At 72.0% G+C, this 53,907-nt stretch carries 57 protein-coding genes and 4 pseudogenes (1 of these 61 only partly in view); 28 read left to right on the forward strand and 33 right to left on the reverse strand.

Annotated elements, in window-relative coordinates:
• Positions 1 to 315: 315 nt before the first annotated feature.
• Positions 316 to 1,134, forward strand: a complete 819-nt coding sequence (locus ACNAYW_RS10910; protein ID WP_415849855.1) for an LCP family protein — start codon at positions 316 to 318, stop codon at positions 1,132 to 1,134.
• Positions 1,135 to 1,143: 9 nt separating this feature from the next.
• Positions 1,144 to 1,803 (forward strand): TetR/AcrR family transcriptional regulator, encoded by a 660-nt coding sequence (locus ACNAYW_RS10915; protein WP_415849721.1) that lies wholly within the window; start codon positions 1,144 to 1,146, stop codon positions 1,801 to 1,803.
• A 41-nt stretch (positions 1,804 to 1,844) separates the two neighbouring features.
• On the opposite strand, the gene ACNAYW_RS10920 is transcribed toward ACNAYW_RS10915, so the two are convergent.
• The 7 genes from ACNAYW_RS10920 to ACNAYW_RS10950 form a co-directional block, all read right to left on the reverse strand.
• Entirely contained in the window at positions 1,845 to 2,741 is an 897-nt protein-coding gene (locus ACNAYW_RS10920) for a DUF5926 family protein (protein ID WP_415849722.1), read from the reverse strand.
• Positions 2,742 to 2,750: 9 nt separating this feature from the next.
• Complete coding sequence (locus ACNAYW_RS10925; protein ID WP_415849723.1) at positions 2,751 to 3,509, reverse strand: glycerophosphodiester phosphodiesterase; 759 nt, start codon at positions 3,507 to 3,509, stop codon at positions 2,751 to 2,753.
• Positions 3,494 to 4,063 (reverse strand): DUF4328 domain-containing protein, encoded by a 570-nt coding sequence (locus ACNAYW_RS10930; protein WP_415849856.1) that lies wholly within the window; start codon positions 4,061 to 4,063, stop codon positions 3,494 to 3,496. Before ACNAYW_RS10930 ends, ACNAYW_RS10925 begins: the two co-directional genes overlap by 16 nt.
• Before the next feature lie 263 nt (positions 4,064 to 4,326).
• Entirely contained in the window at positions 4,327 to 4,677 is a 351-nt protein-coding gene (locus tag ACNAYW_RS10935) for a rhodanese-like domain-containing protein (RefSeq protein WP_415849724.1), read from the reverse strand.
• Between the two features lie 132 nt (positions 4,678 to 4,809).
• Positions 4,810 to 5,718, reverse strand: a complete 909-nt coding sequence (locus tag ACNAYW_RS10940) for a S49 family peptidase (protein ID WP_415849725.1) — start codon at positions 5,716 to 5,718, stop codon at positions 4,810 to 4,812.
• Between the two features lie 77 nt (positions 5,719 to 5,795).
• Positions 5,796 to 6,215 carry a DUF2752 domain-containing protein gene (locus ACNAYW_RS10945; protein ID WP_415849726.1) on the reverse strand — a complete coding sequence of 140 codons (420 nt, stop codon included), beginning with the start codon at positions 6,213 to 6,215 and terminating at the stop codon, positions 5,796 to 5,798.
• A 42-nt stretch (positions 6,216 to 6,257) separates the two neighbouring features.
• Complete coding sequence (locus tag ACNAYW_RS10950) at positions 6,258 to 6,656, reverse strand: hypothetical protein (protein WP_415849727.1); 399 nt, start codon at positions 6,654 to 6,656, stop codon at positions 6,258 to 6,260.
• Between the two features lie 301 nt (positions 6,657 to 6,957).
• Here ACNAYW_RS10950 and ACNAYW_RS10955 point away from each other — a divergent pair, with 301 nt between their 5' ends.
• The 6 genes from ACNAYW_RS10955 to ACNAYW_RS10980 all read left to right on the forward strand — a co-directional run bounded on the left by ACNAYW_RS10955 (position 6,958) and on the right by ACNAYW_RS10980 (position 10,960).
• The gene (locus ACNAYW_RS10955; RefSeq protein WP_415849728.1) at positions 6,958 to 7,110 is read left to right on the forward strand and encodes a hypothetical protein; all 153 of its coding nucleotides are present in this window, start codon (positions 6,958 to 6,960) and stop codon (positions 7,108 to 7,110) included.
• Positions 7,111 to 7,253: 143 nt separating this feature from the next.
• Entirely contained in the window at positions 7,254 to 7,856 is a 603-nt protein-coding gene (locus ACNAYW_RS10960) for a superoxide dismutase (RefSeq protein WP_415849729.1), read from the forward strand.
• Between the two features lie 129 nt (positions 7,857 to 7,985).
• Entirely contained in the window at positions 7,986 to 8,456 is a 471-nt protein-coding gene (locus tag ACNAYW_RS10965) for a hypothetical protein (RefSeq protein WP_415849730.1), read from the forward strand.
• A gap of 37 nt (positions 8,457 to 8,493) precedes the next feature.
• Positions 8,494 to 9,099: a class I SAM-dependent methyltransferase gene (locus tag ACNAYW_RS10970; RefSeq protein WP_415849731.1), complete on the forward strand. Its 606-nt coding sequence runs from the start codon at positions 8,494 to 8,496 to the stop codon at positions 9,097 to 9,099.
• 311 nt (positions 9,100 to 9,410) lie between these two features.
• Positions 9,411 to 10,142: a TMEM165/GDT1 family protein gene (locus ACNAYW_RS10975; protein WP_415849732.1), complete on the forward strand. Its 732-nt coding sequence runs from the start codon at positions 9,411 to 9,413 to the stop codon at positions 10,140 to 10,142.
• A gap of 59 nt (positions 10,143 to 10,201) precedes the next feature.
• Positions 10,202 to 10,960 (forward strand): SDR family NAD(P)-dependent oxidoreductase, encoded by a 759-nt coding sequence (locus tag ACNAYW_RS10980; protein WP_415849733.1) that lies wholly within the window; start codon positions 10,202 to 10,204, stop codon positions 10,958 to 10,960.
• Here the strand turns inward: ACNAYW_RS10980 and ACNAYW_RS10985 are convergent.
• The 3 genes from ACNAYW_RS10985 to ACNAYW_RS10995 form a co-directional block, all read right to left on the reverse strand.
• Positions 10,957 to 12,069: an MAB_1171c family putative transporter gene (locus tag ACNAYW_RS10985; RefSeq protein ID WP_415849734.1), complete on the reverse strand. Its 1,113-nt coding sequence runs from the start codon at positions 12,067 to 12,069 to the stop codon at positions 10,957 to 10,959. The genes ACNAYW_RS10980 and ACNAYW_RS10985 overlap by 4 nt on opposite strands.
• Complete coding sequence (locus ACNAYW_RS10990) at positions 12,060 to 12,572, reverse strand: hypothetical protein (protein ID WP_415849735.1); 513 nt, start codon at positions 12,570 to 12,572, stop codon at positions 12,060 to 12,062. Before ACNAYW_RS10990 ends, ACNAYW_RS10985 begins: the two co-directional genes overlap by 10 nt.
• 90 nt (positions 12,573 to 12,662) lie before the next feature.
• On the reverse strand, positions 12,663 to 13,154 hold the full coding sequence (locus tag ACNAYW_RS10995; protein WP_415849736.1) for an XRE family transcriptional regulator: 492 nt from the start codon (positions 13,152 to 13,154) through the stop codon (positions 12,663 to 12,665).
• 183 nt (positions 13,155 to 13,337) lie between these two features.
• Between ACNAYW_RS10995 and ACNAYW_RS11000 the strand changes: the two genes are divergently transcribed.
• Positions 13,338 to 14,438 (forward strand): hypothetical protein, encoded by a 1,101-nt coding sequence (locus tag ACNAYW_RS11000; RefSeq protein ID WP_415849737.1) that lies wholly within the window; start codon positions 13,338 to 13,340, stop codon positions 14,436 to 14,438.
• A 3-nt stretch (positions 14,439 to 14,441) separates the two neighbouring features.
• Here ACNAYW_RS11000 and ACNAYW_RS11005 read toward each other — a convergent pair whose 3' ends face one another.
• Positions 14,442 to 15,989, reverse strand: coding sequence for a TM0106 family RecB-like putative nuclease (locus ACNAYW_RS11005; protein WP_415849738.1), 1,548 nt, complete (start codon positions 15,987 to 15,989; stop codon positions 14,442 to 14,444).
• 97 nt (positions 15,990 to 16,086) lie between these two features.
• Between ACNAYW_RS11005 and ACNAYW_RS11010 the strand changes: the two genes are divergently transcribed.
• A complete protein-coding gene (locus tag ACNAYW_RS11010) occupies positions 16,087 to 16,782 on the forward strand; it encodes a DUF6474 family protein (protein ID WP_415849739.1) in 696 nt (231 codons plus the stop codon).
• A 20-nt stretch (positions 16,783 to 16,802) separates the two neighbouring features.
• Here the strand turns inward: ACNAYW_RS11010 and ACNAYW_RS11015 are convergent, their stop codons facing one another.
• Together ACNAYW_RS11015 and ACNAYW_RS11020 are read right to left on the reverse strand one after the other, a co-directional pair.
• Positions 16,803 to 17,363, reverse strand: a complete 561-nt coding sequence (locus tag ACNAYW_RS11015) for a M15 family metallopeptidase (RefSeq protein ID WP_415849740.1) — start codon at positions 17,361 to 17,363, stop codon at positions 16,803 to 16,805.
• A 91-nt stretch (positions 17,364 to 17,454) separates the two neighbouring features.
• Entirely contained in the window at positions 17,455 to 17,946 is a 492-nt protein-coding gene (locus ACNAYW_RS11020; protein WP_415849741.1) for a hypothetical protein, read from the reverse strand.
• Positions 17,947 to 18,032: 86 nt separating this feature from the next.
• On the opposite strand from ACNAYW_RS11020, the gene ACNAYW_RS11025 reads away from it, so the two are divergent.
• The gene (locus ACNAYW_RS11025; protein ID WP_415849742.1) at positions 18,033 to 18,953 is read left to right on the forward strand and encodes an SGNH/GDSL hydrolase family protein; all 921 of its coding nucleotides are present in this window, start codon (positions 18,033 to 18,035) and stop codon (positions 18,951 to 18,953) included.
• Here ACNAYW_RS11025 and ACNAYW_RS11030 read toward each other — a convergent pair.
• The gene (locus ACNAYW_RS11030) at positions 18,936 to 19,694 is read right to left on the reverse strand and encodes a helix-turn-helix domain-containing protein (protein WP_415849743.1); all 759 of its coding nucleotides are present in this window, start codon (positions 19,692 to 19,694) and stop codon (positions 18,936 to 18,938) included. The two genes, ACNAYW_RS11025 and ACNAYW_RS11030, sit on opposite strands and share 18 nt — an antisense overlap.
• A gap of 125 nt (positions 19,695 to 19,819) precedes the next feature.
• Between ACNAYW_RS11030 and ACNAYW_RS11035 the strand changes: the two genes are divergently transcribed.
• Positions 19,820 to 20,173: a nuclear transport factor 2 family protein gene (locus ACNAYW_RS11035; protein ID WP_336669568.1), complete on the forward strand. Its 354-nt coding sequence runs from the start codon at positions 19,820 to 19,822 to the stop codon at positions 20,171 to 20,173.
• A gap of 59 nt (positions 20,174 to 20,232) precedes the next feature.
• On the opposite strand, the gene ACNAYW_RS11040 is transcribed toward ACNAYW_RS11035, so the two are convergent.
• Positions 20,233 to 21,783 (reverse strand): succinic semialdehyde dehydrogenase, encoded by a 1,551-nt coding sequence (locus ACNAYW_RS11040; protein ID WP_415849744.1) that lies wholly within the window; start codon positions 21,781 to 21,783, stop codon positions 20,233 to 20,235.
• A gap of 225 nt (positions 21,784 to 22,008) precedes the next feature.
• On the opposite strand from ACNAYW_RS11040, the gene ACNAYW_RS11045 reads away from it, so the two are divergent.
• Both ACNAYW_RS11045 and rraA read left to right on the forward strand, forming a co-directional pair.
• Entirely contained in the window at positions 22,009 to 22,932 is a 924-nt protein-coding gene (locus ACNAYW_RS11045) for a DUF559 domain-containing protein (protein WP_415849745.1), read from the forward strand.
• A gap of 42 nt (positions 22,933 to 22,974) precedes the next feature.
• Complete coding sequence (rraA, locus tag ACNAYW_RS11050; RefSeq protein ID WP_415849746.1) at positions 22,975 to 23,466, forward strand: ribonuclease E activity regulator RraA; 492 nt, start codon at positions 22,975 to 22,977, stop codon at positions 23,464 to 23,466.
• 14 nt (positions 23,467 to 23,480) lie between these two features.
• Here rraA and ACNAYW_RS11055 read toward each other — a convergent pair whose 3' ends face one another.
• On the reverse strand, positions 23,481 to 23,708 hold the full coding sequence (locus tag ACNAYW_RS11055) for an RNA-binding S4 domain-containing protein (RefSeq protein ID WP_415849857.1): 228 nt from the start codon (positions 23,706 to 23,708) through the stop codon (positions 23,481 to 23,483).
• Between the two features lie 22 nt (positions 23,709 to 23,730).
• Between ACNAYW_RS11055 and ACNAYW_RS11060 the strand changes: the two genes are divergently transcribed.
• Positions 23,731 to 24,591: an alpha/beta fold hydrolase gene (locus ACNAYW_RS11060; protein ID WP_415849747.1), complete on the forward strand. Its 861-nt coding sequence runs from the start codon at positions 23,731 to 23,733 to the stop codon at positions 24,589 to 24,591.
• On the opposite strand, the gene ACNAYW_RS11065 is transcribed toward ACNAYW_RS11060, so the two are convergent.
• Positions 24,554 to 24,694, reverse strand: a complete 141-nt coding sequence (locus tag ACNAYW_RS11065; protein ID WP_415849748.1) for a hypothetical protein — start codon at positions 24,692 to 24,694, stop codon at positions 24,554 to 24,556. The genes ACNAYW_RS11060 and ACNAYW_RS11065 overlap by 38 nt on opposite strands.
• A gap of 197 nt (positions 24,695 to 24,891) precedes the next feature.
• On the opposite strand from ACNAYW_RS11065, the pseudogene ACNAYW_RS11070 reads away from it, so the two are divergent.
• Positions 24,892 to 25,167 (forward strand): annotated as a pseudogene (locus tag ACNAYW_RS11070) (DUF937 domain-containing protein); the annotation flags it as partial.
• Positions 25,168 to 25,236: 69 nt separating this feature from the next.
• Here the strand turns inward: ACNAYW_RS11070 and ACNAYW_RS11075 are convergent.
• Together ACNAYW_RS11075 and gltB are read right to left on the reverse strand one after the other, a co-directional pair.
• Positions 25,237 to 26,637: pseudogene (locus ACNAYW_RS11075) on the reverse strand (glutamate synthase subunit beta); the annotation flags it as partial.
• The gene (gene gltB, locus ACNAYW_RS11080) at positions 26,630 to 31,237 is read right to left on the reverse strand and encodes a glutamate synthase large subunit (RefSeq protein ID WP_415849749.1); all 4,608 of its coding nucleotides are present in this window, start codon (positions 31,235 to 31,237) and stop codon (positions 26,630 to 26,632) included. The pseudogene ACNAYW_RS11075 and the gene gltB, both read right to left, overlap by 8 nt.
• A gap of 217 nt (positions 31,238 to 31,454) precedes the next feature.
• Between gltB and ACNAYW_RS11085 the strand changes: the two genes are divergently transcribed.
• Complete coding sequence (locus tag ACNAYW_RS11085) at positions 31,455 to 32,234, forward strand: ABC transporter permease (RefSeq protein WP_415849750.1); 780 nt, start codon at positions 31,455 to 31,457, stop codon at positions 32,232 to 32,234.
• Between the two features lie 48 nt (positions 32,235 to 32,282).
• Here the strand turns inward: ACNAYW_RS11085 and ACNAYW_RS11090 are convergent, their stop codons facing one another.
• Positions 32,283 to 33,155, reverse strand: a complete 873-nt coding sequence (locus tag ACNAYW_RS11090; RefSeq protein WP_415849751.1) for an aldo/keto reductase family oxidoreductase — start codon at positions 33,153 to 33,155, stop codon at positions 32,283 to 32,285.
• Positions 33,156 to 33,190: 35 nt separating this feature from the next.
• The gene (locus tag ACNAYW_RS11095) at positions 33,191 to 33,652 is read right to left on the reverse strand and encodes a GbsR/MarR family transcriptional regulator (protein ID WP_415849752.1); all 462 of its coding nucleotides are present in this window, start codon (positions 33,650 to 33,652) and stop codon (positions 33,191 to 33,193) included.
• Positions 33,653 to 33,717: 65 nt separating this feature from the next.
• On the opposite strand from ACNAYW_RS11095, the gene ACNAYW_RS11100 reads away from it, so the two are divergent.
• The 8 genes and pseudogenes from ACNAYW_RS11100 to ACNAYW_RS11135 all read left to right on the forward strand — a co-directional run.
• A partial coding sequence (locus ACNAYW_RS11100; RefSeq protein ID WP_415849753.1) for an ATP-binding cassette domain-containing protein occupies positions 33,718 to 34,033 on the forward strand: 316 nt, incomplete at its 3' end.
• Between the two features lies 1 nt (position 34,034).
• A pseudogene (locus tag ACNAYW_RS11105) lies at positions 34,035 to 34,614 on the forward strand (AAA family ATPase); the annotation flags it as partial.
• Positions 34,611 to 36,191, forward strand: a complete 1,581-nt coding sequence (locus ACNAYW_RS11110; protein ID WP_415849754.1) for an ABC transporter permease — start codon at positions 34,611 to 34,613, stop codon at positions 36,189 to 36,191. The pseudogene ACNAYW_RS11105 and the gene ACNAYW_RS11110, both read left to right, overlap by 4 nt.
• A 169-nt stretch (positions 36,192 to 36,360) precedes the next feature.
• Complete coding sequence (locus ACNAYW_RS11115) at positions 36,361 to 36,951, forward strand: molybdopterin-dependent oxidoreductase (RefSeq protein WP_415849755.1); 591 nt, start codon at positions 36,361 to 36,363, stop codon at positions 36,949 to 36,951.
• On the forward strand, positions 36,948 to 37,697 hold the full coding sequence (locus tag ACNAYW_RS11120; RefSeq protein ID WP_415849756.1) for an FAD-binding oxidoreductase: 750 nt from the start codon (positions 36,948 to 36,950) through the stop codon (positions 37,695 to 37,697). The genes ACNAYW_RS11115 and ACNAYW_RS11120 overlap by 4 nt, the downstream gene beginning before the upstream one ends.
• 1 nt (position 37,698) lies before the next feature.
• Positions 37,699 to 37,953 (forward strand): DUF6510 family protein, encoded by a 255-nt coding sequence (locus ACNAYW_RS11125; protein WP_068531977.1) that lies wholly within the window; start codon positions 37,699 to 37,701, stop codon positions 37,951 to 37,953.
• 75 nt (positions 37,954 to 38,028) lie between these two features.
• Positions 38,029 to 39,048 (forward strand): DUF4331 family protein, encoded by a 1,020-nt coding sequence (locus tag ACNAYW_RS11130; protein WP_415849757.1) that lies wholly within the window; start codon positions 38,029 to 38,031, stop codon positions 39,046 to 39,048.
• 59 nt (positions 39,049 to 39,107) lie between these two features.
• Positions 39,108 to 39,752 carry a hypothetical protein gene (locus ACNAYW_RS11135; RefSeq protein WP_415849758.1) on the forward strand — a complete coding sequence of 215 codons (645 nt, stop codon included), beginning with the start codon at positions 39,108 to 39,110 and terminating at the stop codon, positions 39,750 to 39,752.
• A gap of 141 nt (positions 39,753 to 39,893) precedes the next feature.
• Here ACNAYW_RS11135 and ACNAYW_RS11140 read toward each other — a convergent pair whose 3' ends face one another.
• The 7 genes from ACNAYW_RS11140 to ACNAYW_RS11170 form a co-directional block, all read right to left on the reverse strand.
• Complete coding sequence (locus ACNAYW_RS11140) at positions 39,894 to 40,709, reverse strand: glutamate racemase (RefSeq protein WP_415849759.1); 816 nt, start codon at positions 40,707 to 40,709, stop codon at positions 39,894 to 39,896.
• 9 nt (positions 40,710 to 40,718) lie between these two features.
• The gene (locus tag ACNAYW_RS11145) at positions 40,719 to 42,110 is read right to left on the reverse strand and encodes a sensor histidine kinase (protein ID WP_415849760.1); all 1,392 of its coding nucleotides are present in this window, start codon (positions 42,108 to 42,110) and stop codon (positions 40,719 to 40,721) included.
• Positions 42,107 to 42,805 (reverse strand): winged helix-turn-helix domain-containing protein, encoded by a 699-nt coding sequence (locus ACNAYW_RS11150; RefSeq protein WP_415849761.1) that lies wholly within the window; start codon positions 42,803 to 42,805, stop codon positions 42,107 to 42,109. Before ACNAYW_RS11150 ends, ACNAYW_RS11145 begins: the two co-directional genes overlap by 4 nt.
• Positions 42,777 to 43,427, reverse strand: coding sequence for a hypothetical protein (locus ACNAYW_RS11155; RefSeq protein ID WP_415849762.1), 651 nt, complete (start codon positions 43,425 to 43,427; stop codon positions 42,777 to 42,779). Before ACNAYW_RS11155 ends, ACNAYW_RS11150 begins: the two co-directional genes overlap by 29 nt.
• Positions 43,428 to 43,571: 144 nt before the next feature.
• On the reverse strand, positions 43,572 to 45,722 hold the full coding sequence (locus tag ACNAYW_RS11160; protein WP_415849763.1) for a solute carrier family 23 protein: 2,151 nt from the start codon (positions 45,720 to 45,722) through the stop codon (positions 43,572 to 43,574).
• A 68-nt stretch (positions 45,723 to 45,790) separates the two neighbouring features.
• The gene (locus tag ACNAYW_RS11165) at positions 45,791 to 46,846 is read right to left on the reverse strand and encodes a sensor histidine kinase (protein WP_415849764.1); all 1,056 of its coding nucleotides are present in this window, start codon (positions 46,844 to 46,846) and stop codon (positions 45,791 to 45,793) included.
• Complete coding sequence (locus tag ACNAYW_RS11170) at positions 46,843 to 47,532, reverse strand: response regulator (protein ID WP_415849765.1); 690 nt, start codon at positions 47,530 to 47,532, stop codon at positions 46,843 to 46,845. The genes ACNAYW_RS11165 and ACNAYW_RS11170 overlap by 4 nt, the downstream gene beginning before the upstream one ends.
• 68 nt (positions 47,533 to 47,600) lie before the next feature.
• Here ACNAYW_RS11170 and ACNAYW_RS11175 point away from each other — a divergent pair, with 68 nt between their 5' ends.
• Both ACNAYW_RS11175 and ACNAYW_RS11180 read left to right on the forward strand, forming a co-directional pair.
• Entirely contained in the window at positions 47,601 to 48,485 is an 885-nt protein-coding gene (locus ACNAYW_RS11175; RefSeq protein WP_415849858.1) for a cytochrome c oxidase assembly protein, read from the forward strand.
• Positions 48,486 to 48,494: 9 nt separating this feature from the next.
• Positions 48,495 to 49,238 carry a DUF998 domain-containing protein gene (locus ACNAYW_RS11180; RefSeq protein WP_415849766.1) on the forward strand — a complete coding sequence of 248 codons (744 nt, stop codon included), beginning with the start codon at positions 48,495 to 48,497 and terminating at the stop codon, positions 49,236 to 49,238.
• Positions 49,239 to 49,290: 52 nt separating this feature from the next.
• Here ACNAYW_RS11180 and ACNAYW_RS11185 read toward each other — a convergent pair.
• Positions 49,291 to 49,425: pseudogene (locus ACNAYW_RS11185) on the reverse strand (ArsR family transcriptional regulator); the annotation flags it as partial.
• Positions 49,426 to 49,526: 101 nt separating this feature from the next.
• Between ACNAYW_RS11185 and ACNAYW_RS11190 the strand changes: the two are divergent.
• A complete protein-coding gene (locus ACNAYW_RS11190) occupies positions 49,527 to 50,744 on the forward strand; it encodes an MFS transporter (RefSeq protein ID WP_415849767.1) in 1,218 nt (405 codons plus the stop codon).
• A gap of 480 nt (positions 50,745 to 51,224) precedes the next feature.
• Here the strand turns inward: ACNAYW_RS11190 and ACNAYW_RS11195 are convergent, their stop codons facing one another.
• The 4 genes in view from ACNAYW_RS11195 to ACNAYW_RS11210 are tightly spaced (at most 38 nt apart) and all read right to left on the reverse strand, a layout consistent with a single transcriptional unit that may run on beyond the window.
• Entirely contained in the window at positions 51,225 to 52,562 is a 1,338-nt protein-coding gene (locus tag ACNAYW_RS11195) for a L,D-transpeptidase (protein WP_415849859.1), read from the reverse strand.
• A gap of 38 nt (positions 52,563 to 52,600) precedes the next feature.
• A complete protein-coding gene (gene bluB / locus ACNAYW_RS11200; protein WP_415849768.1) occupies positions 52,601 to 53,242 on the reverse strand; it encodes a 5,6-dimethylbenzimidazole synthase in 642 nt (213 codons plus the stop codon).
• The gene (locus tag ACNAYW_RS11205) at positions 53,242 to 53,757 is read right to left on the reverse strand and encodes a GNAT family N-acetyltransferase (RefSeq protein WP_415849769.1); all 516 of its coding nucleotides are present in this window, start codon (positions 53,755 to 53,757) and stop codon (positions 53,242 to 53,244) included. Before ACNAYW_RS11205 ends, bluB begins: the two co-directional genes overlap by 1 nt.
• Positions 53,754 to 53,907, reverse strand: partial view of a TetR/AcrR family transcriptional regulator gene (locus ACNAYW_RS11210; protein ID WP_415849770.1) — the 3' portion only. 473 nt of this gene lie beyond the right edge of the window; 154 of the gene's 627 nt are visible here — the last part of the coding sequence; its start codon lies beyond the right edge, outside the window — the gene reads right to left on this strand; it ends in the stop codon at positions 53,754 to 53,756. The genes ACNAYW_RS11205 and ACNAYW_RS11210 overlap by 4 nt, the downstream gene beginning before the upstream one ends.

The following is a 53,907-nucleotide window of genomic DNA, read 5'->3' on the forward strand; positions in this document are numbered from 1 at the left end:
GTCGGGGCCCGGGGCAGCAGCGACGGCCGCGTCCCGCCGCCTCCGCGCCCCCCGCGCACCAGGAACCGCGGCCGTGACCGCGAGCCGGGCCGCCGGGCCGCCGCGCCCGCCCCNGCACCGTCGGCGCCCGCGCCGAAGAAGGTCCGGCGCAAGCGCAAGCTGCACCCCTTCCGCTGGCTGGGGGTCCTCCTCGTGCTGGCGCTCGTGGGCACGGTGGCGGGCACGATCTACTTCGACGGCAAGCTCACCCGGATCGACGCGCTCGCCTCGTACGCCGGCCGCGTCGCCGACACACCGGGCACGAACTGGCTGCTCGTGGGCACCGACGCGCGCGAGGGCCTCACCCCCGCGCAGCAGAAGGCCCTGGCCACCGGCGGCGACCTGGGCGGCGCCCGCACCGACACGATCATGCTGGTGCACGTCCCGAAGTCGGGCGACGCGACGGTCGTCTCGATCCCGCGCGACCTCTACGTGCAGATCCCCGGGCAGGGCGGCCACAAGATCAACGCCGCCTACTTCCTGGGCAGCACGTCGGGCAACGGCGACGCGGCCGGCGCGCAGCTCCTCGTCCAGACCTTCGAGAAGGCCGCAGGCCTGCGCATCGACCACTACGCGGAGATCGGCTTCGGCGGCTTCGCGACCATGGTCGACGCCATCGGCGGCGTCGAGATGTGCCCGAAGTACCCGATCAACGATCCGAAGGCCGGCCTGCGGATCAAGGCGGGCTGCCAGACGCTCGACGGCGCCCAGGCCCTCGGCTACGTGCGCACCCGCGCCACCCCGAACGCCGACCTGGACCGGGTGGTGCACCAGCGCGAGTTCATGTCGGCGCTGTTCGCGGAGGCGACGTCACCCACGACGCTGCTCAACCCGTTCGAGGTGTGGGGCCTGTCGAACGCGGTGGTCGAGGCGCTCTCCGTCGACAAGGACACGCACCTGTGGGATCTCGCGCGCCTCGCCTGGGCGATGAGCGGCAGCACCGTGACCACGACGACGCCCACCGCGGGCAGCGAGTACACCAGCGACGGGGACTCCCTGGCGTGGGGGAAGAACACGGATGAGTTCTTCGGGCTGCTCGCCGCCGACCAGCCCGTTCCCGCTCGCCTCCTCAGTGGGACCCCGGGAACCGGATAAGGTGGCGCCATGACTGAACGCGGCCGCATCGGCCGTCCGCCGAAGGTGAACCGGGAGCAGGTGGTCGCCGCCGCGGCCGACATCCTCACCACCGACGGCCCGCTGAAGTTCTCGATGCGCACCCTCGCGGCGCGCCTCGACATCAGCGCGATGGGCATCTACCACTACTTCGACTCGAAGAACGACCTGCTCGGCGCGGTGCTCGAGCATCAGTCGTGGAACACGCCGGTGCCGGAACTGGACGAAGACCCGCACGAGCGACTGGTGCAGCTCCAGCTCACCGTGATCGACCACCTCACCCAGCACCCGTGGGTGGTCGACGTGCTCTCGGCCGACGAGATCATCGACGCCTACTCGGCCTGGGCCTTCGACGAGTTCCTGCGCACCACGGACGAGATCGGCATCCCCGAGGACGAGGCGCTGCACCTGCTGCTGGCGCTGTGGCGGTTCACGATCGGCGAGGTCACGGTGCGCACCAACCAGGCGATGCGCGACGCCCGCCCGTCGTCGAGCGCGTGGGTGGACCGCGAGATCCCGCAGCACGTGCTGGACCGGCCGCGACTCTCCAGCGCGCTGGGCTCGCTGGCACCGAGCGCCGAGAGCTACGACGTGCGGCAGACCATCCGCGCGTACCTCCGCGGCGCCCTCGGCGACCGCTTCCACGGCTGACCGGCCGACCGTCGCGGACAGGGCCGGTCAGGCCGTGGTGACTACAGCGACACCTGGCGGCCGCGCAGGCCGTCGCGCGAGCGCCGCTGCGCGGCGGTGAGCTCGGAGTCGTCGGCCAGGGCCTCGGCCAGGCGCTTCGCCAGTTCGACGGTGCCGGCCACCCACTCGTCGGGGTGCGACTCGCGGTCCAGGTCGAAGACGGGCACGAGCAGCCCGTCGGAGCGGAACGAGCCGGCGAACCGCGAGCCCTCGCCCACGGTGAGTCCGCCGGCGGCGTGCACGCGCGCCAGCGCGGCCATCAGCTCGTCCTCGGGCGCGGGGTGCACCCAGCGCAGGTGCGCCTTGGAGCCGGTGTCGGCCCACCAGGGCGCGCCCACCCCGTCCGCGCCCAGGTCGATGCGGGCCGCGGGGGTGATGAGCGAGTTGGCGTGCTCGACGAGCTGCCGGGTCTGCGCGTCGGCGTCGCCGGCGAGCCACCAGTCGAAGTCCTTGTGCACGGTGACCTCGAGCGGCGCGGCGGCGTCGAGGACCTCGAGCAGCGCACCGTCGCGCTCCTCCGACAGTGCCTCTCCCACCTCGGCGTCGGCGGCGAACCGGGCGGCGCCGGCGAGGGCGGCGCCGGGCTGCAGCGGGCGCGTGGCGGTCTGCAGGGCGGCGTAGCCGATGACCCCGTCGGACTCCTCACGGACCAGCGCCTGCGCGGCGCCGGGGAGCACCGTCGCGAGCCGGATCTCGCGGTTCGCGCCCGCGACCTTCAGCGGCGCGGTCGCGCTGGGCACGAAATTGCGGAGCGCGACGATGTCGCACTCGGCGGCCAGGCCCTCGAAGGGGCGGCTGCTCGCAGCGGCCGAGGCCTCGGCCCGGGCGCGCTGGGCGGCCACCTTCTCGGCACGGTTCGATCCCTCGCGGGGAGTGGCATTGCGTTCGCGTCTACCCATGCGGAAAGCCTATCCCCGCAGCCAGGACCGCGTGCGGGCCGGGTGGTTGGTGGCGATCCACTCGACGCCGAGCCCGTTGCACAGGGCGACGTCGGCCTCGGAGTCGACGGTCCAGCAGTAGGTGAACCGGCCGGCGGCCCGGGCCTTGGCGACGGTGTCCGGCCGCTCGCGCAGCGAGTCCACCGACGGCCCGATGCCCTGCGCGCGCACCGCGGTGGCCGCGCCGCCGCCGAGCAGCCGGGAGGCCTCGCCGAGCAGCACCGCGGGCACGCCCGGGGCGTTGCGGCGCACGCGCCAGACCGCGGACCCGGAGAAGGAGATGACGACGACGGGCGCGTCCTGCAGTTCGCCCGGGCGGGACAATCCGTGCCGCTGCAGCGTCGCGAGCAGCTTCTGCTCGACCATGCCGCCGAACCGCACGGGGTGCTTGGTCTCCACGAACAGCTTCCGCTCGGACGCGCGGGCCAGGTCGATGAGTTCGTCGAGGGTGACGACGGGCTCGGGGTGGCCGGGCCGCTTCCACGAGCCGAAGTCCATCGCCTGGAGGTCGGCGAGGTCGAGCTCGGAGACGGCGCCGGTCCCGTCGGACGTGCGCTCGACGGTGCGGTCGTGCAGGCAGACGAGGTGCTGGTCCTTGGTGAGCCGGACGTCGCACTCGATCGCGTCGGCGCCCTCGGCGATCGCCGCCTCGAAGGCGCTCATCGTGTGCTCGGGGAACTCGCCGCTGGCGCCCCGATGGGCCACGATCCCCGCTACGCCGCCAACCATCTGGTCCCGTCCTCCTGCTCCCGGGCCGTCGGCCCCCCGTCGATCGCGCGGACCAACCGTGCCGTGACCAGCAGGAACGCCCCGCTGAGCAGGTAGGTCAGCGCGGTGTAGACCATCGCGTCGGCGCCGTGCTGCAGCCCGCCGTCCGCGCGCGCGTACGCCACGCACCCCAGCGTGACGATAGTCAGCGCGACCCACGCGGCCCACCACCGCCGGATGAACAGCACACGACGATCCGTGGCCTCCCCCGCGGCGCGGCGCTGCGCGTCGGCCAGTTCCAGCACCAGCACCGGTGCGGCCGCGAGATTCACCACCGGGACCAGGCAGTACACCCAGAGCTGCCACGCCGGGCGCGGCTCGCGGGCGCCCAGTGCCGCGTAGGCCCGACCGCGCGCGTCCCGCAGCCACAGCGTGAGCACCACGAACAGCGCGAGCACCGCCAGCACCGCCAGCCAGCCGGCCGCGAACACCGCGACGGTGGCGGTCACCGCGAGCCAGCCCGGCACGGGGCCGGCGCGGTTGATCACCAGGAGCAGGTACGCCAGCGCCTCCACGACCGCGGCTCCGACGACGATGCCGGTGGTCAGGCGCAGGACGAACGGTGTCGCCTCGGCCGCGGCCTCCGTGGTGGTCGGCGCGGCGGGTGCGGCCGGGGTGAAGTCCTGTCGCAGGCCCCAGCGCGGGATCGCCGGGTAGCGCGGCGTCGGCTTCGGGNCCGACGGTGCGCNGCCGGGCACCGGCAGCGTCTCCGGCGGGCGCCGGGCGAGCCAGCGCAGCCGGCCGCGGGGCTGGGCGGTGCGCGCGGGGTCGGGGTGCATCAGACGACCCCCGGGCTGCCGTCCGATCGCACGACGGGCCGCCCCAGGGCCGCCCACGCGATCATGCCGCCGTCCACGACGACGGCCTCGATGCCCACGGTCTCGAGGTAGCGCACGGCCTGCTCGGAGCGGCCGCCGCCGCGGCAGATCACGTACACCTGATCGTCGAGGTCGATCTCCTCGAAGCGGACGGGCAGGTCGGGCAGCGGCAGGTGCGCGGCTCCGGGCGCGTGGCCGAGGTCCCATTCGCCCGGATCGCGCACGTCGAGCACGGTCAGACCCGGTGCCGCGGTGAGGTCGGCGGGCAGCGCGTCGACGGCGACCGGACCGTCTGCGGGGTAGTCCGTCATGGCTCCAGTCTTCCACGGGCGACGGCGGTCGCCGACGATTCATCCACAGTTTCCACAGGCTCATCCACAACTTGAGGGTTGTGCTGTGAGCGCTTCACCAGCGCGGATTCCGGCCCCTGTGGATCGAGCATGTCAAGCCCCGAAATTCGCCCACAGGCCGCGACGCTGCAGGCCGGCGAGGGCACCGTCGAGCACCCCGGCGGTGACGGACGCGGCGAGCCCCGCCCCGTCGATCGCGGTGCCGCCGCCCAGCAGGCGCGCGAGCAGGGGCTTCGGGGTGTGCATGGCCTCGATCTCGGCGTCGGGGAAGCGCTCGTCGAGCACGCCGCGCAGCGTGCCGATCCCGTCGGCGAGCCCGACGTCGACGGCCTTGCGGCCGATCCAGACCTCGCCGGTGAACAGGGCCGGGTCCGCGCCGAGGCGCTCGCCGCGACGGCTGGTGACCCACTCCCGGAAGGCGCTGTGGATATCGCCCTGGATCCCGTGGAGCCACTCGATGTCGCCCTCGCGGACGTCCTCGAACATGTCGAGCCGGTGCTTGGCGTCGCCCTCGGTGAAGACGCGGCGCTCGAGGCCGATCTTGCCGATCAGCTCCTTGGCGCCGAAGCTCGCGGAGATCACGCCGATGGAGCCGACGATGGAGGTGGTGGTCACGAAGATCTCGTCGGCGGCGCAGGCCAGCCAGTACCCGCCCGACGCGGCGACGTCCTCGCAGAAGGCGAGGACGGGCAGCTCGTGCTTCGCGGCCAGCTGCCGGATCCGCGTGGCGATCAGCTCGGACTGCGCCGGCGAGCCGCCGGGGCTGTTGAGGACCAGGGCGACGGCGACGGCATCGTCGGTCTCGAAGGCCCGGCGGAGCACCGGCTCGACCCCGGCCAGGTTGAGCGTGCCGCGGCCGAGCCCGCCCGACATGGCGGGCGCCGCGATCGGCCCCTCGAGGCGCACGACGGGGACCACTCCCCCGGCCTGCCCGAGGGCGGCGCGCACGCGGTGGCTGGCGGCCTTCGCCGCGTCCTGCAGATCGGTCACGAGGGGACTCATGGCCCCGACGGTAGCGGGCGAATCCGACATGCGCCGATCGCCGCAGCTCAGAGTGCCAGAGCTCCGAGTGCCAGAGCTCAGGGCGCCAGCGGCGATCCGGGGAGGTTCCGCGCGACGGTCCACATCAGCACCAGCACGCCGACCGTGATCCACAGGTACTTGTTCTGCGGCACCGCGGGCACCGCGAACCCCGCCTTCCGGCCGAGCCAGGCGAGCCAGAGCCACACCAGCACGGCGCCGGCGGGATAGATCAGCGCGTTCGAGCCGAGGGCGGCGAGGAAGTCGCCGTTGGTGACGTCGTTGACGGCGCGCAGGCCCCCGCAGCCGGGGCAGTACAGGCCGGTCGCGGCGAAGAGCGGGCAGACGCCCCAGCTGTTCTGGACGTGCGGATCGCGCAGGTGCAGCGCGAGGACGACGGCGCCGGTGCCGGCCGCCGCGGCGAGCGGCCAGGCGGCCGCCCGCAGGCGCGCGGGTGTCGACGGCGCGGTCGTGGTCATGGCTCCCAGGTTAGCGCCGCGCGATCCTGGGGATCCGTGGGATCAGACCGCGGAGACGACCGCGAGTCCGCCGAACAGGCAGCCGAGGGAGACGAGGGTGTCGAGCAGCGCGTATCCCCAGGCGTTGCGCCGGTTGAGCAGGTTGAGCACCGCGTGCGCCCCGAAGGTGGTCCCGAGCAGGAGCGACGTCAGGAAGGCGATGGCCAGCACGTCGAACGTGCCGGTGTAGGTGCACGCCATCGCCGCGCACTCGCGGATCGACGGCATGGCGCGCACGGCGAGCACGAGGTTGAGGATCGTCGCCGTGAAGGAGGCGGCGAGCAGAGTCATCGACACGATGATGTCGGCGCGGGTCTGGCGGCCGCCGACGAGGGTGCGTATACGGCCTGCCCGATCACCGCCGGGGCGCTGGGTGCGCACCCCGATGCTGGTTCCGGTCATGTCCACCATGCTCCCGCGTCGGAGGCAGGATGCCAAGCGTTTGCGATAGGAACCGTGAGCGTTTCTATCGGCGCGGGGCGCGGCGACGCAGGTGGACGCCGTAAAGCAATCCGCCGGTCTAATAGATCACATTTGCTTGAATGAACAACAAACATCGGACATTCCCGCCCGAACCCGCCACCGGCACCCGAACTCCCGGCCGTTCCACCCGATCGATTTCCTACTGCTCTGTAGGTCCGCTACAGTGTTCCGCACCACACCTGTGACGAGCTTCACAGGTGCAATCACGGAAGGCGGCGCGATGACGGTCAAGCACTCCCACTCCCTCGCCACCGGGCCCGACGCCACGTCGCGCAGCTCGTGCACCGTGTACTTCTCGCGCTCGCTGACCCGCACGCTGCTGACGGTGGCCGCGCTCGCGCTCGCCCTCGTGCTGATCGTCGTGCTGGGCTGACCGCCCACACCCCCTCGAGAACCTCAACCGCACTTCATGCGCTTTCGGTCGTCCTTATTGCGGAACCATTCCAGATAAGAAAGGCTGGAAGAGCACGAAGGACCAACCAGGAAGCGATGGCTTCCGCAATCGAAGGGAAAGACGTGGCCGTCTACACTCTGCCGGACCTCGACTACGACTACAGCGCGCTCGCGCCCCACATCTCGGGCGAGATCATGGAGCTGCACCACAGCAAGCACCACGCCGCCTACGTCGCCGGCGCCAACCAGGCCCTCGAGCAGCTCGCGGAGGCCCGCGAGGACGGCTCGATCGCGACCAAGGCGCCCCTGCTCTCGAAGAACCTCGCCTTCCACCTGGGTGGCCACACCAACCACTCCATCTTCTGGAAGAACCTCTCGCCCAACGGCGGCGACAAGCCGGTCGGCGACCTGGCCACCGCCATCGACGAGCAGTTCGGCGGCTTCGACAAGTTCCAGGCCCACTTCACCGCCGTCGCCATGACCCTGCAGGGCTCCGGCTGGTCCGTGCTGGCGTACGACCACATCGGCAAGCGCCTCGTGCTGCAGCAGCTCACCGATCAGCAGGGCAACATCTCCATCGGCCTGACCCCGCTGCTCATGCTCGACATGTGGGAGCACGCCTTCTACCTGCAGTACAAGAACGTCAAGGCCGATTACGTCAAGGCCTGGTGGAACGTCGTGAACTGGGACGACGTCGCCGCGCGCTACGCCGCCGCCACCGCCTGAGTCCTTCCTTCTCAGCCTCGGGACCCCGTCCAGCGCATTCGCGCCGGCGGGGTTTCGTCGTTCCTCTAGTGCGGAATGCAAACGATTTGCTAGCGTGAGTTGACACCCGACGTATTCGAAAGGTCACCCATGCTCTCACGCATCACCGCAGCCTTCACCTCGGCCGCCGCCCTCGCCGTCCTGGCCCCGGCGGTCGCCCACGCCGCGCCCGCCCCCGGCGACGAGGCGACCGCGCGTCGCATCGCGTGCCAGGAGTACGCCGTCGGCGCCGCGACCCTCGACTACCGCGATCTCGCGCCGTGGCGCGCGCGCCTGGTGCGCGGCACGAGCCCCGAGCTGTCTACGAAGCTCGCCGGCACCTACGAGCCCATGCGTCAGCTGCTGCAGCCGCTGCAGTGGGTGTCCACGGCGCGCCTGAGCGGGGCGGAGGTCCGCCCGGTCGGCGACGACGTGTGGAAGGCGAAGTGCTTCGTCGCCGTGCACGCCACCAACACGCAGTCGCCGCAGGGCCGGGACGTGGTGAGCGTCTACGACGTCACGCTCGACAAGAAGCGGAACTGGCAGATCACCGACGTCGGCGGCAACCCCACCGGGAAGTAGCCGGATTCCTGTCAGTGCCCACTGCGAGAGTGGGCGCATGACACAGCCGGGATACGACGCCCTCGCCGACCTGTACGCCGAGACCTTCCCGGATCCGTACGCGTTCCCCATCGAGCGGCACGCCGCGGCGGCCTTCGCGGAGGCCGCTGCGGGGCGCCCGGGCCGCACGGTCGACGTCGGCTGCGGGCTCGGCCACGTCGCCGCCGACCTGGCGGGGCGCGGGCTCGACGTGCTGGGCGTCGACCCCAGCCCGGCCATGCTCGGGCACGCCCGCCGGCTGCACCCGGAGCTCCCCTTCGTCGACGGTGACGCCTCCCTCGCCGCCCTGCCCGACGGACCGATCGCCGCGATCCTCGCCCGGTTCAGCCTGATCCACGTGGAGCCGGCGGCGGTCCGCGCGGCGGTGCGCGACTGGTCCGGCCGGGTCGGCGCCGGCACTCCCGTCCTCGTCGCGTTCCAGGCGGCCGACGAACCCGGCCCGCCGCTCGCGTTCGATCACGTCGTCGCGCCGGCCTGGCGCTGGCACCCCGACGAGTTCGCCCGCTTGCTCGCCGAGGCGGGCTTCACGGAGTCGTGGCGGATCGTGCACCGCGAGAAGGACTACCGCTTCCCCATGGCGCACCTCCTCGCCGTCCGCGGCTGATCCGCCGGGCCCGGGCCCAGGATGCCGGGCGGCCGGCACCGTCGGATCCGGGCGGCCGAAACCCGCTCGACGGGCCCGTGAAGAATCCCGACAGGGAACCAAAACTCCTGCGCTACTTGCCGTTTCGACGAAGCGCGACTAACCTGGGCTTCGCACGAAGGGGAGTAGCCCCCAATCGCACGGTCGACACACTGGCGTCAGCCCGGCCGCGCGAACCGAGCCCGAGGCCTCGGTGGGCGAGACCTTTGTGCCACTTGCGCGGTCCGACGGTCGGATCCGTGTGGCACAGGTCTTCGCAGGAGGTATGCACCGTGCTCAACGCGTTGCTCATCAGTTTCGCCGTCGTCTTCGTGGCCGAGCTCGGCGACAAGTCCCAGCTCATGGCGATGACCTTTGCCGCCCGCTTCAAGTGGTGGGTGGTCCTGCTCGGCATCACCGCGGCCACGGCCCTGACCCACATCGCCTCGGTCGGCATCGGCTTCGCGCTCGGCTCCGCCATCCCCTCCCAGCTCATCACCGCCGTCGCCGGTGTCTCGATGCTGGTCTTCGCCTTCTGGACCTGGCGCGGCGACACCCTCTCGGACGACGAGAGCGGCACCGCGGACCGCGTCACCCGTTCCGTCTTCCTCGCCGTCGCCTCGGCGTTCTTCCTCGCCGAGCTCGGCGATAAGACGATGCTCGCGACGATCACCCTCACCACGCAGCACAACTGGTTCGGCGTGTGGGTCGGCTCGACGCTCGGCATGGTCGCGGCCGACGCCCTGGCGATCGCGGTCGGCGCCCTGCTCGGTTCGAGGCTGCCCGAGCGCGCCATCGCGATCGGCGCGACGGTCCTGTTCTTCGGCTTCGGCGCCTGGCTCCTGGCCGAGGCCTGGCCGGAGCTCGGCGGCACCGGCCGCATCGTCACCGGGCTGGTCGTCGCCGGCACGATGATCGGCGGCGGGCTCGTCGTGCGCCGGGCGCACCGCGCCGCGGCGGCACCGTCGAACCCGGAACTGCCGGCGGAGAGCACCCCCGGCCCGGGGGCGAGCGCCCTTCACTAATGTGAGGTGGGTCGCGCCGCCCACCGGCGAGTGCGCTCCACTACAGAAGGGAATCCGCCATGGACGTCTCCGGCTCCTCCGTCATCGTCACCGGTGGCGCATCCGGCCTCGGCGCCGCCACCGCGAAGCGCTTCGCCGATGCCGGCGCCACCGTCTTCGGCCTCGATCTGCAGCAGTCGATCGACAAGGCCACCCCGGCCGAGAACGTGCACCTCGTCGCCACCGACGTGACCAAGGATGACGAGGTCCTCGCCGCGATCGCCGAGGCCGTCAAGGCGGGCCCGCTGCGCGTGGCGGTCAACTGCGCCGGCGTCGGCTGGGCGCAGCGCATCCTCTCGAAGAAGGGCGTGCATCCGCTGGAGCTGTTCCAGACGGTCATCAACATCAACCTGGTGGGCACGTTCAACGTGATGCGCCTGGCCGCCGATCAGATGGCCAAGCAGGAGGCCGTGGACGAGCAGGGCTCGCGCGGCGTCATCGTCAACACCGCCTCGGTCGCCGCCTTCGAGGGGCAGATCGGCCAGATCGCCTACACCGCCTCCAAGGGCGGCGTGCACGCCATGACGATCACCGCCGCGCGCGACCTCGCGCAGTCCGGCATCCGGGTGAACACGATCGCGCCGGGCACCATCAACACCCCGATGCTCGCGGGCGTGACCCCCGAGTTCAAGCAGACGCTCGAGGCGGGCATCCCGTTCCCGTCGCGCCTCGGCGAGCCCGCCGAGTTCGCGCAGCTGGCGTACTTCCTCACCGAGCACGACTACATCAACGGCGAGACGATCCGCATGGATGGCGCGCTGCGGATGGCTCCGCGCTAGATCTGCAGTTCCTCCGCCGGCGTCGCCCCGACCGCGTCCGACAGGACGAGGAGCGGGGCGGCGTCGTCGTCGATGGAGGTGCCGTCGGGCGGCAGCACCATCGACGACGGTGCCGGGGCCGCCCCGGCCTCGTTGCGGAGGTCGATCGCCACGAGCAGGTTGTGCACGTTCTCCTCGGGCACCCCGTCGCCGAAGTCCTCGGGGAGGTAGGGGCTGAGCTGCACCAGCACGTCGCGGATCTCGACGACGCGACGCTGGAAGCGCAGGTGCGGGTCGCGCCGGGCCTTGCCCGCGTCGAGGACGACCTCCGGCACCGCCGTGGTCAGCAGGGTCCACAGGGGTTCGAGGCGCCGGTAGTCCCGGCGGTGCTTCTTGCGGTACTGGAGTTGCACGACGAAGCCGCGCACGCCCGGGTAACTCAGGCCCACGACGAACAGCAGGATGCCACCCGCGGTGCAGGCCTGCGACAGGGTGAGCAGCGCCGGCCAGGAGGCCACGTGCCCCGCGCTGGTGAGCACGAAGGCCACCTGGGTGAGCGAGCCGACGGCGGTGATCGCGAGGCCGGCGGACATGAGCCGCAGCGAGGTCGTGAGGTAGCCGTCGGCGAAGGGCATGAGCCGGGTCAGCGAGAGCACGCAGTCCGCCAGCCCGTACATGAGATAGCCGCCGGCGATGACGAAGAAGACGGCGAACCCCAGCTCCTGCACGGTGAGCGTGTCCAGGTTCGCGTCGCGCAGCGACGGCGGCGTGACCGTCATCGCCACGGACAGGCCGACCACCGCGGCGATGAGCGGGATCGCCTCCATCCCCGCGCGGCGTTGCCGGGCCGATTCGGTGGGGCCGTAGAAGAAGGCGACGGCGAGCGCCGCGACGCCCAGCGCGAGCGAGGCGTAGCCGCCGAGGCGGGAGGCGCCGCGCCAGAGCGCACCGTCGATGCTGTCGGCGAGCGGCGAGCCGAGCAGGAGCACGGCCAGGGTGAGCGCGGCGATGGCGACGGTGACGGCGACGGCCTGGATGCCGGCCTTCGCGCGGTAGAGCCGGTCGACGCGCCAGCACAGCACCAGGGTGAAGAACGCGACGCCGAGCACGTTCACGAGCTTCACAGCCACCGCGAGTGACCTCCCAGGGCGCGCTGGATGCCGCGCAGGCTGTCGTGTTTGGCGGTGCGCCCGGCGAGGGCGCCGGCCTCGGACGCCCAGCCGAGAATGATCGAGGCGATCATCTCCGCCTCCCACTCGTGCTCGTCGTCGTAACAGGTCCGGTGCAGTGCCGCGTCGGCCTCCGGCGAGGACATCTCCGCGGACTGCGGGGCGGCCGCGGTCGGACCGGCGTTCTGATGGCCCGCGATGAGGTGGCCGAACTCGTGAATGATGATCTGGTCGCGGTGCGTCCGCGACGTATTGGCCTGGTAGAAGAAGTAGTCGGCGTCGTCGCCGACCAGCCACAGCCCGTTCGGCATGCCGACGGGCAGCGGCTGCGAGATCACGAGGATGTCGCGCCCGCGCCGCTTGCCGTACTTCTCGCACAGCTGCACGGCGTCGAAGGGCAGATCCAGATCGAGGCTGCGCACCTCGTTCTCGCACAGGCGGCGCAGCGCTTTGACGGAACGCACAGCCCACCTCCACACGGTCGTAGAGGGACGACGCGTGCCAGAGGCACACCCACGGCGGCCGGAGGGCCGCTACGTGTCAGCCGATGAGGCTCAGTGCCCCTCGTTTTCGCGCGAGTCTACGGGAAGCTCGGGGGGGTCGGCGGGCAAGCCCTGCTGCACGCGCAGCACCTTGATGAGCTCGTTGACCATGTTCACCGAGTCGGGCGAGAGCCCGGCCAGGCGGAACGCGGCCATCTGCACCTTGGTGTCGGCCTGCAGGCGCATGAGGTGGATCTGGTCGCGGGTGCGCTGGGCAGCCTCGTCCTCGAGGAAGTAGTGCACGTCCACCCCGAACGCGGCCGAGATGCCCTCGACGGTGCGGAACGACGGCGACTTCGCCTTGCCGGAACGGAGCTGGCTCAGGTAGGACTCGCCCAGGCGGAAGCCCAGGGCGGTCGAACGCTGGGCGATAGCCTTCGCGGTGAATGCGCGGCCGTTCGGGCCGGGCACCGTGCGGAACAGCTCCTCGAGACGACTCGCGAACAGGCCCTGGCCCACCAGGGCGTCGCTGTCGTACTTATTACCTGTATCCACTTGTGCCATCCCTCTCTATCACCGGCACGACCTCCGCCCGCGGAACACATCTTATTGCGAGTCCACAAGCTTCGATCACACTATAGCGCACTTCACCATGAGACACGACCGCTTCGTGATCAGCTATCACCCATGGGCGCGGATACTGTATTCTTACCTACGCCTGTGCACGAATAGCGGAAGGGGTGTGTTGTGTCGCGTCCGACCCATCTCTCGCGGCGTCTTCGCGCCATCGGCATCACCGCTCTCGCGGTCGGCGCCATCGCCTCCGCGCCCGCCTGGGCGACCCCCGATTCGTCGGACTCCGGCAGCGGCTCCGGATCCGACACCTCGACCTCACAGACCACGGGCGATGATGACTCCTCGTCCACGTCGTCGACCGGTCCGAGCGACTCCGACGACAAGCCCTCGGCTTCTGGAACCACGAGTCGCTTCGGAGGCGGCGAATCCACGGGCGGAGCCGCCGGTAGTACCGGCGAGAGAGAACCCGGCAACGGAAGCACCGGTGAGCCGACGACGAAGCCGGACCCCGACGACACCACCAAGCCCAACGACGAGAACGGCGAGGGCGAGGGCAAGGGCGACGACAAGGGCCACAGCCATGGTCACGGCGGCGGGCTGATCGGCATCATCGGCGGGATCTTCGGCGGCGGCGGTTCCGGCAGCGGCTCGAACGGTGGCGGGACGTCGCCGGCGATCCCCAGCCCCGGCGCCTCCACCGGCTCCTCAGGGTCCACGAGCACCGGCTCGTCCGGCTCCACCAACTCGACCGGCTCGGGCGGCGCCCCCCTCTCGAGCGGCAGCGGTGTCCGCACGGGCAATCCGCTGCCCGAGTCCACCGATTCGGGCAGGGACGGCGGCTCCAGCAGCAGCACCTCCGGCGGCAGCGGGTCGCGGCCTGCGGCACCGGCCGCCGGGGCGGGCGCGGCGGCCCCCGCAGCGGCGGCCCCCGTCGCGCCGATCATCGTGCCGCCGGTCGTGATGGGCCCGGCCGTCCCCGCACCCGCGCCGGCCGCGAAGCCGCGCCCCGCGGCCCCGGCACCCGCGCCCGCGGCGTCGGCACCGTCGAACAACGACCGCGCCCCCTCGGAGCAGAGCTCCGGCAGCAGCGGCGAGGACACCGTCTTCGCGGCGGCGTACACGTCGGCGCAGCGCGTGGCCCCGGTCGCGGCCGAGACCGCGCGGCAGCTCTCCCCCGCGATGATCGCCATCCTCGGCGGGATCGCGCTCCTGGGCAGCGGCAGCTTCGCCGACGCCCTGCGCCGCGCACACCTGCGCCAGGCCCAGGCGTAGCCCTCAGCCGCCCACCACGGGCAGCGCGAAGACCTTCTCGCTCGACATGAACGCCCGCAGCGCCGCGGTCGCCTTCACGTCGTCCTCGTTGTACTCGAGGATCCGCTGCCGCTGCACGGCGCGCTCGGCGTCCGCGAAGCCCGCATCGATGCCGACGCCCACGCGATACCAGAGCATCGACGCCTCACCGCCGGCCTCGGCATCGCGCCACTGGAATCCGGCGACGGGCGCCACCTTCTTCAGGCCGCGCCCCTCGAGCGAGAGGAAGGCGTCGCCCACGGCGTCGAACATGTCGACCCATTCCGGCGACGCGATGAACTCCTCCACGGCCCGCCGCGCGGGGATGCCGGGCTCGCCCGCGAAGCGGTCCGCGGAGGCGAGCAGCCACTTGTTCTCGGCGTTCTGCGAGTAGCAGTAGGCGGCGAAGGTCCTGCCCGCGGCGTGCGCCTCCGCGCGACGGTCCATGAGGAAGGCCCAGAACTCGGCGAACGAGCGGGCCTCGTCGCGCGTGGGCACGGGGTCCCAGGTGACGAACGGCCGGTAGCCGAGGTCGACGCCGTCGCGCCGCAGCCAGGTGCCCCACAGGTAGGCGCCGTACTCCTGGTAGCTCTCCATGTCGACGTCCACCTCGACGTCGGCCCGCCGCACCTTCACCTCGGGCCGCCGCCGCACCAGCACCTGGCCGTCCCGCCACGCGCGGGCCATCGCCCGCAGGTCGGCGATGGGCACGGGCACGTCCTCGGGCTGGGGCCCCGCGTACTCGGCCAGCTGGTCGACGGTGGCGATGCCCGCCGCGCGCAGCCCGGGCGCCGAGCGGCCGTCGGCCACCAGGCTCACGTCCCGCGCGACCGTCAGGGTCTGCGCGCACTGCGGCCACCAGGGGCACCGTCGGCACTCGGCCACCCGCACGGGCTCGGTCGGCGCGGTTCCGGCGAGCACGGCCCGACGGTCCGCGAACCGCTCGTCGTAGCCGGCCAGGAGCGGCCCGACCTCCTGGACGACGATGCGCGCACCGTCGACCCCGATGCTCCCGCCGAGCAGCGTCCGCGAGCCGAAGCCCGCGTCCTGCAGCATCCGGGTGAGGTGCGCGAGGCGCATCTGGTCGCCGCGGTGCTGGCGGGCCCGCACCGTCCCGTCCTCGCGGGGCTCCCACCGGTCCAGCGGCGACGTGGTCGCGCCCGCGCCGGGGTCGCAGGTCTTGTGGTTGACCACGATGACGGGGATGTACCCGTCGGCGAGCCGGATCAGCAGCTCGCTGTGACCGCGGCGGTCGTGGGCCGTGGGGAGCACGGCGTTCCAGATCCGGTCGGCGCCCGCCTCCATCGCGGCCAGCGTGCGGCGCACCGCGCCCTCCCCCGGCTCGATGACGGTGAGCCCGGCCAACCGGTCGCGGACGGACACGCGGAAGACGGCGGCGGCCTCGACCCGCAGCGCCATGCCCGGGTCGGCCTCGCCCTGCGGGGCGCGCGCCTCGAGTGCCAGACGGTGCCGGCAACCGGTGAGCGACCGTGCGCTCACCGGAATCGTCGTGGTGTCCTCGTCGATGTTCACTTCACTAGCAGTATGGCGGGCGGCACCGACAACTCGCGGAGCCGCGCTGTGCAATGCTGTACCGGACGGCAGTACTGACCTACAAGGACGTGCACTGATGGGTTTGTTCGGCAAGAAGACGAAGTCCTCCCGCGCGGAGCGCCGCGCGCAGGCCAAGGCGCTCAAGTCCAAGGGGCGCCTCGAGGCGAAGCTCGCCGCCAAGAACGCGGATCGTGACGCCAAGCGCGTCGTGAAGAACGCGTCGAAGAGCGAGCGCAAGGCGCTCAAGGCCGATCTGCAGCGCTCGAAGATCGTGGCGAAGGCGCAGGGCAAGGCCGATGCGGCGAACCTGAAGATCGCCGAGACCCAGGCCCGCGCGGCCGTCGACGGCAAGCTGCTCTCCGAGGCGCGGCTCAAGCGCTACATCTCGACCGCGCGCCTGCTCGCACCCGTCGTGGTGCCGATCGCGTACCGGGCGGCGCAGGCCGGCCGGAACCAGTTGGACGCCGCGAAGGCCTCGCGCCTCGGCGTGCCCGTCGACGAGGTCGCGGCGTTCGCCGGCTACGGCGGCGGCCTCTCGGCCCGCGTCGCGGCGGCCCGTCGCTCGCTGGATCAGCTCACGGCGACGCATCCCGACGCCGAGACCAAGTCCTTCGCCGCCGCGGTCGCGCAGCGCCTCGACGACCTGGGCACCGCCATCACCGCGTCCGAGTCGATGCCGCCCGCCCGGCGTCGCCCGGCGCACCAGGCCATCGCCCGCGAGCTGGACGGCATCGACGCCGATCTGCTCAACCGCCTCGGCGTCAGCTCCTAAGTCCGTCTGCGCGCGGCGGTTCAGCGCTGCCGCGCAGCGGCGTCGGAGGCCGGCTCCGGGCACGCCCGCCCGGTCCTGAGCTCGTAGTGCCACACCTCGTTCGCGTAGGTGCGGCACAGCCCGAAGCGTTCGGAGTAACGGTCCATCCAGTACGCGGCCTCCGTCGGCCCCACGTCGACGGCGTCACCCGTCACGTGCTCGGAGGTCGACGGGGTCGCGACCAGCCGCGCCGCCTCGTCCGCACCGTCGCGGCGCACCGCGTCGTCGTAGAGGTACTGCTGGTACCGCGTCGACCGCCAGCCCGACGTGAGGTGCATCGCCACCCCCTCCTCGGCAGCGGCCCGGGCGGCCGATCGGATCGCCCTGCGCAGCTTCGGGTCGAGCTTCGTCACCGCGGGCACGTCGGCGTCGACGGCCACATGATCCAGGACCACCCCGTCGGCCTCCCCGAGCTGCCCGACGATACCCGTCTCCGTCCCGCCCGGGATGCCGGAGACCGTCTCCGAGCACGCCGCGATCACCGCCGCGGCGGCGATCAGCACGACCAGTGCCGCAATCGATTTCGTGAGTACGTGAGCCATGTGCCCACGATGGGCCGCGCACGTCCCGGTACCGTCGCCGACGGTCCGCGTTCCGGTCCCAGTCGCGCCCCGATCCGGACGCGGTCGTGTCTCACCACGTCAGGGTGAGTTCACCGCCGTCGGGGAGCGCCGCCCAGCGCGGGGCGAAGTCGTCGTAGCGGGCGAAGATCCGCGTCATCAGCGCGGGTTCGATCGCGGCGTCCTCGAGGGCGCCGGGCCACGCGGGCTCCGGCTTCCGGTGCCCGCGCTCCACCTCCCACAGCGCCGCGGTCAGCGAGGCGAGGTACTCCGAGCGCGCCATGTCCGCGGACTGCGCGGCCGTCGGCTGCCGCTTGCGGCGGGACGCCTTGCGGCGCTCTGCCGGATCGGCCGGCCAGAACAGCCCGTCGAGTCCGTTGGCGTCGGCGATCCGCCCGAACACCCCGCCGCGCAGGCCCGCCTCGGCCTCGACGATGAGGTGCGCCGCGTCGTGCGGCACCGGCGGCCGGCCGCCCGGGCCGCCGCGGGGCGCCAGCTCCGGGCCCTGCGCGCGCGTGATCCGCACGTCGTACCCGTTCCGGCGCTTGACGAACGTGACCTCCATGCCCTCCAGGATCCCGCCGGCGGCCGCGCCGCGCAACGGGATTTCGCCGGGCTGCGGCGGGCGGCCGCGCGCAATAGGGTGGCGGTATGTCGATGCGCTCCCGCCGGTCCCTGCCCCTGCTCGGCGCGGCGGTCCTCGCCACCACGGTGCTCAGTACGGCACCCGCTCACGCGGCGGCCGCACCGACGTACGTCGCGCTCGGCGATTCGTACTCCTCCCTGCCCGCCGACGCCACCGTCGGCGCCACGCAGCAGGAGCGCGCGTGTGGACGGTCCACACGCACCTACCCGAAGCTGGTGGCCGCGGCGCTGGGCCTCGCCCCGGACGCACTGCGGGACAACACCTGCGGCGGCGCCAAGACGCAGGACGCCTTCACGAGCCAGCGCGCCGGCTCCGCGAAGACCGGCTACTACCGCGCCGCACCGCAGCTCGACGGGATCACCCCCGCCACCAGGATCGTCACCGTCTCCCTCGGCGGCAACGACGGTGACCTCTACTCCAGCATTCTCGAATCCTGCGCCGTGGCACCGCGATCGGCCGCGGTCCGCTGCACCGCCGATCAGCGCACCCGCCCGGCCCGCCTGTCCGACGGTGCCGTCGCCTCCCGCCTCGCGCGGATCACCGCGGCGAACGAGCGCATCGTCCGCGCCGTCCGCGAGCGCGCGCCGCAGGCCCGGATCCTGCTGGTGGGCTATCCCGCCGTGTTCGCCGGCGACCGGACCTGCGCCGCGATCGCCCCCTTCCGCTCCGCCTCCATCCCGTGGATGCGCAGCATCCTCACCGAGCGGCTCAACGACGCCGTCCGGCGGGCCGCCGCGAACGCCCGGGCGGAGTACGTCGACATGGAGCCCGCGTCGAGGGGCCACGAACTGTGCAGCGCGCGCCCGTGGATCAACGGCGTCGACGAGGTGCCCCGCGCCGCCGCACTGCACCCCTTCCCCGAGGAGGGCGAGGCGGTCGCCACCGCGGTCACCGCCGCCGTGCGGGCGTCAGGCCCGCGCCTGTAGCCGCTGCCGCGTGGCCTCGTCGGCGGGCAGGAAGGTCTCCAGGTGCAGCTCGTCGACGGTGGCGTCGTGCGGCGTGAGCACGGCGCTGACCACGCTGAACAGCCGCAGCGGCGCACCGTCGGGCACGCGGAGGACGAGCTCGACGACGGGCCCGGACGGCGCGCGCGCCGGGCCGCCACCCGGGTACTCCCGGCACTCGGCGAGCAGCGCCGCCAGCCGCGGATCGGCGGTCCGGTCGGCGCGCGCGGCCACCTGGTGCAGCAGGTGCTCGCGCCACGCCCCGAGGTCGACGATGCGCGGCGCGAGCCCGTCCGGGTGCAGGCTCAGCCGGACGACGTTGACCGGCGGCTCCAGCAGGTGCGGCGCGCAGCCGGCGAGCATCGGGGCGACGGAATCGTTGGCGTCCACCAGGTCCCAGTACCGGTCGAGGAGCACCGCGGGATAGGGCGCGTGCGCGTCGAGCAGGGTGCGGAAGGAGGCCAGCACGTCCGCGGCGTCCGCGGGGCTGTCGTGCCGCGGGGCGAAGCCGCCCGCCACGAGGAGGGCGTCGCGCTCGCGGGGCGGCACCTCCAGGTGGTCCGCGAGCCGCAGGATCATCTCGGCGCTCGGCCGCGAGCGACCGGTCTCGACGAAGCTCAGGTGCCGCCCACTGACCTCGGCGCGGCTCGCGAGTTCGAGCTGGCTGAGCCGTCGCCGCTGCCGCCAGGTGCGCAGGAGCGGCCCCACCTCGATCGTCGTCATGCCCGCGAATCTATCCGCGCCGGGGAGGCGCCACCATTACCTCCGAGGTAATCGCCCCGGCCCGCGTTCGGCGGCAGACTCGGCACCGTTCCCATCGACCACACCGAGAACACCTGGAGGACACCATGAACCACGTCGTCGACGCTTACCTCGCCACCTGGAACAGCACCGACCCGCAGGCCCGCCGCGACCTGCTCGCGCGGCACTGGGCGCCCGGGGCCACGTACACCGACCCGATGGCGGAGGTCGCCGGGACCGAGGCCATCGGCGCCGTCGTCGCCGGCGTGCACGAGCAGTTCCCCGGCTTCGAGTTCACCCTCGTCGGCGAGCCCGACGCGCATCACGGTCAAGTGCGGTTCCAGTGGGGCCTCGGCCCCGCCGGCGCGGAGCCGCCGGTGATCGGCTTCGACGTGGTGACCGTCGACGCCGACGGCCGCATCGCCACCGTCGCCGGCTTCCTGGACCGCGTGCCCGCCTGACGCGGGCCGACGACGGCGACGGCCCCCTCCACGCGGAGGGGGCCATCGGCGTGGCCGGGCTACCGGCCGATGAGCTTGAGCGCCTTGATCGCCGAGGGCACGACGTTCAGGAAGACGTTGCGCGGCACGCCCTTGATGCCGCCGATGCCGATGATCCGCTGCTGCGCAATGGTCTTCGACTCACAGTATTTGAGCAGCCCCTCGGCACCGTGACGGCGGCCGACGCCGGAGATGCCCATGCCGCCCATCGGCGCGGCGGTGGAGCCCCACGCGGCGGCGTAGCCCTCGTTGATGTTGACGGTGCCGGCGTTGATCCGCTCGGCGATCTCCTGCGCCTGCTTCGACGAGCCCGCGAAAACGCTGGCGTTGAGGCCGTACTCGGTGTCGTTGGCCTTCTCGACGGCCTCGTCGATGGAGTCGACGGGGTAGATCGAGACCAGCGGGCCGAAGGTCTCCGACTTGAAGCAGACGGCCTCCTCCGGCACGTCCTTGAGCACGGTCGGCTCGTAGAAGAACGGGCCGAGGTCGGGGCGGGCCCTGCCGCCGGCGAGCACCGTCGCGCCCTTGGCGACGGCGTCGTCCACGTGCGCGGCCACGGTGTCGATCTGCGACTTCGACGCGAGCGAGCCCATCTCGTTCTCGAAGTCGTAGCCGGCGCCCAGCGCGAGCGCGGCGGTGCGCTCGGCGAAGGCGCGGGCGAACTCGTCGGCGATCTCCCGCTCGACGTAGATCCGCTCGATCGAGATGCACAGCTGGCCGGAGTTCGAGAACGCGGCGCGGGCGGCACCGTCGGCCGTGTGCGCGATGTCGGCGTCCTTGGTGACCACCATGGGGTTCTTGCCGCCCAGCTCGGCGGAGAAGCCGATGAGCCGCTTGCCGCACTGCTCGGCGAGCGTCGCGCCGGTGGCGGAGGAGCCGGTGAACATGAGGTAGTCGGCGCGCTCGACGATGGCGGTGCCCACGACGCCGCCGGGGCCCGGGACCACGGCGAACAGGTCGCGCGGCAGGCCGGCGCGGTACAGCAGCTCGACGGCCGCCAGCGCGCAGTACGGGGTCTGCGAATCGGGCTTGAGCACCACGGCGTTGCCCGCGGCCAGCGCGGCGACGCCGTCGGAGACGGCGAGGGTGATCGGGTAGTTCCACGGCGCGATCACGCCGACGACGCCCTTGGGCTGGTACCGCACGCGGGTCTTGGTGAACACCGGCAGCATGCCGTCGGTGCTCTTCTCCGCCAGGATCTTCGGCGCGTTCTTGCCGTACCAGCGGGCAGTCATCGCGACGTCCAGCGACTCCTCCTGCGCGTACTGGCGGGCCTTGCCGGTCTCCAGCTGCACCATGTCCATGAGCTCGGCGCGGTGCTCGTTCACCAGGTCGGCGAACTTGAGGAGCACGGCCGCGCGGTCCTTGGCGCTGCGCGCCGCCCACTGCTTCTGCGCCAGGCGAGCCCGCTCGAAGGCCTTCTCCACGTCCGCGACCGTCCCGACGGGGATCGTGGTGACCTTCTCGCCGGAGAACGCCTCGAGGACGTCGCGCGACTCGCGCTGCTCCGGGTGGTCGATCGCCGCGAGGGCGCGAAGACGGTCGAACGTGGCCTGAGTAGGTGCTGGCATGACGCCAGGTTACCCGCTTGTTGACGCCGCCTCAATAGCGTCGCCACCAGGCCCTCGTGAAAGCGGCCGAATCCTGAGCGACGAGGCCAGAATCGGCTTCCTGACCTGCTCATCCGCCGGATTCGCGACGACCTTCCTCCACAACTGAGCGTATGTAACTTCTTCTCTCCACAGGTGCGCCCCGGCGAGCATCTCCGGGCCTCGCGCCCGGATCACGCTGGGACCATGCACACCATCGAGATCCTGCAGGCGCTGGCCGCTCCGGACGGCGGCGTCTTCTCCCGCCGGGCGGCGCTGCGTGCGGGCGCCGACTCCGCGGAGATCGAGCGGCTTCGCCGTCGGGGCGACATCGTCGTTATCCGTCGGGGCTGGTACCGGTTCCCCGGCGCAGACCCTCTCGTGGTCGCCGCGGTGAAGGGCGGCGCCGTGATCACCTGCGTCTCCGCGCTGGCCTTCCGCCCCGGCGTCTGGATCCCGCCGCGAAGATCCGCCAGGGCCGGCCTGACGAAGTCCACGACCCATCTCCGGCGCGCACGACATCGGCGGACGCGATCGCACGAGGACTGCGGTGCGTACCGACATCTCCCTTCGCCGACCCGCGCCGTCGACGACCTGCCCGCCGCTCTGGTGTGTGCGGCGAACTGCCTCGACGCCGACGAGTTCGTCGCAGTGCTCGACTCGCTGCTGCGCAAGACCGACCCCTACAGCGTCCAGGACCTCGAGGAGATCTTCGCGGACGCCCCGAAGGCCACGAAGCGACTGCTCGAGCACCTGGACCCGCTGGCCGGCTCCGGCACCGAATCTCTGGTCCGCTACCGCCTGACCTGCCTGCACATCCGCGTGCGCAGCCAGCAGTACGTTCCCGGAATCGGGTGGGTGGACCTGCTCGTCGGCGACAAGCTCATCATCGAATGCGACAGCACCGACCACCACAGCGGCGCGCAGCGGCTCGTGGACAACCGGCGCGACCGGACCGCCACCCGCAGCGGCTACCGCGTCATGCGGTTCGACTACTCCGAGGTCATCGGGGATTGGGACGCGATCCTTGCCGAGATCCTCGACATCGTGCGCACCGACCGGCACATCGGCCTCGTCAGGGGCGTGAAATCGGCGGATGCGGAGGAGACGAAACCGGATCTGGCCTCGTGACCCCGGAATCGGCCGGATTCACGAGGCGATAGCCTGGCGGGTATGAGCGACGTGCAGTTCACCCCCACCGCGGACCTGGTCGACGAGATCGGCCCCGACGTGCGCAGCTGCGATACGCAGTTCCGCCAGTTCGGCGGCCGCAAGCAGTTCGCGGGCGAGGTCGTCACGGTCAAGTGCTTCCAGGACAACGCGCTGCTCAAGTCGATCCTGGGTGAGCCGGGCGAGGGCCGCGTGCTGGTCATCGACGGCTCCGACGCCGACGGCGTGCCCTCGCTGCACACCGCGCTGGTCGGCGACCTCATCGCCGAACTGGGGCGCGGCAACGGCTGGGCGGGGATCGTGGCCTACGGCGCGGTCCGGGACGCCGCCGTGATCGGCACCCTGGACATCGGCGTGAAGGCGCTCGGCACCAACCCGCGCAAGTCCACCAAGACCAACGAGGGCCAGCGCGACATCCCGCTCACCTTCGGCGGTGTGACCTTCAACCCGGGCGACACGCTCTTCAGCGACGACGACGGCATCGTCCTCCGCTAACGCGGCGGACCGGCTCAGCGGGCCACGCGGGCCGACCGCCCGAAGACCTCCACCACGTCGCCCACCGCGAGCTGCCGCCCACGACGGACGTCGACCTCGCCGTTCACGGTGACCTCGCCCTCGCCGATCACGGCCTTCGCCTCGGCCCCGGAGTCGATGAGACCCGCCAGCTTGAGGAACTGCCCCAGCCGGATCACATCGTCGGAGATGGTCACGTCGATCGCCTCGCTCACGCGCCCCATCATGCCCGACTATCCTCGGGGCGTGCTGCTCGAACTGGCGGGTACCCGCACCCACGTGGTGGTCGACGCGGCGGCCGGGCCGGTCTCGGGGCCGCCCGTCGTGCTCAACTCCGGCCTGGCCGGGAACTGGTTCGACTGGGACGCCGTCATCGAACTCCTCTCGCCGAGCCGCACCGTCGTCCGCCTGGATCGGCCCGGGTACGGCCTCTCCGACCCCTGGCCCGACGGTGCCGTCCCCACCCTGCGCACCGAGGTCACCCGCCTGCGTGAGCTAGTGGACGCCCTGGGCATCGACACGGCGGTCATGGTGGGGCATTCGATGGCGAGCTTCTACGTCGAGGCCTTCGCCCGTGAGTTCCCCGACCGCACAGCGGCATCGGTCCTCCTCGACGGCAGCGTCGAGGCCTCGCCGCGGTGGGTGGTCCCGGGCGAGCTCCGCGATGCCGCGCTCCTGCGCTCGGCCGACGCCGCGGCCGCCGTGCGGATGAATCTGTTCGGCCCGCTGGTGCACCGGATGCTGGGCGCGGGCACGCCGCCGGCCGAGTACGCGGCGATCCTGAAGTCCGAGGCCTACTTCCGGGCGGCCTTCCTGGAGAACGGCCGCTATCCGGTGCTGGCGCACGAACTGGCGGACCTGCGGGAGCGGAGGCCGCTGCCGGTCGGCGTCCCGTGGACGGTGGCCGCGGCGTTCGCCGGGCGGCGCACCCCCTGGGCGACGCACTGGCTGGAGCAGCAGCGCGAGCTGGCCGAGGTGCTGCGCGCGCGGTTCGCCGTGATCGCGCCGAGCGGTCACCAGGCCATGGTCGATCAGCCCGCGCAGACGGCGGCACTGATCCTGGACGCGACTAGCTCGCCCGGAGGACCCGCAGATCCGACGCGGTGACGAGGCGCTCGCCGTCCTCGGTGAGCGTGCGCGCGAGGCGGCGACTCCGCAACCGGGAGAACGCCTTCGAGCCCAACAGGGTGGTGCGTCGGTGCAGCTTCACAGGAATCTCCGGGCGATCTCGATGCGGAACGGTTGGTTACAGATACTGTATTCCTCGTTCGGGTCGGGGTCCAGTGCTCAGCGCCGAAGCGTGTCTCTCCTCACATCCGGGTTCCGGCGAGCGCCCGCGCGGGCCGCGACTACGCTGTGGGTGTTCGTGCAGAAGTTTGCGTCCTCACACATCCGCCAAGGAGAACCGTGTCCGATCTCGACGATCTGATCAAGTCCATCCCGCTCGCCGATATCGCCGCCCAGCTCGGCGTCTCGGAGGACGTCGCCTCGGAGGCCGTCAACCAGACGGTGCCGACGCTGCTCGCCGGCCTGCAGGCGCAGGACACCACCGAGGCCCCCGCCGATCTCGCCCAGGCCGCCGACAACGGCGACGGCCAGCAGATCGTCTCGAGCCTGTTCGGCGAGAAGACCGACGACGTGGCCGCCGCGGCCGCCGCGCCGCTGTCCTCCGGCGTCACGGACGGCCTGGTCAAGCAGCTACTGCCGATCCTGGCGCCCATCGTCATCAGCTTCGTCATGAAGAAGCTGACCAGCGGCGGCGCGGCCGCCCCGCAGCAGGAGCAGGCCCCGGCCCCGCAGCAGCAGAGCGGCGGCGACGTCCTCGGCAGCATCCTGGGCAACATGCTCGGCGGCGGTAACCAGCAGGCCGGCGGCGACGTTGCCGCGCTCGCTGTACTCGACGCCGAGCTTGTCCAGCAGGTCGTCGCGCTGCGGGCCGACGAAGCCCATGGCCAGCAGCACGAGGTCGGCCTCGAGGGTGAACTCGGTGCCCTCGACCTTCTCGAAGCGGCCGCCCTCCATCTTCACCTCGTAGGCCTTCAGGCCGGTGACCCTGCCGTCCTCGCCGACGAACTCCTCGGTGCTCACGGAGAAGACGCGCTCGCCGCCCTCCTCATGGGCGGAGCTGATGCGGTACATCAGCGGGTAGGTCGGCCACGGGGTGGACTCGGCGCGCTCGCGCGGCGGCATCGGCATGATCTCGAACTGGTGCACGCTGGTCGCGCCCTGGCGCAGCGAGGTGCCCAGGCAGTCCGCGCCGGTGTCGCCGCCGCCGATGATGACGACCTTCTTGTCCTTCGCATGGATCGGCGGCAGGCCGGCCTCGTCGAGGACGTCGTCGCCGACCGCGGCGCGGTTGGCCCACGGCAGGAACTCCATCGCCTGGTGGATGCCGTCCAGCTCGCGGCCGGGGATCGGCAGGTCGCGACCGACGGTCGAGCCGTTGGCGAGCACCACCGCGTCGAAGTCCTCGCGGAGCTGCTCGACGGTCACGTCGACGCCCACGTTGACGCCGGTCTTGAAGACGGTGCCCTCGGCGTTCATCTGGGCGAGGCGGCGGTCGATGTGCCGCTTCTCCATCTTGAACTCCGGGATGCCGTAGCGGAGCAGGCCGCCGATGCGGTCGGCGCGCTCGTAGACGGTCACCGTGTGACCGCCGCGCGTGAGCTGCTGCGCCGCGGCGAGGCCCGCGGGACCGGAGCCGACGACGGCGATCTTCTTGCCCGTCAGCTTGGTCGGGTGCTGCGGCGAGACCCAGCCCTCGTCGAAGGCCTTGTCGATGAGCTCGACCTCGACCTGCTTGATGGTGACGGGATCCTGGTTGATGCCGAGCACGCACGACGCCTCGCAGGGCGCGGGGCACAGCCGCCCGGTGAACTCCGGGAAGTTGTTCGTGGCGTGCAGCCGCTCGATGCCGTCGTACCAGCGGTCCTTGTACGCCAGCGTGTTCCACTCGGGAATCAGGTTCCCCAGCGGGCAGCCGTTGTGGCAGAACGGGATACCGCAGTCCATGCACCGGGAGGCCTGCTTGCGCAGGGTGGTCCCGTCGAACGGCTTGTACACCTCGTTCCAGTCCAGGAGCCGGAGCGGGACGGGCCGGCGGACCGGGGTCTCGCGCGAGTTGTTCTTCAGAAAGCCCTGCGGATCAGCCACGAGCGGCCTCCATCACTGCGTCGTCGATGTTGCGGCCGTCGAGTTCGGCGCGCTTGATGGCGGTGAGGACGCGCTTGTAGTCGCGCGGCATCACCTTGGCGAAGAGCTGACGCTCCCGGGGCCAGTTGGCCAGGACCCGCGCCGCGACGGCGGAGTCCGTGTAGTCGTAGTGCTTGGTCACCGCACCGTGCACGAACTCGAGGTCGGCCTCGTCGAGCGACTCCAGCTCCACCAGTTCGGTGTTGAGGTCGCGCTCGAACTGTCCGTCGGCGTTGTAGACGTAGGCCACACCGCCGGACATCCCGGCGCCGAAGTTGCGGCCCGTGTCGCCGAGGACCACCACGCGGCCGCCGGTCATGTACTCGCAGCCGTGGTCGCCCACGCCCTCGACCACCGCGACGGCACCCGAGTTGCGCACCGCGAACCGCTCGCCCGCCTTGCCGTTGAGGTAGACCTCGCCGGCGGTGGCGCCGAACAGGATCACGTTGCCCGCGATGATGTTCTCCGCGGCGACGAACTCCTCCGGGGCGTTGCGCGCCGGGCGGACCACGATCTTGCCGCCCGAGAGGCCCTTGCCGACGAAGTCGTTGGCGTCGCCCTCGAGGCGCAGCGTGATGCCCTTCGGCACGAAGGCGCCGAAGCTGTTGCCCGCGCTGCCCTTGAAGGTGATGTCGATGGTGTCCTCGGGGAGGCCGTCGGCGCCGTGCGCCTTGGTCACCTCGTGGCCCAGCATCGTGCCCACCGTGCGGTTGACGTTCGAGATCGGGGTCTCGATGGTCACCGGCGCGCCCGTCTCCACCGCGACCCGCGCCTGCGAGATCAGCTGCTGGTCCAGGGCCTTCTCGAGGCCGTGATCCTGCGGCTGGCTGCAGAACAGGTCCTGCTTCATGAACGGCGAGTCGACCTGCGCCAGGATCGGCGAGAGGTCGAGCTTGCCGGCCTTGGCGTCGCCCCAGTGCGCCTGCGCCGCGGTGGTGTCGAGGATCTGCGACTGGCCGACGGCCTCCTGCAGCGTGCGGAAGCCCAGCTCTGCGAGCAGCTCGCGCACCTCCTCGGCGATGTAGAGGAAGAAGTTCTCCACGAACTCGGGCTTGCCGGTGAACCGGCGCCGCAGCACCGGGTTCTGGGTGGCCACGCCCACGGGGCAGGTGTCCAGGTGGCAGACGCGCATCATGATGCAGCCGGAGACCACCAGCGGGGCGGTCGCGAAGCCGAACTCCTCGCCGCCGAGCAGGGCGGCGATGATGACGTCGCGGCCGGTCTTGAGCTGGCCGTCGACCTGCACGACGATGCGGTCGCGGAGGCCGTTGAGCAGCAGCGTCTGCTGGGTCTCGGCGAGGCCGATCTCCCACGGCGCGCCCGCGTGCTTGACCGAGGTCAGCGGGGTGGCGCCGGTGCCGCCGTCGTGGCCCGAGATGAGCACCACGTCGGCGTGCGCCTTGGAGACGCCCGCGGCGACGGTGCCGACGCCGAGTTCCGAGACCAGTTTCACGTGAATCCGCGCCTGCGGGTTCGCGTTCTTCAGGTCGTGGATCAGCTGCGCCAGGTCCTCGATCGAGTAGATGTCGTGGTGCGGCGGGGGCGAGATCAGGCCGACGCCGGGCGTCGAGCCACGGACCTCGGCGACCCACGGGTACACCTTGTGCGGGGGCAGCTGGCCGCCCTCGCCGGGCTTCGCGCCCTGCGCCATCTTGATCTGGATGTCGGTGCAGTTGCTCAGGTAGTGCGAGGTCACGCCGAACCGGCCCGAGGCGACCTGCTTGATCGCCGAGCGGCGGAAGTCGCCGTTCTCGTCGGGCGTGAAGCGCCGCGGGTCCTCGCCGCCCTCACCGGAGTTCGAGCGACCGCCGAGGCGGTTCATGGCGATGGCCAGCGTCTCGTGCGCCTCGGCCGAGATCGAGCCGTAGCTCATGGCGCCGGTCGAGAAGCGCTTGACGATCTCGCTCGCGGGCTCCACCTCGTCGATGGAGATCGACGGGCGGTCGCTCTGGAACCGGAACAGGCCGCGCAGCGACGCGAGCCGCTCGCTCTGGTCGTCGACCAGCTTCGTGTACTCCTTGAACACCTTGTACTGCCCGGTGCGCGTGGCGTGCTGCAGCTTGAACACGGTGTCCGGGTTGAAGAGGTGGTACTCGCCCTCGCGGCGCCACTGGTACTCGCCGCCCACCTCGAGCTCGCGGTGCGCCAGCTCTTCGGGGCGGTCGTTCATGGCGCGCTTGTGCCGCGCGGCCACGTCGGCGGCGATCTCGTCGAGGCCGATGCCGTCGAGCTGGCTCTGCAGGCCGGTGAAGAACTCGTCGACGACCTCCTGCGAGAGGCCGATCACCTGGAACAGCTGGGCACCGGTGTAGGAGGCCAGCGTCGAGATGCCCATCTTGGACATCACCTTGAGCACGCCCTTGCCGGCGGCCTTGACGTAGTTGGCGTTGAGCTTCTCCAGCGGGGTGCCGTTGAGCTCACCGCGGATGTGCATGTCCTCGATGGTCGCGAAGGCCATGTACGGGTTGACCGCCGCGGCGCCGCAGCCGATCAGGGCCGCCATGTGGTGCACCTCGCGGGCGTCGCCCGATTCGACGATGAGGCCGACCTTGGTGCGGCTGCGCTCGCGCACCAGGTGGTGGTGCACGGCGGAGGTCAGCAGCAGCGACGGGATCGGCGCCAGCAGCCGGTCGGAGTTGCGGTCCGACAGGATGATCAGGCGCGCGCCACCGTCGATGGCCTCGGAGACCTGGGTGCGCACGGTGTCGAGCGCCTCGCGCAGGCCCTTGCCGCCCTCGGCCACGTGGTAGAGGCCCGGGATCACGACGGACCGGAACTCGGGCAGCGTGCCGTCGTCGTTGACCTTGACCAGCTTCTGCAGCTCGTCGTTGTTGAGGATCGGCTGCTCGAGGTGGATCTGGCGGCAGCTGATCGCCGCGGGGTTGAGCAGATCGGACTCGCTGCCGATCGTGCCACCGAGCGCGGTCACGATCTCCTCGCGGATCGCGTCGAGCGGCGGGTTGGTCACCTGCGCGAAGAGCTGCTGGAAGTAGTCGAACAGCAGCCGCGGGCGCAGCGAGAGCACGGCGACGGGGGTGTCGGTGCCCATGGAGCCGATGGCCTCGGCGCCGGTCTTCGCCATCGGCGTGAGCAGGATGTCCAGCTCTTCCGTGGTGTAGCCGAACATCTGCTGCCGCTGGGTGACGCGGTCGTGCGCCATCACGGTGTGGGGGCGGTCCGGCAGGTCCTTGAGGCGCAGCAGGCCCTCGTCGAGCCACTCCTGGTAGGGCTCGGCCGCGGCGAGCTCGCCCTTGATCTCCTCGTCGGAGACGATGCGGCCCTGCGCGGTGTCCACGAGGAACATGCGGCCCGGCTGCAGGCGGGTCTTGTAGACCACGTCGGCGTGGTCGATGTCGAGCACGCCGACCTCGGAGCCGAGCACGACGAGGCCGTCCTTGGTGACCCAGATGCGCGAGGGGCGCAGGCCGTTGCGGTCGAGCACCGCGCCGATGACGGTGCCGTCGGTGAAGCAGACCGAGGCCGGTCCGTCCCACGGCTCCATGAGCGAGGAGTGGTACTCGTAGAACGCCCGGCGGGCCGGGTCCATGTCCTGGTGCCGCTCCCACGCCTCGGGGATCATCATGAGCACGGCGTGCGGCAGGCTGCGGCCGCCGAGGTGCAGCAGCTCGAGCACCTCGTCGAAGCGCGCGGTGTCGGAGCCGCCCTCGGTGCAGATCGGGAAGATCTTGTCCGTGGCGTCCTCGCCGAAGGCCGAGACGTCGAGCAGCGCCTCGCGGGCCCGCATCCAGTTCTCGTTGCCGTTGACGGTGTTGATCTCGCCGTTGTGGGCCACGCGCCGGTAGGGGTGCGCGAGCGGCCAGCTCGGGAAGGTGTTGGTGGAGAAGCGCGAGTGCACGAGGCCGAGGGCCGACTCGACGCGCTCGTCCTGCAGGTCCACGAAGAACCCGCGCAGCTGCGGGGTGGTCAGCATGCCCTTGTAGACGAAGGTCTGGCCGGACAGCGACGGGAAGTACACCGACTCCTCGCCCTGCGAGCCCGCGCCCGCCCCGTCGGTGCCGAGCTCGCGCTCGACCCGCTTGCGGATCACGAAGCAGCGGCGCTCGAGGTCCATGCCCGAGAGGGGCGCACCGTCGGCATCCGTGCCGGCGATGAAGACCTGGCGCATCGTGGGCATGGCGTCGCGGGCCAGCGCGCCCAGCGAGCCGTCGTCGGTGGGCTGGTCGCGCCAGCCGAGGACCGACAGGCCCTCCTCGGCGACGATGCGCTCGACGCCCTCGGCGGCCTTCGTCGCCTCGGCGGCGGCCTGCGGGAGGAAGGCGATGCCCGTGGCGTAGGCGCCCTGGTGGGGCAGCTCGAAGTCCACGACCTCGCGGAAGAAGCGGTCCGGGACCTGGATCAGGATCCCCGCGCCGTCACCGGTGTTGGGCTCGGCGCCCGCGGCGCCGCGGTGCTCGAGGTTGACCAGGGCGGTGATGGCCTTGTCGACGATGTCCCGGGACTTGCGTCCGTGCATGTCCACCACGAAGGCGACGCCACAGGCGTCGTGCTCGTTCGCGGGGTGGTACAGGCCCTGGGGGCCCGGGGGGACGAATCGGCTCATCGAATACCTGCCTCTACGCAGCGCCTCACGGCGGAACGGGTTCTTCAAGGTTCGGCGATCGGTGCTGCAGATCGCCTCAGGCATCGTTGGCTGTACCGAAAACTGTAGTTTCCGCGCTCCTAATCACCAAATGGAAGGTCAGCCTTACCGCCCTGGACCTGCGGCGATGCAGCTGCGAGGCTCCGCGGGGCGCGCGTTTCGGCTAGGTTTCCAGGACGTGACCGGAAACGATCCGGGCGAGCTGCTCACGGTGGGCCCGGGGCTCGCCGTCGCGCTCGTCGCCCTCGCCCTGACGGGCGCCGCCGTGGCCTGGCTCGGGCGCACCGGGTACGGCCCCGCGGTCCTCGGCTCGACGGTCCGCGCCACGGTGCAGCTCGCGGCGCTCGGGATGGTGCTCAGCCTGATCGTGCGCAGCCTGTGGTTCACGGCGGCGTTCGTCCTGCTCATGGGCCTCACCGCGGGGTGGACCGCGGCGCGCCGCATCGTGGGCCGCCGGCCGCGGTGGTCGGAGCTGGCGGCGACGACCGCGGCGGTGGCCGGCCCGGCCGCGGTCCTGACGACGGCGCTCATGCTGAGTGGAGTGTTGCCGGCGCGGGGGATCGCGGTGATTCCCGTGGCGGGCAGCGCGATCGGCGCGGCGATGGCCGGGGCCGGTCTCGCCGGGAAACGCGCCCTGGAGGAACTGGCCGCGCGCCGCGGGGAGTTGGAGGCGGGGCTCGCACTGGGCCTCGACCCGCTGTTCATCCGACTGGAGCTGGCGCGCGCCGCGGCGGCGACGGCCCTGATCCCCGCGCTGGACCAGACGCGGACCGTCGGGCTGGTGGCGATCCCCGGCGCCTTCGTCGGCATGGTGCTGGGCGGCGCGTCGCCGCTGGCGGCGGCGGTGATGCAACTGTACGTGCTGATCGCGATCCTCTGCGTGACGCCGATCGCGGTCGTGGCGGTCACCTGGCTCGTCGCCGACGGCAGGTACGAGACCGGGCCGCGGAACTACTGAGCTCCTGTGGAGGATCGACCCCGGTGAGCGGGGTCGATCCTCCACAGCTCAGCGCGCGCCGATGGCGTCCAGCTCCGCGAGCGCGTCCTCCGGCAGCTCCAGCGCGGCGCCGGCGATGTTCTCGCGCAGGTGCGCGATCGACGAAGTGCCGGGAATCAGCAGGATGTTCGGCGAACGCTGCAGCAACCACGCGAGGGCGACCGACATCGGGGTGGCGCCGAGCCTGGCCGCGACGGCGTTCAGCGCGTCCGACTGGAGCGGGCTGAAGCCGCCGAGCGGGAAGTACGGTACGTACGCGATGCCCTGCGCCGCCAGGGAATCCACCAGCTCGTCGTCCACGCGGTGGGCGATGTTGTAGAAGTTCTGCACGCAGGCCACGGGCGCGATGGACTGCGCCTCGGCGACCTGCTCCGCGGTCACGGTGCTCACGCCGAGGTGCCGGATCAGGCCCTGCTGCTGCAGCTCGGCGAGCACGGCGAAGGGCTCGGCGATCGAGCCGGGGCTGGGGGTGTCGAAGTCGCCCACGCGCAGGTTCACCACGTCGATCGCGTCGAGGCCGAGGCGCTCGAGGTTCTCGTCGACGGCGCGGCGCAGATCGTCGGGCTCGAGGGCCGGCGGCCAGCCGCCGGTGTCGTCGCGGCGCGCGCCGACCTTGGTGACGATGTGCAGCGAATCCGGGTAGGGGTGCAGCGCCTCGCGGATGATCTCGTTGGTGACGAAGGGGCCGTAGTAGTCGCTGGTGTCGATGTGGGTGATGCCGAGGTCGATCACATCGCGCAGCACCTCGATCGCGGCCTCGCGGTCGGCGGGCGGTCCGAAGACGTGCGGCCCCGCGAGTTGCATGGCGCCGTAACCGAATCGGGTGACGGTGAGGTCGCCGCCGAGGTCGAAGGTGCCGCCGGGCGGGGTGGATGCGGTCATGGAAGGACTCCTTCGTGCGGGACGACGTGACCGCTTCAGTATCCGTGCTTGTCCAGGCGGATACGGCGCCAGCGCTCCATGACCTCCGGGAGCTCGGTGATCATGAAGTCGAAGAAGTCCCGCATCACGGAGAGGCGCTCGGCGGCCGGGCCGCCGGCCGGGAGCTCCTCGATCCCCTCGGCGGCGAGATCGCGCCAGCGCTCGATGATCGGATTGCGCGAGGCGAAGGCCTCGTACCAGATGTCGTCACCGAGGGTGATGAGGCTGTGCCGCGATCCCGGGACGTGCGTGCGGCGGATCATGCTCGTCTGCTCCAGGTATCCCACCGCGCCCGACACCGCGCCGGCGGACACCTGCAGCCGCTCCGCGATCTGCGACGGCGTGAGCGCACCCTCGGCCGAGGCGAGCACCGCGGCGAAGACGCGGGACGCCATGCGCTGCATTCCCGCGTCCACGAACGCGGCTGCCATGTTCTCCACGAAGTCCGGCGCATCCATGCAGGTCACCATAGCCAAAATTCAGACACTTCACAAATTTGTGAACTGGGCGTAGCGTCAGCGCCATGACAACTGAAGTCATCCGCATCGAGGGCCTCACCAAGACCTTCGGTAGCGCACACGCACTCAACGGGCTCGACCTCCACGTGACGCCGGGAGAGGTCCACGCCTTCCTCGGACCCAACGGGGCCGGCAAGTCCACCACCATCCGCGTCCTGCTCGGCCTGCTGAGGAAGACCTCGGGCACCGTCGAGCTGCTGGGCGGGGACCCGTGGTCCCAGGCACCCGAGCTGCACCGCCGCCTCGCCTACGTGCCGGGCGATGTGACCCTGTGGCCCAACCTCTCCGGCGGCGAGATCATCGACCTCATGGGCCGCCTGCNCGACGGCCTCGACGAGGCCCGCCGCGCCGAGCTGATCGAGCGCTTCGCCCTCGACCCCGCGAAGAAGGCCCGCACCTACAGCAAGGGCAATCGGCAGAAGGTCGCCCTCGTGGCGGCCTTCGCCGCCCGCGCCGAGCTCATGATCCTCGACGAGCCCACCTCCGGCCTCGACCCGCTCATGGAGGAGGTCTTCACCCAGTGCCTCACCGAGGCCAAGGCGGCCGGCACGTCGATCCTGTTGTCCAGCCACATCCTGTCCGAGGTCGACCGGGTCGCGGACACCGTCACCATCATCAAGGACGGGGCGTCGGTCGAGACCGGCTCGCTGGCGTCGCTCCGCCACCTCTCCCGCACCCGGGTGGAGGCGACGCTGGCGCGCCCCGTCGACCTCGCGAACACCGCGGGCGTGCACGACCTGCAGGCCGACGGGGACCGGGTCTCCTTCAGCGTGGAGGCCGCCGACCTCGGCCGGCTGCTCGGCGAGCTCGCGGCCGCGGGGCCCACCTCGCTGACGAGCCGCCCGCCCACGCTCGAGGAGCTCTTCCTGCGGCACTACGACACCGCGGGGGCCGCGCGATGACCGGCCTCGGCCCCACGCTCCGCCTGGTGCTGCGCCGGGACCGGATCCAGCTGGTGATCTGGCTCCTGCTCTACGTGGCGATGGCCTATTCCGCGTACTCCGTGGCCGAGACCACGTACGCGGATCAGGCCGCACTCGATTCCGCCGCCCGTGCGGCGAGCGAGAACCCCTCGCTGGTCGCGCTGTTCGGCCCCGTGTACTCCGCCACGACCGGCGCCGTCGCCATGATCAAGATGGTCGTCATGATGGCGGCCGCGCTGGACCTGCTCACGGGCCTGCTGGTGATCCGCCACACCCGCGCCGACGAGGAGTCCGGACGCCGGGAGATGCTGGGCGCCTCCGCCATCGACCGCACCGCCCCGGCGATCGCCGCGCTCATCGAGTCGACCGTGCTCAGCCTCGCGATCGGCGTGCTCAGCGCACTGACGCTCGTCGGCCTCGGCGCGGACGCGAAGGGCAGCGTGATGTTCGGCGCACTCTGGGCGTGCACCGGCATCGTCTTCGCGGCCTTCGCGCTGTTGTGCGCCCAGCTCACCGAGGGGGCGCGCGCCGCGCGCGGCCTGTTCGCCGTCGGCCTCGGCGGCGCCTACCTGCTCCGGGCCGTCGGCGACGTCTCCGTCCTCCGCACCGACGGGACGCTCCCCGCCGAGCCCGGGTGGGAGTCCTGGCTCTCGCCGCTCGGGTGGGCGCAGCAGATCCGTCCCTTCGCCGACGACCGGCCGTGGCCCGTCCTGGTGCTCCTCGCGGCCTCGGTGGTGCTCACCGCGGCGGCGCTCCGGCTCGCCGCGCAGCGCGACCTCGGCGCCGGCCTGATCCCCGTGGGCCGCGGCCGGGAACGCGGGAGTGCCCTACTGGGTTCGGTGGAGGCGCTCACCTGGCGGCTGCACCGCGGCCAGCTCCTCGGCTGGAGCATCGGCATGCTGGCCGTGGGCCTCGCCTTCGGCGGCATGGGCAGCGCGATCGACTCGCTGGCGGGCAACGCCGGTACGCGCGAGATGCTGGAGCGGCTCGGCGGGTCCGGCTCGAGCCTGCTGGACATCTTCTTCGGCGCCGAGTTCTCCATCATGGGCATGGCGATCGCGGCGCTGGGCATCTCGATCGTCAACACCGCGTGCTCGGAGGAGACCTCGGGTCGCGCGGAGTACCTCCTGGCGGCGCCCGTAGCGCGGCTGCGCTGGTACGCCTCGCACCTGATCGCGGCCCTCATCGCGACCGCGGCGGTGAGTCTCGCGCTGGGAGTGGGCGTCTCGCTCACGGCCGGCCGCCAACTGATCGTGCCCGCGCTCGCCGCCCTCCCGGCGGTGTGGGTGATCACGGCGATCGCCGCGCTCGCCGGGGCGATCTCGGCGCGCTGGGCGTCGGTGGGGTGGATCGTGCTCGCCCTGTGCGTGACCACGATGATCGCGGACGTGCTCAAACTCCCCGACTGGGTGGCCAAGGCCTCCCCGTTCAAGCACATCGCCACCCAGCCCGGTGCCACCGTGTTCACCGCCGCGACCCTGGTGCTGCTCGCGATCGCCGCGGCGGGGCTCATCGCAGCCGCGTTCTCGGAGTCCCGCCGGGACGTGGCGGCCTGACGGGGGCGCGGCCGGGCCCGGGCACCACGGTGTCCGGGCCCGCTCGTGCGGCCCGGAGACGGCCGGCCGGCCCCGTCCGGCGGCGAAGCCGCGCTTCCGCGATCACCGACCCGGGTTCGGGGCTATGCTTACGCAAAAGTCGAGCGGAATGACGGGCAGGCCTGCAGAAATGGCGATCATCAATCAAGGATTCGGGCAGCGCCGGAGGGTCGATCCGGCGCTCCCACCCGGACAACGACTGGCCTACGACTGGCCCGTCCTGTCCGTCGGACCCACCCCGCAGGTGAGCACCGACGAGTGGAGCTTCAGCATCTACACCGAGACCGGCGAGAAGCACACCTGGGACTGGGAGGGGCTGCACGCGCTGGGCGTCGAGGACATCACCACCGACATCCACTGCGTGACCCACTGGAGCAAGCTCCAGATGCCGTGGCGCGGCGTGCCCCTCGACGCGCTGTTCGCCGACGTCGAGACGACGAACGACTACGTGATGGCCCACTCCTACGACGGCTACACCACGAATCTCCCGCTCGACGAGATCCTCGACGGCCAGGCCTGGATCGCCACCGAGGCGGAGGGCGCCCCGCTCGATCCCGAGCACGGCGGCCCGGCCCGCCTCCTGGTGCCCCACCTGTACTTCTGGAAGAGCGCCAAGTGGGTCCGCGCGCTCCAGCTGATCGACGACGACGAGCCCGGCTTCTGGGAGCAGAACGGCTACCACCTGCACGGGGACCCGTGGCGGGAGGAGCGGTACTCGTGAGCGCACCGGTGAATCTCGCGCGCGGCACGAAGGCGCCGCACGCCGGCTGGCATCGCGCGCGCCTGGTCGATGCGCGCCCCGAGTCCGCGACCTCGCGCCGGCTGATCTTCGACGTCCCCACGTGGCCGGGCAACGAGGCGGGCGCCCACGCCGACCTGCGGCTCACGGCCCCGGACGGCTACCAGGCCACCCGGTCGTACTCGCTCGCGTCGTACGGTCCCGGGACCGAGGTCGTGCTGGCCGTCGCCGAGGTCCCCGACGGGGAGGTCTCGCCCTATCTCGTCGAGACGCTCGCCGTCGGCGACGAGGTGGAGATCCAGGGACCCCTGGGGCGGTACTTCATCTGGCGGCCCGACAAGCACGCCGGGCCGGTGCAGTTGATCGCCGGCGGCTCCGGCGTGGTGCCGCTCTTCCCGATGGCGGAGGCCAACGAGAACGCGGACAAACCCAACCCCGTGCGCCTGCTGTACTCGGTGCGGACGTCGGAGGACGTCATGTTCGGCGCCGAGCTGCAGGCACTGCGGCACACCGACGTCCGGGTGATCCACACCCGCGAGGAGACCCCGGAGCGGCCCGCGGGCCGGCTGACCCGGGACGAGTTCGCCGGCCTCGTGGTGCCGCCCACGGAATCGGGCGACCTCTACATCTGCGGCCCGACGGTGTTCGTCGAGACCGTCGCGAACTGGGCCACGGGCCTCGGCTACCCGGCGCAGTCCATCCGCACCGAACGATTCGGAGGCAAGTGACGTGGTTACCGCACTCGATGGCAATGTCGCGACGGGGCCGCTGGCCGAGGTCTTCGGCATCGACGTCTCGGCCGCGCTGGCCGAATGCGCCGAATGCGCGAAGACCGACCCGTTCTGCGTCGCGGTGGTCTACGCCTCGCCGATGGGCATGGTGATCCGGTGCCGTTCCTGCGGTGCGGTGCTGACCGTGCTCGTCCAGCGGGAGGGCACCTGGCGGTGCCGCTTGACCGGCGTCGCCGCGCTCACCCTCCGCTAGGCGCGCACAGGTCCTCGTTCTCCGTGATCGGCGATGCCTCGCTGCGATCATCCGCACCTATCTGAAGGACAAGCAATGTCGCACCATTTCGATATCCCCAGCGCCGAAGAGGATCCCCGGCTCAACATCACGGACTACTACCTGTTCGAGGGTGGCCCCGACACCACCGTGATGGCGATGGCCGTCAACCCCGTCGCGGCGGAGAAGTTCGCCACCGCGCCGTTCCGCGACGAGGGCCTCTACGCCTTCCGCTTCGACACCGACGGCGACGACACGGAGAACGTCACGTTCAAGTTCCGCTTCGGCGAGACCGTCCACGTCGACCGCGGCAACGGCCACGCCCAGCAGCTCGAGGTCGTCATGGCCACCGGCGACGACGCGACGAAGGGCGCCGACGGCACGCCGCTCGCGCAGGGCCTCACCGGCGAGACCGTCACCGGGGAGAACGGCGTGCGCGCCTACGCGGCCGTCAGCTTCGACGCCTTCGGCGGCGACCACGTGGCGCTCGACGCCTTCCAGGAGGACTTCGCGCGCGGCGAGTACCGGCCCGATCGCTTCGAGAACAAGGAGAACGGATTCGACGGCCGCTCCGTCGCGTCGATCGTGCTCGAGGTCCCGAACGCGCTGCTCGGCGGCGCCGGCGCCCGCGTGCACAGCTGGGCCACGGTCTCGCTGTACGGCCACGCGCCGGAGCAGCAGGTCAACCGCTGGGGCCTGCCGCTGTTCACGCACATCTTCCTCCCCGACGCGCAGACCAAGGACGCGTACAACCGGACGGCCCCGTCGGGCGACAACACCGCCGTGCTCGCGGCCGCGCGCACGCGGATCGCGCAGTACGTCACGGCCGCGAAGACCTCGCGCGACCCCGAGGCGTACGCCGACCGGGTGCTGGAGCTCTTCGGCGCCACCAACCTCCCGTACGTCATCGGATCGTTCGCGTCGTTCGACTTCGCCGGGATCAACGGGCGCAGTCTGTCCGACAACGTGATGGACAACGCCCTGGTCTTCGTCACCAACTCGGCGCTGGCCACCGGGATCGCGCCCAACCCGGCGCGGATGACGTCGCAGTTCCCGTACTTCGTCGACTTCGCGTAGGGCGTCGAGGGCTCGACCCGGGCCGCTCCGACCGCCGCCCGCCGTGTGAGACTGCAGAGGTGAGCAGCGAGCAGCAGCCGAGCGGGCCCGTCGACGCCGAGGCGGAGGACGCCGGGACGACGCCGGACGATGCGCCCGCCGTCGAGGCCGAGGCGGAGGACGAGGACGACGCGGCACCGGCGGAGCACCCCGCCGAGGTCGGAGACCGGATCCCGGCCACGACGGTGGAGTGGGTCGCACAGCCGGGCGACGCCCGGCGGGCGACGCTGTCGGTGGTCCGGTCGCGTCAGCTGTGGCGTCGCACGCTCATCCTGGCGCTCGTCGTCGGCGTACTGGTCGCCGCGGTCTGCATCGCGACGGGCAGCGGCTGGCTGCTCGGGGCGGCGATCGGCGGCGGATTCTTCGCGCTGATCGCCGTCGAGATGCCGCTCGTCGCGCTGCTCTGCGCATGGCTGCAGAACCGCAAGGTGCTGTGGCCCGGCGCGCGGTGGGCGGCGGGGAGCGACGCGACGCGCATCCGGATCGACAACCCCGTGAACACCATCGTCATCGAGCGTGCCAACCTCGAGTCGGTGCAGCCGTCGTGGGCGATGGTCCTGCTCACGGTGCGCCCGAACCAGCGCTTCGCCGTGCCCGCCGCGTTGTTCTCCGGCCTGCTCACGGACCCCGGGTTCCGGGTCACCGCCGACGATCTCAGCCTCTGAGAAGGTTGAGGCTTCACCTGAGAGAGCGCGGGCTAACTTGAGAGATCAAAAGCCCTGCAAATGACTACTGACCGCAGCGAGCGAGTCAGCTGCGGTCAGTGCTCTCTCAGGATACAGGAGAGTTGCGATGATGCATATATCTCATCGCGATTCTTTTGTCACCGCGTTTTCGTGCGGCGACCCGCAGCGCTGCAGCAGCAGCCGCCCGGCCGGATACGCGGCGAGCGATGCGGGCAGCGCGCCCGGGCGGCCGGACTCCAGCACGGCCACGACCTCGCCCAGCCCGCTCGGTCCGCCGGGTTCCACACCGAGCCGGCGCAGCGCCTGCCGCGCGACGGGCTCCGGCGAGTCGAAGACGGCGACGTCCCGCCCGGTCCGCGCGCGCAACGCGGCCACGATCGGCTCCCTGACCAGCCCGTAGTGCGTGCAGCCCAGCACCACCGATTCGATGTCCGCCGGAGTCGCCGCGGCGGCCGCGTCGATCGCCGCCGTCACGCGCTCCGGTGAGCCCGAGTCGATCGCCTCGGCCAGGCCGTAGCAGGGGATCCGGTGGGCGAGGGCCGGATCGGCGAAGGCGTCGATGAGCGAGGTCTGGTAGTCGCTCACCGTGGCGGCGGCCGTCGCCCAGACCGCGAAGGGCCGCCCCGTCGACCCTGCGGGGCGGATGGCGGGTACCACCCCGACCACGGGGATCGCGGGCTCGAACCGGGCGCGCGCCGCCTCCAGCGCATACATCGAGCCGGTGTTGCAGGCGACGATGATCGCGTCCACGTCGTGTCGGGCGGCCGCCCCGGCCATCGCGACGACGCACTCCGAGATCCGGGCGGGCTCGAGCAGGCCGTAGGGCATGTTGTCGGGGTCCCGGGCCAGCACCAGCTCGGTGTCGGGCCGCACGCGGGAGAGGGCGTCCGCGTAGTTGACCATCCCGAAACCCGAGTCGATCACCGCAACGCGCATGACCCGAATTTACCGGGCGAGCCGGAGGCGGAAGACGGTGGTCGCGCCGTCGCGCCGGTAGTCGACGTCGCCGCCCAGCAGGCGCGCGTTGTCCCGGGCGATCGCGAGCCCCAGGCCCGCGCCACCGCCGGCGCCGCGCGAGCGGGCTTCCTGGGCCTTGGCGAAGCGCCCGAAGACCCGCTCCTCGTCGCCGGGCGGCACGCCCGGCCCGTGGTCGCGCACCTCGACCGCGGTGCCGCCGGGCCCGGCAGCGACGGCGACCGTCACCGGCGGCGCGCCGTGCCGGACCGCGTTGCCGACGAGGTTGGTCACCACCGCGACCACGCGACGGCGATCGGACTCGACGACGACCGGCGCACCGTCGACCGCGACGGCCTGCCAGCCACGCGCGGCGAGAGCCTCGCGCAGCGCACCGACCAGCTCGAAGGGCGCACGCCGGACCTCGGCGGCGCCCGCATCGAGGCGCGTCATCTCCAGCAGGTCGTCGACCAGCCCGGCCAGGGTGTCGACCTCCGAGGCGACGAGCTCGGAGGCGCGCCGCAGGTCGGAATCGGGGCCGAGCGCGGCGGCCTCCTCGCGCAGCACCTCGGCCGCGGGGACCAGGGCGGCGAGGGGGCTGCGCAGCTCGTGCGAGACGTCGCCGACGAAGCGCCGCGACCGCGCGTCCTGATGGCGCAGGACGTCGATCGACTCGTTCTGCCGGTCGAGCATGGAGTTGAAGGTGTCGGTGAGGTCCCGCAGCTCGGTGACGTCGGTCGCGGGGAGGCGGGCCTCGGTGTCGCCGTCCGTGACGCGCGCGGCGACGGACTGGATCCGGCTCAGCGGCCGGATCACGGTGCGCGCGACGACCAGCGCCACGAGGATCCCGAGCAGCGCGCTGCCGCCCACCGCGACCACGACCAACAGCGTGAGCCGGCTCAGCCGCGGCCCGACGTCCTCGAGCGGCTGCACGGCGTAGATCACCACACTCTCGGCGTTGAAGATCGTCGGCCGGGAAACGCTGTGCGCGACCAGCACCTTCCCGTCCGGCAACCGCTGGAAGCGGTACAGCGACGGCACCCGTTCGAGCTCACGGCGCATCGCCCCGGGAAAGTCCTGCGGGGGCGCGGATCCCTGCCGGACCGTCTCGCCGCCGACCTCGACCGTGTAATCGCCCGGGAGCGACTCGTAGATGCCCGCGGAGCTCGACCGGCCCGGCGCCCCGCCGCTGCCCGGCTCCCGCATGCCCTGACGCTCGAGGTTCTCCATGTCGTGCCGGAAGGTGGTGAGCACGGCGTCCTGCGCGTCCTGGTACACCCAGTCCCGCACCACCACCGCGACGGCGACGCCGGTGACGCCCGCGGTCAGGCAGGTCACGATCACGATGATCGCGAGGATCCTGGTGCGCAGGCCGGCGATCACGGCGTCGGCCGGAACCGGTAGCCGAAACCGCGCACGGTCTCGATGTGGCTGTTCCCGTCGGGCGGATCGATCTTCGGCCGCAGCCGCAGGATCGCGTTGTCCACCAGCCGGGAGTCGCCGAGGAAGTCCTGGTTCCAGGCCATCGCGAGCAACTGCTCCCGGCTGAGCACCTGGCCGGGGTGGTCGGCGAAGGCGTACATCAGCCGCTTCTCGGTGGGGGTGAGCGGCAGGGGCGCACCGTCGCGCAGCACCTCGGCGCCGGACCGGTCGACGGTCAACGGGCCGTCGCCGGGCGGTGCCGCGGCTGCGCTCGACGGTGCCGGGGCGGGTTCCGCGGGCGCGGTGCGGCGCAGCGCGGCCTTGATCCGGGCGTCCAGTACGCGGGGGCTGACGGGCTTGACCACGTAGTCGTCGGCCCCGGCCTCGAGGCCGGCGACGGTGTCGATGTCGTCGGAGCGGGCGGTCAGCATGAGGATCGAGACGGTGCTGGAGCGCCGGATGCGGCGGCACACGGCGAAGCCGTCCTCGCCCGGCAGCCCCACGTCGAGGATCACCGCATCGGCGGCGGCCACCCGCTGTTCGAGGTCCTCGGTGGCCGCGGCCAGGTGCTCAACGGTGTGGTCGAGCCGGCCGAGCGCGAGTGTCAGCGCATCGACGATCGCCGGGTCATCCTCGATGAGCAGCAGCCTGACCACCCGTGAGGCTCCCTTCCACGTCGGAGGTCCAGGCCCAGGCGGCCTGGCCGACCCGGACCACCGCGGCGGCGGCCACGGCCACCAACCATGCTCCCAGGACATCGCCGGGCCGGTGCCACTGTTGCGCGACGACCAGCACGGAGACGACGAAGCCGGCGGGAGCGGCGAGGAGCACCGCCAGGGACCGGTAGGGCCGCGCGGCGGACCCGACGAGGATCACGGCGAGCGCGGCCACCACGGCGACGGTGTTCGACGGGAACGAGTTGAGCTCGGGGCCGATGCCGAACGTCGGGCGGTCGAGCAGCGCCTTGAGGACGAAGGCGCCGGCGACCGTCGCGCCGAGGACGAGCGCGGCGGAGACGGCGACCGTCTTCGACCGGCGGCTCGCGACGACGGCGGCGACGAGGAGTCCGCCGGCCGCGAGCATCGGGAGCTGGTACCGGCCCAGCGCTCCCTCGACGGGGTTCTCCACCCCGAACGCGGCGGAGATCGACCGCATGAGCTCGTGGTCGACCTGCTGACCCGCCGGCGTACCGACCACCGCGAGGTAGAGCCCGGCCAGCGCCAGCGCGGCGACGACGGCCGCCGTCGCGGCGGTCCAGGGGCGTGTGGTTGCGAACATGACGCCGAGCATTGTCCCCCATCGTCGCCCGCCCACCTCCGTTCCGCCCCACGAATGTCACAGCCGTGTCGCAATCCGCGGGCCCGTGCAGCCGGAACGCGCGGCGCCGCGGGGTGAGGTCCGCGGCGCCGCGCCGGCGCGTCGTCAGGCGTGGGTGAGGGTGTCCGCCTCGACGACCGCCGAACCCGTCACGTGCAGCACCCGGCCGGACGCGATGTCGAAGAACAGGCCGATCACCTCGACCCGCCCCGTGGCGACCGCGTCGCGGACCAGCGGGTGCTCGGCCACCGCGGCGACCTGCACGGCGACGTTGACCAGAGCGAGCTGGTCGACCGCGCCGAAGCCCAGGTCCGATGCCGCCTCGCGCACGGGGTGGCCGGTGCGGAAGGCCTCGGTCGAGGGCGCCGCGTGCGCGATCCACCGCCGGATCGTCGCGGGCACCACGGGCGATTCCAGGGCGACGCCCATCGCGCCGCACGTCGAGTGGCCGCAGACGATGATCTGCCGCACCGCCAACTGCCCGACCGCGTAGGCCAGCGAGGCCTCGATCGACGGGTCGGCGCCCGCGGGCGGGACGAGGTTGCCGACGTTGCGGACGGTGAACAGATCGCCCGGGCCGCTGCCGGTGATCACGTTCGGCACGACGCGGGAATCGGCGCAGGTCAGGAAGAGCGCCTCCGGCTTCTGTCCGCCGCTGAGCTGATCGAAGTCGTCGCTGAGCAGCGACGCGTGGCGGCGGTGGTAGCGGGCGATGCCGTCGGCGAGGCCGCCGCGCGCGTGCGCGCGCCAGGGCAGGAGGCCGCGCTCGGCGGGGCGCTCGGTGGTCCGACGGGGCGTGCGGGTGGCGGCCGCGTCGAGCGCCGCACCGCCCAGGTCATCGATGGTGACGGTGCCGCCCGCGGCCCGGTACCGGCGCGCCCACTCCTGGATCTCCTCGGCCGCGGCGTTGTCGAGGAAGTCGACGGTCAGCTCGATCGCGACGTCCTGCGCCGGCGGGACGCCGGCGAGTACCCGCGTCAGGCGCGGCAGGGAGAAGAAGGACAGCGTTCCGTCGACGGTGACGTGCCAGCGCCCGGCACCGTCGACCTCCGCCTCGATGTGGGCCCGCGCGACGCGCCACAGGACCAGGACGAGCGCGACGACGAGGCCGGCGAGCACGCCCTCGAGCAGGTTGAGGAACAGCACGCCGCCGATGGTGACGGCGTAGACCAGCAGGTCGCCGGTGCGGCGAGCGGTGCGGATGTGGGAGATCTTCACCAGCTGCACGCCGATCACCATGAGCAGGCCCGCGAGCGCGGAGGTGGGGATCTTCTCGACGAGGCCCGCGAGCGCGACGGAGAACAGCAACAGCCACACCCCGTGCAGCACCGCGGACCAGCGTGTGCGGGCCCCGGCGGCGACGTTGGTGGCGCTGCGCACGATGACGCCGGTGACGGGGAGGCCGCCCAGCAGGCCGGAGACGGCGTTCGCGGCGCCCTGGCCGACGAGCTCGCGGTCGAGATTCGTCTTGGGGCCGTCGTGCATGCGGTCGGTGGCGACCGCGGACAGCAGGGACTCGACGCTGGCGATGAGCGCGACGGTGAGGACGCCCAGGGCGACGGCGCCCCAGTCCCCGGTGGGCATCGCCGGCAGGCCGATCGCGTCGATGAGCGAGCCGTTGAGGCGGATCCGCTCGACGTTCATCGGGACCACGAGGGAGAGGACCGTCGCGGCCGTCACCGCGACCAGCGCGCCGGGCACGCGGCGCCACGCCGCGGGCAGCTTCTGCCAGAGCACCATCACCGCGATCACCACCAGGCCGATGGCGAGGTCGGGCCAGTGCAGGGCGCCGATCCGCGCGGGCAGCTCCGCGAGGTTCTGCAGCACCGAGCTGCGCGAGGATCCGCCGAGCAGGACGTGCGCCTGTTGGATCACGATCGTCACGCCGATGCCGGCGAGCATGGCGTGCACCACGACCGGCGAGATCGCCAGCGCGGCACGGGCGATCCGGCTGAGCCCCAGGCCGATCTGCACGAGCCCCGCGGCGACGGTGATCGCGGTGGTGACCTTCCAGCCGAACGTCGCGATGAGCTCGGCGACCACCACCGTGAGGCCCGCGGCGGGGCCGCTGACGAGCAGCGGTGAGCCGCCCATGAGTCCGCCGACGATGCCGCCGACCACGCCCGCGATGAGGCCCGCCATGAGCGGCGCACCCGAGGCGAGCGCGATGCCGAGGGACAGGGGCAGCGCGACGAGGAAGACGACGATCGACGACGGCCCGTCGAAACGCGCTATGTCTCTGAGTTTCTCCTGCATGCCCACCACTGTGGCGGCGCGGTGTGGCCGCCCCACCGCGATGCCGTGAAGGTTCCGTGAAGCGGCGATCAGGGCGCGGGGAGTGTGAAGGCGAAGGTCGCGCCGCGGCCGGGGCCGTCGGACTCCACCCACATGTGCCCGTCGTGGGCGGCCACGAGAGCGCGGCTGATCGTCAGGCCCACGCCGCTGCCGCCGTGGTCGCGATCGCGGGCGACGTCGGTGCGGTAGAAGCGCTCGAAGATCCAGGGCAGGTGCTCCGGGGCGATGCCGTCGCCGTGATCGACCACCGCGATCCGGATCCGGCGGTGCGGGTGGCCGTCGGCCTCGAGCTCGACGGCCCCGCCGGGATCGCTGTGCCGCACCGCGTTCGAGAGCAGATTCGCCAGCACCTGATCGAGCCGCTGCCGGTCGGCGCGGATCGAGCGGCGGGCGCCCGCGCCGATCCGCACGTGCAACCGGACCCCCTTGTCGGCGTACGCCCGCCGCGCCGCCGCCGCGGCCGCCTCGAGCACCTCCGCCACGTCGACCGCACTGGGCCGCAGGTTCAGCGCGCCCTCCTCGGCGTGCGAGACCGACAGCACGTCGTCCGTGAGCCGCGCGAGGCGGGTGGTCTGGGTCCGCAGCATGGCGAGGGTCGCGGCATCGGGGTCGACCACCCCGTCGGCGATGCCCTCGAGATAGCCGTCGAGAACGCTGACCGGCGTGCGGATCTCGTGCGCGAGGTCGGCGAGCAGCCGGCGCCTCGACTGATCGCTGGAGTCGAGCTGCACGGCCATCTCGTTGAACGCCGCCACCAGCCCGTCCGCCTCCGGCCCCAGCGCCACAGGCGCGACGCGCACCCCCGACCGGCCGTCCGCGACCTGCCGCGCCGCGCCCTCCAGCTTCGCCATCGTGCGGCCCAGCCGGCGGGCGAAGAAGACGCTCGCCACGGCGGAGAAGGCCACCGCGCAACCGAATCCGAGGACCACCGCGACCACGTTCACCGACACCGTGTCGGTGCGGCCCAGGATCAGGGGCCACACCACGAAGTCGACCACGGCCGTCATGGCGAGCGTCCCCAGGGAGACCGCCATGAGCATGCCGCCCACGCGGGTGCCCATGCCGACGTCGCGCGCGGGCCTCACCCCGGTCCCATCCGGTAGCCCACGCCGCGCACCGTGCGCACGTAGCGCGGGTCGCCGGCGTCGTCGCCGAGCTTGCGGCGCACCCGCCCTATGTGCACGTCGACGAGCCGCTCGTCGCCGACCCAGCCTGCGCCCCAGATGGATTCGATGAGCCGGGTCCGGGAGAAGGCGACGTTCGGACTGCGCGCGAGGGTCGCGAGCACGTCGAACTCGGTGGCCGTGAGCTCCACGACCCGCTCCCCCACCCGAACCTCGCGGCCCAGCGGATCGATCGTCAGCTCGCCGAACCGGCGGGCGGCGGGGGCACCGTCGGGCCGGGTGCGCGGCCGGCGGAGCATGGCCCGGACCCGCGCCACGACCTCGCGCGGGCTGAAGGGCTTGACCAGGTAGTCGTCGGCGCCCACCGAGAGACCGACGATCGTGTCCAGCTCGTCGCCGCGGGCGGTGAGCATGATGACGTAGGCGTCGCTGAAGGAGCGGACGGCGCGGCACACCTCCAGCCCGTCCAGGCGGGGCAGGCCGATGTCCAGGAGGATCACGGCGGGGTCGAGCTCGCGGGCCAGCGCGAGGCCGCGCTCGCCGTCGGCGGCGGTGGTGACCTCGAAGCCGTCGCGGGTGAGGTACTCCTGGGTCAGCCGCGCGAGCGCCGGTTCGTCCTCGATCACGAGCACTGTGTGGGTCGTCATTCTTCATATAGTAATATGCGCATGTGCTGATTCCTGACCCTCCGGTGCCGGCACCCTCGATCCTGGGCATGCTCGGCTGGGACCCGCCCGCGCTCCCCGTGCTGCCGGTCGCGGCCGCGATCGCCGCGGGCCTGTACCTGCTGGGGGTGCGGACGGTGCGCCGGAGGGGACGACGGTGGCCGGCCGCGCGGGTGGTGAGCTTCCTGCTGGGGTGCCTCGTCCTCGCCGGCGTCACCGGCCTCCGCATCGAGGCCTATTCGTGGCACCTGTTCAGCGCGTTCATGTTCCAGCAGCTCACCCTGTCGATCCTGGTGCCGCCGCTCCTCGTCGGCGGAGCGCCCGGCGTGCTGCTGCTGCGCGCGACGCCGCACCGTGGGCTCGGCAGGGTCGTGCTGGCGGCGGCGCTCGGCCTCCTGCGCAGCCCCGCCCCGCGGATCCTGCTGCAGTCGGGCTTCACGATCCCGCTGTTCCTGGTGAGCTACTACGGCGTCTACCTCGGCGGCGTGGTCGACGCGATCGGCGGGACCTGGCTCGGGCACACCGCCCTGCAGGCCTTCTTCCTCGGCGCCGGGCTGTTGTTCATCATTCCGATCCTGTCGATCGGGCCGTTGCCGGGCCGCGATTCCTGGCTCATGCGCTTCTTCGACATCTTCATCGAGATGCCGCTGCACGTCTTCATCGGCGTGATCCTCATGATGGCGACCACCCCGATGGTCGCCCTGTTCGCCGCCCCGCCGGCGGCGTGGGGCATCGATCCGCTGCGCGATCAATCCATCGCGGGGGCCCTGGCCTGGTCGTACGGCGAGCCCGTGGCGATGATCACCACCTGCCTCTTCGCGCTGCGCTGGCGCCGGTCCGAGCGGCGCGACGCCGAGCGGGCGGGGGCGGACCGTCGGGACGAGGACGAACGCGCGGCGTACAACGCCTACCTGCGCGAACTGCGCGGTCAGTAGTCTGGGGCCATGCGTCGCGCCCGTCTCATCCTGCTCGCGGGCGCGTTCTTGTACTCCGCGTGGATGATCGCGCCACTGCTGGGCTCGCAGTTGAGCCCGCTGTACTCCTACGTCAGCGAGGCCGGGGCGGCCGGGCAACCGTACGCGCAGTTCTTCCGCGCGACCGACCTGCTCGCGGGGACGGCCTTCGTCGTCGCCGCGGCGCTCGGCCACCGCGCCGCGCGCCCCGTGCCGAGGCTCGGCCTGGTCGCGCTCGCCGGGCTGCTGATCCTGGGCGCGGCGACGATGTGCGACGCCCTGATGCCGCTCTCCTGCACCCCCACGGCCGACGCCGCCTGCGCCGCACGGGAGGCCGCCGGGCAGGTGCCGCTCACCCACGTCGGGCACGCCGTCTCGTCGGGGATCGCGGGCTTCGGCGGGGCGGTCGCCGTGCTCGGGTGGGGGCTGTGGCGGCGCGGTCGCGGGTTCGACGGTGCGCGGGCGGCGCTCGGCATGGGGGTCGCGTACCTGCTGGCGACCGCGTGGACGCTGGCCGCGATGGTCGAGCCGGCGCTCTACCTGGGGCTGGCCCAGCGCACGCAGGTGCTCACGCTCACGCTGTGGCTGGTGCTGCTGGCGCTGTCGCCCCTCGCTCGGCGGCCTCGCGATCCGCAGCCCGGAGCACCGCGTCGAGCAGACCCGGATACGCCGCGTTCACCTCGTCGATCAGCAGCAGCTGCCGGGCCGTCGCGCCCAGATCGTCGCGCCGGGTGAGGCCCGCCTCCCGCAGCACCTTGAAGTGGTGGCTGGCGGTGGCCTTCGTGACGCCGTCGTAGAGCTCGCCACAGGCGAGCGGGCGCTGTTCGTGATGCAGGCGCCGCACCATCTCCAGCCGCACGGGATCGGCCAGCGCACTGAGCACGGAGTGCAGCGGGACGGCGGCGGTCGCGTCGGTCATCATTCTCGTTCCCTGAGATAACGGTTTGATCTTCGTCGAACCGGGTGTACCGTTGCCACTGGTTCGACGATCGTCGAACCACCACCGTACACCCGGAGGCAACGATGAGCGTGGCGCAGCAGGTCGCGGCACCGTCGACCCACGTCCACCCGCAGCGCTGGTCCTTCGCCCTCCTGCTCACGCTGCTCGCGCTGGCCCTCGGCGTCTCCGGGCTGCCGTCGCCGCTGTACCCGCTCTACCAGGAGCAATGGCATCTGTCGGCGCTGTCGACCACCGTCGTCTTCGCGGTCTACGCGATCGGGGCGCTGGGCGCGGCGCTGACCGTCGGGCCGATCTCCGACGCCATCGGGCGCAAGCCGGTGCTGCTCGCGGCGGTGGGCACGATCCTCGTCGGGCTGTTGCTGTTCCTGTTCGCCGGCGCCGAGTGGCAGCTGATCCTCGCGCGGTTCCTGCACGGCGCGGCCATCGGCTCGATCACCGTGGTCGCCGGCGCGGCCCTGCTCGACGTCCGGCCCACCGACGGTGCCCGCAACGGCATGCTGTCGGGCGTCGCCCTCAACGTCGGCATCGCCGCCACCGCGCTCGGCGCCGCGGCCGTCGCCCAGTACGCGCCGCACCCGCTGCGGACGCCCTTCGTGACGATGGGCGTCGTAGTGCTCGCCATCCTGCTCGGCGTGATCGCCCTGATCGAACCGCACGTCGGGCGCACCGGCGAGCGGGTCCGCCTCAGCCGGCCGGGGGTCCCCGGCGAGATCACCGCCGACTTCTGGTTCTCCGGCATCGGCATCATCACCGCGTGGTCGGTGCTCGGCGTCTTCCTCAGCCTCTACCCCGCGCTGGTGCAGCACGTCACCGGTCACGGCTCGGTGATCTTCACCGGCGGCCTCGTCGCGGTGATGGCGATCGCCTCCGCGGTCTCGCAGTTCATCGGCGGCCGGTACCCCGCCAAGCCGACCGCGATCGTCGGCGACATCGGCCTCGCCGCCTCGCTCCTCCTCGCGGTGGTGGCGGTGCGCTACGGGCAGACCTGGCTCATCGTGGTCGACACGATCCTGCTCGGCGCCACCTTCGGCCTGGCCTTCGGCGGCTCGCTGCGGCACCTCGGCTCCGTCGCGCCCGCGCACGCCCGCGGCCAGGTGATGAGCGCCTACTACCTGCTCGGCTACCTGGCGATGGGCGTGCCCACCGTGATCGCCGGCTACCTCGCCACGCAGTACAGCACCGCGACGATCTTCCCCTGGTTCGCCGTCGCCGTCGCCGCGGCGTGCCTCGGCGCCGCCTGGATCGGCCTGCGCGGTCGACGGTCCGCCGTCGCCGGGTAGGCCGGGCCCGCGCGGCCGGCATCGTCGACGGTGCGGGCCGGGGAGGGCCGAGCCGGCGGTGGGGCGATGTCCGCGATCGCGCCGCTCTCGGATTCTGTCCGTTTCGGACACGCGCGACTGCCCGAGGGACTCCGGCTCCGCGCGGGGGACGTCAACTCCCCCACCGAACGCCGCGGCCTCCCATGGGGGACGCGACGCCGCGCGGGGGACGGCTGAACCCCCACGAGACGACCGGCTTCTCATGGGGGACCGAACGTCCGGCGCTCCTCTCGGCGCGGCGCGGGGGACGACGGCGAACGAAGAACGACCGCCGATTCGCACGCCGGCTGCGCTGCGTGGGCCGCCGTCGTGCACTCGAGAAACTCTGCACGGCGCACCTGTCCGCAACGGACAGAATCCGAGAGTCGTCCGCTCGCGCGACCGACTCCTCGACCACGTGCGGTACACCCCCGCCGCGAACTCAGCGGGTCGCGGGCGTGTTCAGTTGCCGGGGGTATCCGACGCGGGCGCGCCGGACGACGGCACCGTCGACGGCGAGGGCGCCGCGGTCGTGGTCTGGTCCGCCTCGCCCTGCTGCCCCGGGGGAAGCGCACTGCCGGCGACCCAGGTGGCCCACGGCACGGACCAGTCGCCGTTCTGCCACTGCTCGAGCGCGGGGCCGCCGGTGTTGCGGACCTCCACCACGTCCCCCGGCTGCGACAGCCCGAAGAACCACTGCGCGTTCGCGGGGCTCAGGTTGAGGCAGCCGTGCGACTCGTTGCGGACGCCCTGCGCGCCGATGTTGTCGAGCGCGTGCAGGTAGATGCCGTCGTTGCTGATGCGCGTGGCCCAGCCGATGGTCTGCTTGTAGCCGAGCCGCGAGTTGATCGGCAGCCCGTAGGTGGAGGAGTCCATGATGACCGGGTTCGCCTTGTCGAGCACGGTGTAGACGCCGCGCTGCGTCCAGAAGTGGAACGTCTGGCCGTTGATGACCTCGTTGCCGCCCTGCCCCATCGACGTGGGCATCGACCGCACCATCTGGCCGTTCACGAAGACCTGCACCTGCTTGGTGTTGTCGTCGGCGATGGAGACGTGCGACTCGCCGATCGAGAAGTTGATCGCGATGTCCTTCTCGCCCCAGAGCCCCGGGCTGACCTCCTTGCCGAACGCGTTGACCTCGATCGACACCTTGGTGCCCGACGGGTAGTAGTCCTTGGGCCGCCACGCCACCGTCTTGTCGGTGGTCCACATCCACGCACCCTCCACGGGCGGGGTCGTGGTGACCCTGAGCAGCTTCTGGGCCATGGCCCGGTCCTTGATCGGCTCGTCGAAGTGGACGACCGCGACCTGCCCGACGCCGTAGACGGCACCGTCGTTGAGCGACATGCCGCCCGTGTTCTCGAAGTACGGCGCCGTCTTGTTGGTGTCGTCGACGGCGACCGTGGCGAAGGTCGTGCGCTTCTCCCGCTGCTGGCCCAGCGTCTCGTACTTCACGACCAGCGTGTACTGCCCGTTGTACTCGAGCGGCTTCGACGCCTTCCAGGTCAGCATGTCCGTCGACAGCGCACCCTCGACGGCGACGCCCTTCGCGTCGGTCAGCGTGACCGAGCCGAGGACGGCCTTGGCGATCGACACCGTGACCGGGGCGATCGGGCTGACGGCCTGGGCACCGTCGGCCGGCGCGACGGTGACCTCGGCCGGATCGGGCGGGGGCGTGGACGGCCCGGCGCTCGTGCCGCCACCGGTCAGGTCGCCGATCGTGCAGCCGGCGGCCACCAGGGGCACCGCCGCGGCGGCACCGACCAGGACCGCGCGCCGGCCGACGCGCTCGTTGAACATGCTCACTGAAATCGTCCCCTCGCTGATTACATGCGAGTCTAACGATGCGTGCCGACATCCCCGTCCGGGTAGCGCTCCCGGTGCATCGCCTCGGACAGCGGGCGACGCTCGCGCCACCCGAATCGTTCCAGGTCGGGCACCGTCTGCAGGGCGGTCACGGGGCCCACGCACAGCCACGCGACGATGTGGACGTGCTCGGGCACGTCGACGAGTGCGCGCAGGAAGGGCTCCTGGTAGAAGGACACCCAGCCCACGCCGATCCCCTCCGCGGTGGCGGCGAGCCACAGGTTCTGGATGGCCAGCGCCACGGAGAGCCGGCCGGTCTCGTCGATCGTGTGCCGGCCCAGGATGTGCGTGCCGCCGCGGGTCGGGTCGTAGGTGACCACGACGCCGGTGCGGGACGACTCGATGCCCTCGATGACGATCGGGTTGAAGGTGTCCTTGCGGTCCGGCGGCAGCGACCGGGCGAAGTCGTCGCGGCACTCGCCGACGTGCCCGGCGAACCGCGCGAGCGTCGCCGGCTCCTGCACCACGACGAAGTCCCAGGGCTGCGTGTTCCCGACGCTGGGCGCGCTGTGCGCCGCGCCGAGGATCCGCACGAGCCGCTCCTCGTCGATCCGCTCGCCGGAGAACTCGTTGCGCACGTCGCGTCGGCGCAGGATCGCCTCGAAGACGTCCATCAGGCCCCGTCGACCGATGCGGCGCCGTCGGCGAGTGCGGCGAGCGCCCCGAGGCTGTCGCCGGTGAGCCGCTGCGTGGTCCACTCCTCCATCGGCACCGCGCCGATGGACCGGTAGAAGCCGATCGCGGGCGCGTTCCAGTCGAGGACGGTCCACTCAAGGCGGGCGTAGCCGCCCACCCGGCACTCCTGCGCGAGCGCGGCGAGCAGCTTCGTGCCGTGGCCGCCACCGCGCACGCCGGGCCGGACGTAGAGGTCCTCGAGCCAGATCCCGTGGGTACCGGTCCAGGTGGAGAACGTGCGGAAGTAGACGGCCATCCCGACCACGGCCTCGGACCCCTCCGGGCCCGGCTCGGCGGCGATGCGCGCGAAGACGGCGGGCGCGGGCCCGAACAGCGCGGCGTGCAGCTGCTCGGCGGTGGCGACGGCGGCGTCGGGCTCCTTCTCGTAGGCCGCGAGCTCGGCGATCATCGCCAGGATCTCCGGCACGTCGGCCGGGACGGCGGGGCGGATCACTGCGCGCCGCCCGCGGCCGAACCACTCGCGGCCGCGGCCTGCGCCGCGATCGCGGGCATCAGGCACTCGCGGACCACGCGGCCGGCGGTGTAGGGGTCGTCGAAGCTGATCAGGCCGTCGGGCGCGAGCAGCACCGAGTGCCCGACGCGG

The organism is Tsukamurella ocularis (assembly GCF_965138335.1).
Lineage (GTDB): Bacteria > Actinomycetota > Actinomycetes > Mycobacteriales > Mycobacteriaceae > Tsukamurella > Tsukamurella ocularis_A.

What these genes read in the sequence shown, in the direction of transcription:
- ACNAYW_RS10915 (WP_415849721.1), top strand. Translation starts at nt 1,144, where the DNA reads ATGACTGAACGCGGCCGCATCGGCCGTCCGCCGAAGGTGAACCGGGAG.
- ACNAYW_RS10920 (WP_415849722.1), bottom strand. Translation starts at nt 2,741, where the DNA reads ATGGGTAGACGCGAACGCAATGCCACTCCCCGCGAGGGATCGAACCGT.
- ACNAYW_RS10925 (WP_415849723.1), bottom strand. Translation starts at nt 3,509, where the DNA reads ATGGTTGGCGGCGTAGCGGGGATCGTGGCCCATCGGGGCGCCAGCGGC.
- ACNAYW_RS10935 (WP_415849724.1), bottom strand. Translation starts at nt 4,677, where the DNA reads ATGACGGACTACCCCGCAGACGGTCCGGTCGCCGTCGACGCGCTGCCC.
- ACNAYW_RS10940 (WP_415849725.1), bottom strand. Translation starts at nt 5,718, where the DNA reads ATGAGTCCCCTCGTGACCGATCTGCAGGACGCGGCGAAGGCCGCCAGC.
- ACNAYW_RS10945 (WP_415849726.1), bottom strand. Translation starts at nt 6,215, where the DNA reads ATGACCACGACCGCGCCGTCGACACCCGCGCGCCTGCGGGCGGCCGCC.
- ACNAYW_RS10950 (WP_415849727.1), bottom strand. Translation starts at nt 6,656, where the DNA reads ATGACCGGAACCAGCATCGGGGTGCGCACCCAGCGCCCCGGCGGTGAT.
- ACNAYW_RS10955 (WP_415849728.1), top strand. Translation starts at nt 6,958, where the DNA reads ATGACGGTCAAGCACTCCCACTCCCTCGCCACCGGGCCCGACGCCACG.
- ACNAYW_RS10965 (WP_415849730.1), top strand. Translation starts at nt 7,986, where the DNA reads ATGCTCTCACGCATCACCGCAGCCTTCACCTCGGCCGCCGCCCTCGCC.
- ACNAYW_RS10970 (WP_415849731.1), top strand. Translation starts at nt 8,494, where the DNA reads ATGACACAGCCGGGATACGACGCCCTCGCCGACCTGTACGCCGAGACC.
- ACNAYW_RS10980 (WP_415849733.1), top strand. Translation starts at nt 10,202, where the DNA reads ATGGACGTCTCCGGCTCCTCCGTCATCGTCACCGGTGGCGCATCCGGC.
- ACNAYW_RS10995 (WP_415849736.1), bottom strand. Translation starts at nt 13,154, where the DNA reads ATGGCACAAGTGGATACAGGTAATAAGTACGACAGCGACGCCCTGGTG.
- ACNAYW_RS11010 (WP_415849739.1), top strand. Translation starts at nt 16,087, where the DNA reads ATGGGTTTGTTCGGCAAGAAGACGAAGTCCTCCCGCGCGGAGCGCCGC.
- ACNAYW_RS11015 (WP_415849740.1), bottom strand. Translation starts at nt 17,363, where the DNA reads ATGGCTCACGTACTCACGAAATCGATTGCGGCACTGGTCGTGCTGATC.
- ACNAYW_RS11020 (WP_415849741.1), bottom strand. Translation starts at nt 17,946, where the DNA reads ATGGAGGTCACGTTCGTCAAGCGCCGGAACGGGTACGACGTGCGGATC.
- ACNAYW_RS11025 (WP_415849742.1), top strand. Translation starts at nt 18,033, where the DNA reads ATGTCGATGCGCTCCCGCCGGTCCCTGCCCCTGCTCGGCGCGGCGGTC.
- ACNAYW_RS11030 (WP_415849743.1), bottom strand. Translation starts at nt 19,694, where the DNA reads ATGACGACGATCGAGGTGGGGCCGCTCCTGCGCACCTGGCGGCAGCGG.
- ACNAYW_RS11035 (WP_336669568.1), top strand. Translation starts at nt 19,820, where the DNA reads ATGAACCACGTCGTCGACGCTTACCTCGCCACCTGGAACAGCACCGAC.
- ACNAYW_RS11040 (WP_415849744.1), bottom strand. Translation starts at nt 21,783, where the DNA reads ATGCCAGCACCTACTCAGGCCACGTTCGACCGTCTTCGCGCCCTCGCG.
- ACNAYW_RS11045 (WP_415849745.1), top strand. Translation starts at nt 22,009, where the DNA reads ATGCACACCATCGAGATCCTGCAGGCGCTGGCCGCTCCGGACGGCGGC.
- rraA (WP_415849746.1), top strand. Translation starts at nt 22,975, where the DNA reads ATGAGCGACGTGCAGTTCACCCCCACCGCGGACCTGGTCGACGAGATC.
- ACNAYW_RS11055 (WP_415849857.1), bottom strand. Translation starts at nt 23,708, where the DNA reads ATGGGGCGCGTGAGCGAGGCGATCGACGTGACCATCTCCGACGATGTG.
- gltB (WP_415849749.1), bottom strand. Translation starts at nt 31,237, where the DNA reads ATGAGCCGATTCGTCCCCCCGGGCCCCCAGGGCCTGTACCACCCCGCG.
- ACNAYW_RS11090 (WP_415849751.1), bottom strand. Translation starts at nt 33,155, where the DNA reads ATGACCGCATCCACCCCGCCCGGCGGCACCTTCGACCTCGGCGGCGAC.
- ACNAYW_RS11095 (WP_415849752.1), bottom strand. Translation starts at nt 33,652, where the DNA reads ATGGATGCGCCGGACTTCGTGGAGAACATGGCAGCCGCGTTCGTGGAC.
- ACNAYW_RS11110 (WP_415849754.1), top strand. Translation starts at nt 34,611, where the DNA reads ATGACCGGCCTCGGCCCCACGCTCCGCCTGGTGCTGCGCCGGGACCGG.
- ACNAYW_RS11115 (WP_415849755.1), top strand. Translation starts at nt 36,361, where the DNA reads ATGGCGATCATCAATCAAGGATTCGGGCAGCGCCGGAGGGTCGATCCG.
- ACNAYW_RS11130 (WP_415849757.1), top strand. Translation starts at nt 38,029, where the DNA reads ATGTCGCACCATTTCGATATCCCCAGCGCCGAAGAGGATCCCCGGCTC.
- ACNAYW_RS11140 (WP_415849759.1), bottom strand. Translation starts at nt 40,709, where the DNA reads ATGCGCGTTGCGGTGATCGACTCGGGTTTCGGGATGGTCAACTACGCG.
- ACNAYW_RS11155 (WP_415849762.1), bottom strand. Translation starts at nt 43,427, where the DNA reads ATGTTCGCAACCACACGCCCCTGGACCGCCGCGACGGCGGCCGTCGTC.
- ACNAYW_RS11160 (WP_415849763.1), bottom strand. Translation starts at nt 45,722, where the DNA reads ATGCAGGAGAAACTCAGAGACATAGCGCGTTTCGACGGGCCGTCGTCG.
- ACNAYW_RS11170 (WP_415849765.1), bottom strand. Translation starts at nt 47,532, where the DNA reads ATGACGACCCACACAGTGCTCGTGATCGAGGACGAACCGGCGCTCGCG.
- ACNAYW_RS11175 (WP_415849858.1), top strand. Translation starts at nt 47,601, where the DNA reads ATGCTCGGCTGGGACCCGCCCGCGCTCCCCGTGCTGCCGGTCGCGGCC.
- ACNAYW_RS11180 (WP_415849766.1), top strand. Translation starts at nt 48,495, where the DNA reads ATGCGTCGCGCCCGTCTCATCCTGCTCGCGGGCGCGTTCTTGTACTCC.
- ACNAYW_RS11190 (WP_415849767.1), top strand. Translation starts at nt 49,527, where the DNA reads ATGAGCGTGGCGCAGCAGGTCGCGGCACCGTCGACCCACGTCCACCCG.
- ACNAYW_RS11195 (WP_415849859.1), bottom strand. Translation starts at nt 52,562, where the DNA reads ATGTTCAACGAGCGCGTCGGCCGGCGCGCGGTCCTGGTCGGTGCCGCC.
- bluB (WP_415849768.1), bottom strand. Translation starts at nt 53,242, where the DNA reads ATGGACGTCTTCGAGGCGATCCTGCGCCGACGCGACGTGCGCAACGAG.